Source organism: Isoptericola haloaureus (assembly GCF_036689775.1).
In the GTDB taxonomy this organism is placed as follows: Bacteria; Actinomycetota; Actinomycetes; order Actinomycetales; family Cellulomonadaceae; genus Isoptericola; species Isoptericola haloaureus.
Genome location: NZ_JBAGLP010000110.1, coordinates 57,168 through 114,147, shown reverse-complemented (window position 1 = coordinate 114,147; position 56,980 = coordinate 57,168). Strand labels below are relative to the sequence as shown.

Annotated in this window: 51 protein-coding genes, 1 tRNA gene and 2 riboswitches (2 of these 54 only partly in view); of the genes, 20 read left to right on the top strand and 32 right to left on the bottom strand. The window is 72.9% G+C overall.

Annotation, left to right across the window (positions count from 1 at the left end):
- The 3 genes from V5O49_RS04425 to V5O49_RS04415 form a co-directional block, all read right to left on the bottom strand.
- Nucleotides 1–1,105 carry the 5' portion of an RNA-guided endonuclease InsQ/TnpB family protein gene (locus V5O49_RS04425; protein WP_332901169.1) on the bottom strand. It extends 335 nt beyond the left edge of the window, so 1,105 of the gene's 1,440 nt are visible here — the first part of the coding sequence; its start codon is at nt 1,103–1,105; the stop codon falls past the left edge of the window.
- A 46-nt stretch (nt 1,106–1,151) separates the two neighbouring features.
- A tRNA-Arg gene (locus V5O49_RS04420) sits at nt 1,152–1,224 on the bottom strand.
- An 85-nt stretch (nt 1,225–1,309) separates the two neighbouring features.
- Nucleotides 1,310–2,566, bottom strand: a complete 1,257-nt coding sequence (locus V5O49_RS04415) for an ROK family protein (protein WP_332901168.1) — start codon at nt 2,564–2,566, stop codon at nt 1,310–1,312.
- Between the two features lie 92 nt (nt 2,567–2,658).
- On the opposite strand from V5O49_RS04415, the gene xylA reads away from it, so the two are divergent.
- Nucleotides 2,659–3,822 (top strand): xylose isomerase, encoded by a 1,164-nt coding sequence (xylA, locus tag V5O49_RS04410; RefSeq protein WP_332901167.1) that lies wholly within the window; start codon nt 2,659–2,661, stop codon nt 3,820–3,822.
- A gap of 99 nt (nt 3,823–3,921) precedes the next feature.
- A complete protein-coding gene (locus V5O49_RS04405) occupies nt 3,922–5,418 on the top strand; it encodes a xylulokinase (RefSeq protein WP_332901166.1) in 1,497 nt (498 codons plus the stop codon).
- Between the two features lie 14 nt (nt 5,419–5,432).
- On the opposite strand, the gene V5O49_RS04400 is transcribed toward V5O49_RS04405, so the two are convergent.
- Complete coding sequence (locus V5O49_RS04400; protein ID WP_332901165.1) at nt 5,433–7,838, bottom strand: family 43 glycosylhydrolase; 2,406 nt, start codon at nt 7,836–7,838, stop codon at nt 5,433–5,435.
- Between the two features lie 140 nt (nt 7,839–7,978).
- Between V5O49_RS04400 and V5O49_RS04395 the strand changes: the two genes are divergently transcribed.
- Nucleotides 7,979–9,331 carry a serine hydrolase domain-containing protein gene (locus V5O49_RS04395; RefSeq protein WP_332901164.1) on the top strand — a complete coding sequence of 451 codons (1,353 nt, stop codon included), beginning with the start codon at nt 7,979–7,981 and terminating at the stop codon, nt 9,329–9,331.
- Here the strand turns inward: V5O49_RS04395 and V5O49_RS04390 are convergent.
- Together V5O49_RS04390 and V5O49_RS04385 are read right to left on the bottom strand one after the other, a co-directional pair.
- Nucleotides 9,313–9,864: a dihydrofolate reductase gene (locus V5O49_RS04390; protein ID WP_332901163.1), complete on the bottom strand. Its 552-nt coding sequence runs from the start codon at nt 9,862–9,864 to the stop codon at nt 9,313–9,315. The two genes, V5O49_RS04395 and V5O49_RS04390, sit on opposite strands and share 19 nt — an antisense overlap.
- Nucleotides 9,865–9,875: 11 nt before the next feature.
- Nucleotides 9,876–10,691, bottom strand: coding sequence for a thymidylate synthase (locus tag V5O49_RS04385; RefSeq protein WP_332901162.1), 816 nt, complete (start codon nt 10,689–10,691; stop codon nt 9,876–9,878).
- A 45-nt stretch (nt 10,692–10,736) separates the two neighbouring features.
- Between V5O49_RS04385 and V5O49_RS04380 the strand changes: the two genes are divergently transcribed.
- The 6 genes from V5O49_RS04380 to V5O49_RS04355 all read left to right on the top strand — a co-directional run bounded on the left by V5O49_RS04380 (nt 10,737) and on the right by V5O49_RS04355 (nt 15,805).
- Nucleotides 10,737–11,339 (top strand): hypothetical protein, encoded by a 603-nt coding sequence (locus V5O49_RS04380; RefSeq protein WP_332901161.1) that lies wholly within the window; start codon nt 10,737–10,739, stop codon nt 11,337–11,339.
- Between the two features lie 155 nt (nt 11,340–11,494).
- Nucleotides 11,495–11,977, top strand: coding sequence for an OsmC family protein (locus V5O49_RS04375; protein WP_332901160.1), 483 nt, complete (start codon nt 11,495–11,497; stop codon nt 11,975–11,977).
- Complete coding sequence (locus V5O49_RS04370; protein WP_332901159.1) at nt 11,974–12,459, top strand: SRPBCC family protein; 486 nt, start codon at nt 11,974–11,976, stop codon at nt 12,457–12,459. The genes V5O49_RS04375 and V5O49_RS04370 overlap by 4 nt, the downstream gene beginning before the upstream one ends.
- Nucleotides 12,460–12,469: 10 nt before the next feature.
- On the top strand, nt 12,470–13,297 hold the full coding sequence (locus tag V5O49_RS04365) for a hypothetical protein (protein WP_332901158.1): 828 nt from the start codon (nt 12,470–12,472) through the stop codon (nt 13,295–13,297).
- 10 nt (nt 13,298–13,307) lie between these two features.
- A complete protein-coding gene (locus V5O49_RS04360; protein ID WP_332901157.1) occupies nt 13,308–14,594 on the top strand; it encodes an aspartate aminotransferase type Ic in 1,287 nt (428 codons plus the stop codon).
- 251 nt (nt 14,595–14,845) lie between these two features.
- Nucleotides 14,846–15,805 (top strand): hypothetical protein, encoded by a 960-nt coding sequence (locus tag V5O49_RS04355; protein ID WP_332901156.1) that lies wholly within the window; start codon nt 14,846–14,848, stop codon nt 15,803–15,805.
- 124 nt (nt 15,806–15,929) lie between these two features.
- Here the strand turns inward: V5O49_RS04355 and V5O49_RS04350 are convergent, their stop codons facing one another.
- Genes V5O49_RS04350 through ehuB form a run of 4 tightly spaced genes read right to left on the bottom strand, consistent with a single transcriptional unit; the run spans nt 15,930 to nt 19,128 of the window.
- Entirely contained in the window at nt 15,930–16,718 is a 789-nt protein-coding gene (locus tag V5O49_RS04350; RefSeq protein ID WP_332901155.1) for an amino acid ABC transporter ATP-binding protein, read from the bottom strand.
- A 28-nt stretch (nt 16,719–16,746) separates the two neighbouring features.
- The gene (ehuD, locus tag V5O49_RS04345; protein ID WP_278235319.1) at nt 16,747–17,394 is read right to left on the bottom strand and encodes an ectoine/hydroxyectoine ABC transporter permease subunit EhuD; all 648 of its coding nucleotides are present in this window, start codon (nt 17,392–17,394) and stop codon (nt 16,747–16,749) included.
- Nucleotides 17,391–18,152 (bottom strand): ectoine/hydroxyectoine ABC transporter permease subunit EhuC, encoded by a 762-nt coding sequence (ehuC, locus tag V5O49_RS04340; protein WP_332901154.1) that lies wholly within the window; start codon nt 18,150–18,152, stop codon nt 17,391–17,393. The genes ehuD and ehuC overlap by 4 nt, the downstream gene beginning before the upstream one ends.
- 4 nt (nt 18,153–18,156) lie before the next feature.
- Nucleotides 18,157–19,128, bottom strand: coding sequence for an ectoine/hydroxyectoine ABC transporter substrate-binding protein EhuB (gene ehuB / locus V5O49_RS04335; protein WP_332901153.1), 972 nt, complete (start codon nt 19,126–19,128; stop codon nt 18,157–18,159).
- Between the two features lie 238 nt (nt 19,129–19,366).
- Between ehuB and V5O49_RS04330 the strand changes: the two genes are divergently transcribed.
- Nucleotides 19,367–20,122 (top strand): GntR family transcriptional regulator, encoded by a 756-nt coding sequence (locus tag V5O49_RS04330; RefSeq protein WP_332901152.1) that lies wholly within the window; start codon nt 19,367–19,369, stop codon nt 20,120–20,122.
- Nucleotides 20,123–20,237: 115 nt separating this feature from the next.
- Here V5O49_RS04330 and V5O49_RS04325 read toward each other — a convergent pair whose 3' ends face one another.
- Nucleotides 20,238–21,818, bottom strand: a complete 1,581-nt coding sequence (locus V5O49_RS04325) for a serine hydrolase domain-containing protein (RefSeq protein WP_332901151.1) — start codon at nt 21,816–21,818, stop codon at nt 20,238–20,240.
- A gap of 109 nt (nt 21,819–21,927) precedes the next feature.
- On the opposite strand from V5O49_RS04325, the gene V5O49_RS04320 reads away from it, so the two are divergent.
- Both V5O49_RS04320 and V5O49_RS04315 read left to right on the top strand, forming a co-directional pair.
- A complete protein-coding gene (locus tag V5O49_RS04320; RefSeq protein ID WP_332901150.1) occupies nt 21,928–22,947 on the top strand; it encodes an ATP-binding cassette domain-containing protein in 1,020 nt (339 codons plus the stop codon).
- Nucleotides 22,944–23,768 (top strand): ABC transporter permease, encoded by an 825-nt coding sequence (locus V5O49_RS04315; RefSeq protein WP_332901149.1) that lies wholly within the window; start codon nt 22,944–22,946, stop codon nt 23,766–23,768. The genes V5O49_RS04320 and V5O49_RS04315 overlap by 4 nt, the downstream gene beginning before the upstream one ends.
- Before the next feature lie 163 nt (nt 23,769–23,931).
- On the opposite strand, the gene V5O49_RS04310 is transcribed toward V5O49_RS04315, so the two are convergent.
- The 5 genes from V5O49_RS04310 to V5O49_RS04290 form a co-directional block, all read right to left on the bottom strand.
- Nucleotides 23,932–24,921 (bottom strand): DUF559 domain-containing protein, encoded by a 990-nt coding sequence (locus V5O49_RS04310; protein ID WP_332901148.1) that lies wholly within the window; start codon nt 24,919–24,921, stop codon nt 23,932–23,934.
- Between the two features lie 199 nt (nt 24,922–25,120).
- Nucleotides 25,121–26,071: a universal stress protein gene (locus V5O49_RS04305; RefSeq protein ID WP_332901147.1), complete on the bottom strand. Its 951-nt coding sequence runs from the start codon at nt 26,069–26,071 to the stop codon at nt 25,121–25,123.
- Between the two features lie 206 nt (nt 26,072–26,277).
- Nucleotides 26,278–27,102, bottom strand: a complete 825-nt coding sequence (locus tag V5O49_RS04300; RefSeq protein ID WP_332901146.1) for a C40 family peptidase — start codon at nt 27,100–27,102, stop codon at nt 26,278–26,280.
- Between the two features lie 2 nt (nt 27,103–27,104).
- A riboswitch (cyclic di-AMP (ydaO/yuaA leader) is annotated at nt 27,105–27,266 on the bottom strand.
- Nucleotides 27,267–27,529: 263 nt separating this feature from the next.
- Nucleotides 27,530–28,342, bottom strand: coding sequence for a C40 family peptidase (locus V5O49_RS04295; RefSeq protein WP_332901145.1), 813 nt, complete (start codon nt 28,340–28,342; stop codon nt 27,530–27,532).
- Nucleotides 28,343–28,344: 2 nt separating this feature from the next.
- A riboswitch (cyclic di-AMP (ydaO/yuaA leader) is annotated at nt 28,345–28,501 on the bottom strand.
- A 117-nt stretch (nt 28,502–28,618) separates the two neighbouring features.
- The gene (locus V5O49_RS04290; protein WP_332901144.1) at nt 28,619–29,320 is read right to left on the bottom strand and encodes an iron-dependent transcriptional repressor DtxR; all 702 of its coding nucleotides are present in this window, start codon (nt 29,318–29,320) and stop codon (nt 28,619–28,621) included.
- Between the two features lie 39 nt (nt 29,321–29,359).
- Between V5O49_RS04290 and serC the strand changes: the two genes are divergently transcribed.
- The gene (gene serC / locus V5O49_RS04285; RefSeq protein WP_332901143.1) at nt 29,360–30,484 is read left to right on the top strand and encodes a phosphoserine transaminase; all 1,125 of its coding nucleotides are present in this window, start codon (nt 29,360–29,362) and stop codon (nt 30,482–30,484) included.
- A 22-nt stretch (nt 30,485–30,506) separates the two neighbouring features.
- On the opposite strand, the gene V5O49_RS04280 is transcribed toward serC, so the two are convergent.
- From V5O49_RS04280 to V5O49_RS04255, 6 genes are all read right to left on the bottom strand, one after another.
- Complete coding sequence (locus V5O49_RS04280; RefSeq protein ID WP_332901142.1) at nt 30,507–31,844, bottom strand: MFS transporter; 1,338 nt, start codon at nt 31,842–31,844, stop codon at nt 30,507–30,509.
- Nucleotides 31,845–31,925: 81 nt separating this feature from the next.
- A complete protein-coding gene (locus tag V5O49_RS04275) occupies nt 31,926–32,666 on the bottom strand; it encodes a class I SAM-dependent methyltransferase (RefSeq protein ID WP_332901141.1) in 741 nt (246 codons plus the stop codon).
- Between the two features lies 1 nt (nt 32,667).
- Nucleotides 32,668–34,461: a class I SAM-dependent methyltransferase gene (locus V5O49_RS04270; protein ID WP_332901140.1), complete on the bottom strand. Its 1,794-nt coding sequence runs from the start codon at nt 34,459–34,461 to the stop codon at nt 32,668–32,670.
- Complete coding sequence (locus V5O49_RS04265) at nt 34,458–35,645, bottom strand: glycosyltransferase (protein WP_332901139.1); 1,188 nt, start codon at nt 35,643–35,645, stop codon at nt 34,458–34,460. Before V5O49_RS04265 ends, V5O49_RS04270 begins: the two co-directional genes overlap by 4 nt.
- On the bottom strand, nt 35,642–36,589 hold the full coding sequence (locus V5O49_RS04260; RefSeq protein WP_332901138.1) for a glycosyltransferase family 2 protein: 948 nt from the start codon (nt 36,587–36,589) through the stop codon (nt 35,642–35,644). Before V5O49_RS04260 ends, V5O49_RS04265 begins: the two co-directional genes overlap by 4 nt.
- Nucleotides 36,590–36,649: 60 nt before the next feature.
- Nucleotides 36,650–38,248 (bottom strand): DUF2142 domain-containing protein, encoded by a 1,599-nt coding sequence (locus V5O49_RS04255; RefSeq protein WP_332901137.1) that lies wholly within the window; start codon nt 38,246–38,248, stop codon nt 36,650–36,652.
- An 81-nt stretch (nt 38,249–38,329) separates the two neighbouring features.
- Between V5O49_RS04255 and V5O49_RS04250 the strand changes: the two genes are divergently transcribed.
- The 3 genes from V5O49_RS04250 (at nt 38,330) to V5O49_RS04240 (ending at nt 41,546) form a co-directional block, all read left to right on the top strand.
- Nucleotides 38,330–39,649 carry a glycoside hydrolase family 27 protein gene (locus V5O49_RS04250; protein WP_332901136.1) on the top strand — a complete coding sequence of 440 codons (1,320 nt, stop codon included), beginning with the start codon at nt 38,330–38,332 and terminating at the stop codon, nt 39,647–39,649.
- Between the two features lie 86 nt (nt 39,650–39,735).
- The gene (locus tag V5O49_RS04245; protein WP_332901135.1) at nt 39,736–40,146 is read left to right on the top strand and encodes a DUF3800 domain-containing protein; all 411 of its coding nucleotides are present in this window, start codon (nt 39,736–39,738) and stop codon (nt 40,144–40,146) included.
- A 224-nt stretch (nt 40,147–40,370) separates the two neighbouring features.
- Complete coding sequence (locus V5O49_RS04240) at nt 40,371–41,546, top strand: hypothetical protein (protein ID WP_332901134.1); 1,176 nt, start codon at nt 40,371–40,373, stop codon at nt 41,544–41,546.
- A 29-nt stretch (nt 41,547–41,575) separates the two neighbouring features.
- On the opposite strand, the gene V5O49_RS04235 is transcribed toward V5O49_RS04240, so the two are convergent.
- A complete protein-coding gene (locus V5O49_RS04235; RefSeq protein ID WP_332901133.1) occupies nt 41,576–42,559 on the bottom strand; it encodes a GIY-YIG nuclease family protein in 984 nt (327 codons plus the stop codon).
- A gap of 128 nt (nt 42,560–42,687) precedes the next feature.
- On the opposite strand from V5O49_RS04235, the gene rfbA reads away from it, so the two are divergent.
- Nucleotides 42,688–43,551, top strand: coding sequence for a glucose-1-phosphate thymidylyltransferase RfbA (gene rfbA / locus V5O49_RS04230; protein ID WP_332901132.1), 864 nt, complete (start codon nt 42,688–42,690; stop codon nt 43,549–43,551).
- 4 nt (nt 43,552–43,555) lie between these two features.
- Here rfbA and rfbD read toward each other — a convergent pair whose 3' ends face one another.
- Entirely contained in the window at nt 43,556–44,419 is an 864-nt protein-coding gene (rfbD, locus tag V5O49_RS04225; protein WP_332901131.1) for a dTDP-4-dehydrorhamnose reductase, read from the bottom strand.
- Nucleotides 44,420–44,463: 44 nt separating this feature from the next.
- On the opposite strand from rfbD, the gene V5O49_RS04220 reads away from it, so the two are divergent.
- Nucleotides 44,464–45,081, top strand: coding sequence for a dTDP-4-dehydrorhamnose 3,5-epimerase family protein (locus V5O49_RS04220; protein WP_332901130.1), 618 nt, complete (start codon nt 44,464–44,466; stop codon nt 45,079–45,081).
- Nucleotides 45,082–45,085: 4 nt separating this feature from the next.
- Here V5O49_RS04220 and rfbB read toward each other — a convergent pair whose 3' ends face one another.
- Complete coding sequence (rfbB, locus tag V5O49_RS04215; protein ID WP_332901129.1) at nt 45,086–46,081, bottom strand: dTDP-glucose 4,6-dehydratase; 996 nt, start codon at nt 46,079–46,081, stop codon at nt 45,086–45,088.
- A 444-nt stretch (nt 46,082–46,525) separates the two neighbouring features.
- A complete protein-coding gene (locus tag V5O49_RS04210) occupies nt 46,526–47,980 on the bottom strand; it encodes an NCS2 family permease (protein WP_278235355.1) in 1,455 nt (484 codons plus the stop codon).
- Nucleotides 47,981–48,114: 134 nt separating this feature from the next.
- Between V5O49_RS04210 and V5O49_RS04205 the strand changes: the two genes are divergently transcribed.
- On the top strand, nt 48,115–48,357 hold the full coding sequence (locus tag V5O49_RS04205; protein WP_332901128.1) for a DUF2530 domain-containing protein: 243 nt from the start codon (nt 48,115–48,117) through the stop codon (nt 48,355–48,357).
- Here the strand turns inward: V5O49_RS04205 and V5O49_RS04200 are convergent, their stop codons facing one another.
- The 6 genes from V5O49_RS04200 to V5O49_RS04175 form a co-directional block, all read right to left on the bottom strand.
- Nucleotides 48,358–49,566 carry a Fic family protein gene (locus V5O49_RS04200; RefSeq protein WP_332901127.1) on the bottom strand — a complete coding sequence of 403 codons (1,209 nt, stop codon included), beginning with the start codon at nt 49,564–49,566 and terminating at the stop codon, nt 48,358–48,360. It abuts the gene before it with no gap.
- A gap of 90 nt (nt 49,567–49,656) precedes the next feature.
- Entirely contained in the window at nt 49,657–52,785 is a 3,129-nt protein-coding gene (locus tag V5O49_RS04195) for a sacsin N-terminal ATP-binding-like domain-containing protein (RefSeq protein ID WP_332901126.1), read from the bottom strand.
- Nucleotides 52,782–53,633, bottom strand: a complete 852-nt coding sequence (locus tag V5O49_RS04190; protein WP_332901125.1) for a DUF3027 domain-containing protein — start codon at nt 53,631–53,633, stop codon at nt 52,782–52,784. Before V5O49_RS04190 ends, V5O49_RS04195 begins: the two co-directional genes overlap by 4 nt.
- A gap of 14 nt (nt 53,634–53,647) precedes the next feature.
- Nucleotides 53,648–54,031 carry a cold-shock protein gene (locus tag V5O49_RS04185; protein ID WP_278235360.1) on the bottom strand — a complete coding sequence of 128 codons (384 nt, stop codon included), beginning with the start codon at nt 54,029–54,031 and terminating at the stop codon, nt 53,648–53,650.
- A 206-nt stretch (nt 54,032–54,237) separates the two neighbouring features.
- Nucleotides 54,238–54,918 carry a TetR/AcrR family transcriptional regulator gene (locus tag V5O49_RS04180; RefSeq protein ID WP_332901124.1) on the bottom strand — a complete coding sequence of 227 codons (681 nt, stop codon included), beginning with the start codon at nt 54,916–54,918 and terminating at the stop codon, nt 54,238–54,240.
- 114 nt (nt 54,919–55,032) lie between these two features.
- Complete coding sequence (locus V5O49_RS04175) at nt 55,033–56,595, bottom strand: exopolysaccharide biosynthesis polyprenyl glycosylphosphotransferase (protein ID WP_332901123.1); 1,563 nt, start codon at nt 56,593–56,595, stop codon at nt 55,033–55,035.
- Nucleotides 56,596–56,876: 281 nt separating this feature from the next.
- Here V5O49_RS04175 and V5O49_RS04170 point away from each other — a divergent pair, with 281 nt between their 5' ends.
- Nucleotides 56,877–56,980 carry the 5' portion of an NAD-dependent epimerase/dehydratase family protein gene (locus tag V5O49_RS04170; protein ID WP_332901122.1) on the top strand. It continues 814 nt past the right edge of the window, so only the first 104 of its 918 coding nucleotides appear in the window; its start codon is at nt 56,877–56,879; its stop codon lies beyond the right edge, outside the window.

The following is a 56,980-nucleotide window of genomic DNA, read 5'->3' as shown; positions in this document are numbered from 1 at the left end:
GCTTGTAGGCGATCTGCCGGGTGAGCTGGTACCAGCCGACGTCGTGGATCGACTCGGCCAGGGTGGGGTTGCGCGCGATCATGCCCCGCACGTCGAGATGCTCGAGGACGAGCCGGTCGTGGGCCTTGACCAGCCGGTTCGAGATCAGGTGCGCGTGGTGACGTCGGCGACGCGCCGTCCAGGCGTAGTAGCGGGCGAGCCGAGCGACGGCTTGCCGACGACGCCGGGACCCTTTCTGCTTGCGAGTCACGGCGCGATGCAGTGCCCGACGGCGGCGTGCGGTAGAGCGCAGCAGCCGCGGCCAGGCGTCGATACGGTCCACCTCGGTGCCGTCGCTGCGGGCCGCGACCGCCAGGGAGGTCAGACCGAGGTCGACGCCGACCCACCGCGAGTCCGCCTCCGCCGAGTCGGTTCCCCGGTCCGGATGCTGCTGGGCCGGGTGCAGGTCCGCAGCCTCGACGTTGAGGGACACCCACCAGCGACCCTGACCGCGCGAGACGGTGGCGAAGAGGATCCGCGCCCGGTCCTTCGCGAGCATGCGCCGCAGGCGGCGCGTGTCCTCGCGGACCCGCAGCGTCCCGACGCCGGGCAGGCGGACCGACCGCGGCGTGGCCTCCCCGGCCCGGATCGCGGGCTTGCCGCGCCGCGGGAACTGGTTGCGGATGCGGAAGGACTGCCGAGCCGTGGCCTTCTTCCGGAAGCCCGGGTGCCCGACCTGCCGGCCCGCACGCTCGCCCCGCCGGGACGCGGACCACGCGGCCAGCCCGCGTCCCAGGTCCACGGCGGCCTCCTCGAAGACCTGCTGGTAGACCTCCCGTCGCCACACGAGGCCCGTGTCGGTGACCTGCGCGGTCCCGTCCGGGGCGACGGTGAAGACACGACCCGCCGCTTCGGACTTCTTCCACACGTTGAACGTGGTGATGAGGTCGTTGCCGGTGCGGGGGACCCTGATGTCCTCGCCGCGTTCCCGGGCCCGGCGGGCGTCGAACACGAACCGCAGGCACTGGTTGAAGGCGAACCGCGACGCCCCGGCGTGCCGTTCGAGCACGCTCCGCTGCTCGACCGTCGGGTCGAGACTGAAGCGGAAGGTGGTGTGCCGGGTCATCGCTGGTCAGCCTGCCAGGAGGCACCGACACGGAGTCGAACAGGTGTGCGCCTGAGAGGACTCGAACCTCCAACCTTGGTCTTAGGAGGACCCTGCTCTATCCATTGAGCTACAGGCGCCCGCCGTCTCGAGGACGACGCGTCGCCGCAACCGAAGCCCCGACGACGCTCCACAGCCTAGCGTCCGAGCCCACCGGAGCAGGAATCAGCCCCAGGCCGCCGGGTCGGCCACTACCTCTCGCAGCACCTCGCGCGCTCCCCCGGTCAGCGCCGCGTGCACGCCGGCCCGCGCGGACCGGACCGCCACCGGCGCGAACGGCGCCGCGAGCACGCGCTCGGCCAGTCCCGCCTCGACCGGCTCCCGCAGCCAGGGCTCCAGGTCCGTGTACACCCCGCCGAGCACCACGGTCGAGACCCCCGTGAGGTTCACGAAGTCCGCGAGCGCTGAGCCGAGCGCCTGCCCGGCCCGCACGACGGCGGAACGTGCCTGCTCGGCCGGGGCACCGTCGTCGGACCGCAGCAGCGCGGTCAGCGACTCCAGCGGCGCGTCGCCCGCCAGCCCGGCGGCCCGCAGGATCGCCTCCTTGCCGGCGTACTGCTCGAGGCAGCCGTGCGCGCCGCAGGTGCAGCGCGGTCCGGCAGGGTCGACGACGACGTGCCCGACCTCGCCGTTCCACCCGCGCTCGGCGAGGAACAGGGCCCGGTCGACGACGATGCCGGCACCGATGCCGACGTCCCCGGAGACGTAGAGGAAGGAGTCGGGGGTGTCGCCGGCGAGCTCGGCCAGCGCCGCGAGCTTGGCCTCGTTGGCGACCTGGACCGCGACGTCGGTCAGCCCGAGCAGCGCGACGGGGTCGAGGGACGACCAGCCCAGGTTGGGCGCGACCTCCAGCTCACCGGTGCGGGCGTCGACGAGTCCGGGCAGGGCGAGCCGGGCGCCGGCGACCCGCATGCCGTCGGCGTCGAGGCGGGCGACGGCGTCGGACGCGAGCGAGCCGAGCCGGCCGAGCACGGCGACGGGGTCGGAGTCGTGGAAGCTGCCGGCCTCGACGTGCTCGACGACGACGTCGCCCGCGAGATCGAGGCCGCGCACGCCGAGGTAGTCGACGTTCACCTCGAGCCCGAGGCCGACGACGGTCCGCGGGGCGGGGACCAGCGGCACGGCCGGGCGGCCGGCGCGCTGGGCGGGGACGGGGGGAAGCTCGGCGACGAGGCGTGCGGCGATGAGCCGGTCGACGAGCGTGGACACCGTCGCCCGGGTCAGCCCGGTGGCGGCGGCGACGTCCGCGCGGGACGGTGGGACGGCGTCGGGACGCTCCCCGGAGGCGGCCGCGGCGTCGTAGACCGCCCGCGCGACGAGGCGCAGGTTGCGTTCGCGCAGGGTGTGCTGGCGCGACGCTCGTCCCCCGGCGCCCGCGGACACGCCGCTGGTGCGCTGCGTCGTCGTCGGTTCGGCGGTCACGCCTTGACTGTAGCCCACCGACGCGCAATAGTTCAGCCGTACAACAAACGCCGTGGCCGTCGCCCGGCGACCGACTCGACGAGGAGAATCCCGTGAGCGACATCAAGTACTCCTTCGGCCTGTGGACCGTCGGCTGGCCCGCGAACGACCCGTTCGGCAGCGCGACCCGCCCGGACCTGGACCCGGCCGAGTCGGTCCGCAAGCTCGCCGACCTCGGCGCCTGGGGCTTCACCTACCACGACAACGACGTGTTCCCCTTCGGCGCCTCGGAGTCCGAGCGCCAGGCCGGCATCGACGCCGTGAAGAAGGCCGCCCAGGAGTCGGGCCTCGTCTGCGAGATGGTCACCACCAACACGTTCAGCCACCCGATCTTCAAGGACGGCGCGTTCACGTCGAACAACCGCGACGTGCGCCGCTTCGGCCTGAAGAAGGTGCTGCGCAGCGTCGACAACGCCGCCGAGATGGGCGCGTCCACGTTCGTCATGTGGGGCGGCCGCGAGGGTACCGAGTACGACAACTCCAAGGACCTGCACGCCGCGCACGCCCGGTACGCCGAGGGCATCGACACCGTCGCCGCGTACATCAAGGCGAAGGGCTACGACCTGCGCATCGGCCTCGAGCCGAAGCCGAACGAGCCCCGCGGCGACATCTTCCTGCCGACCATCGGCCACGCCATCGCGCTGATCGACACGCTCGACAACGGCGACATCGTGGGCCTCAACCCGGAGACCGGGCACGAGCAGATGGCGGGCCTCAACTACACGCACGGCCTGGCGCTGGCGCTGTACTGCGGCAAGCTGTTCCACATCGACCTCAACGGTCAGCACGGCCCCAAGTACGACCAGGACCTCGTGTTCGGCCACGGCGACCTGCTCAACGCGTTCTTCACCGTCGACCTGCTGGAGAACGGGTTCCCGAACGGCGGTCCGCGCTACGAGGGCCCGCGCCACTTCGACTACAAGCCGTCGCGCACCGAGTACCTCGACGGCGTGTGGGAGTCGGCCAAGGCCAACATGGAGACCTACGACATGCTCGCCGCCAAGGCGAAGGCCTACCGTGAGGACCCGGAGGTCCAGGCGGCGTTCGAGCACGCCGGGATCTTCGACCTCGGCGCGTCCACGCTGGCCGAGGGCGAGTCGTTCGACGCGTTCATGGCCGACGCCTCGGTCGAGGGGATCGACGTCGACGCCACCGCCGAGAAGGACTACGGGCTGGTCAAGCTGCACCAGCTCGCGCTGAAGCACCTCATCGGCTGACACCCCTCCCGTTGTGGGCATGATTTCTGCAGCCCGCCCCCGGCGTGTCGCTGCAGAAATCATGCCCACAACCCCTGCCAACCCTGACCTGGAGCGAAGATGCCCCTCGTGGCCGGCGTGGACACCTCCACGCAGTCCTGCAAGATCGTCGTGCGCGACGCCGACACCGGCGCCTTGGTGCGCAGCGGGTCCGCCAAGCACCCCGACGGCACCGCGATCCACCCCGACCACTGGTGGGACGCCTTCCTCGCTGCCGCTCGCGAGGCCGGCGGGCTCGACGACGTCGCCGCGCTCGCCGTCGGCGGCCAGCAGCACGGTCTGGTCGCCCTCGACGCCGAGGGGCGCGTGATCCGGGACGCGATCCTGTGGAACGACACCCGCTCCGCCCAGGCCGCCGAGGACCTGATCCACGAGCTCGGCGACGGCGACCGCGAGACAGGTGCCCAGCGCTGGGCCGACTCCACCGGTTCCGTCCTCGTCGCCTCCCTGACGATCACCAAGCTGCGCTGGCTGCGCGACGCCGAGCCCGACCACGCCGCCCGCGTCGCCGCCGTCGCGCTCCCCCACGACTGGCTGAGCTGGCGCATCGCCGGCTACGGCCCCGCCGACGAGTCCCCGCTCGGGCCGGACCTCGACGCCCTGTTCACCGACCGCTCCGACGCGTCGGGCACCGGGTACTACGACGCCGAGGCGCCCGGGGACGACGAAGGCACAACCGGCGCCTACCGCCGCGACCTGCTGCGGCTCGGGTTCGGTCGCGACGACGTCGCGCTCCCCCGTGTCCTCGCCCCGGCCGAGTCGGGCGGCGTCGCCCACCCGTCGGTCGCCGGGGGCGCCGTGGACGGCGGCGCCCTGCTCGGCCCCGGCACGGGCGACAACGCGGGTGCCGCCCTGGGCCTGGGGATGCAGCCGGGCGACATCGCGATCTCGCTCGGCACCTCCGGCGTCGTCTCCGCCGTCGCGCCCCGGCGCACCGCGGACGGCTCCGGCGCGATCAACGGCTTCGCCGACGCCACCGGCAACGCGCTCATGCTGGCCGTGACGCTCAACGCGGCGCGCGTGCTCGACGCCGCCCGCAGCGTGCTGGGAGCGAGCTTCGACGAGCTCGCGGACCTGGCGCTCGCCGCGCCGCCCGGGTCGGACGGCCTGGTGCTGGTGCCCTACCTCGAGGGTGAGCGCACCCCCAACCGCCCCGACGCCACCGGGACGCTGCACGGCATCCGCCTGGCGACCTCCACGCGCGAACACCTCGCCCGCGCCTACACCGAGGGCATGCTGTGCGGGCTCGCCGACGGCCTGGACGCGCTCCGCGCACAGGAGGTGCCGGTCGAGCGGGTGCTGCTGATCGGCGGGGCCGCCCAGTCCCCCGCCGTCCAGCAGGTCGCGACGCAGGTCTTCGGCCTGCCGATCTCGATCCCGGAACCCGGCGAGTACGTGGCCGACGGCGCGGCACGCCAGGCCGCCTGGGTGCTGGCGGCCGCGGAGGCGCCCGGCGCCGGGGCCCCGGCGTGGTCCGCCGCCGTGTCCCGGACGCTGGACGCCGACCCGCGCCCGGTCGTCCGCGAGCAGTACGCCGCGGTCCGCGACCTGGCCTGACCGGCGGCCCGGCGTCAGTCGCCGGTCGCCTCGACCAGGGCGAGCACGCGCTCGCGGTCGGCCGGGCCGTCCAGCACGAGCACGTCGACGGCGACCTCCAGGGGCCGCTCCGGGGTGATCTCGAGGCGGCGGTCCACCGCGAGCGCCGGGCCGAACCCGGTGTACTTGCCGGTGCGCACGAACCACGGCAGCACCGGACCGCGCTGGACGGCCACCAGGCTCGCCACGTCGTCGCACAGCGCGAGCCAGGGCGAGGTGCCCCCGTGCGCGGCGTCCATGCCCTCGCCGTCCGCGACGAGCACGCGGGGGTCGCCGAACGGGGTGCGCCAGAACCAGCCCCCGTAGAAGGCCCCGGGGCGCCCGTTGGTGGCCGGGCTCCCGATGCTGACTCGCTCGGTGGGTGTCAGGGTCGAGCGCCAGCGCAGCCGCCAGGCGTCGTCGCGGCCGGGGAGCGGTTCGGCGACGACCAAGCGCTGCTCGCGGGCCATCTCCCGGCCCGCGGGATCCGTCCAGGCGATCGTGCCGGACCACCGGTCGTCGTCCGCGACCTGGTCGAGCACCGTCTGGCGGCCCTGGTTGGCCAGCATCGTCGACCCCTGGTCGCGCACGTAGGTGCGACCGCCCCAGAAGGTGACCCCGTCGACGTCGGCGGGCGCCATCGAGACGCCGTGGTGGTGGAGGTGGTCGGTGGGCGCCACCTCGGTGACCGGCACGCCCGTCGTCGTGCGCACCGGGTGCAGGAACGGCCGCGGGGCGTCCACGGTGCGCATCGAGCGCCCGTCGTCGAGCGTCGCGACGGGCTCGGCTCCCGCACGCAGCCGCAACGGTGTCCCCGGGGTCCGGCCGGTCGCGAGCATCGGCACGCCCTGGTCGAGGCGGGCCTCGAGCGCGCCGAAGCGACCGGTCGCGGGCACGGCGCCGAGCGGGGCGCCGGCGAAGACCACCAGCTCGGCCCCGACCCCGCGGCCGCGGGTCGCGGTCGTCTCCGGTCCGACCTGCTCCCACCCGGCGTCGCGGCGGATCCGGAACCGCACCCGGGCGGCCGTGTCCACGTCGAGGCCGACCGCGACCTCGCTCTGCGACGGCAGCCGGTCGAGCACGACCCGACGCTCGTCGCGATCGCCCTCGCCGCGGGTGGCCACGACGAGGTCGCACCCGCCCTCGGTGCGCACCAGCCCGATCCAGCCGTAGTCCAGGCCGAGCACCCCGAGCCCGGCGCGGGACGCCGTCGGCCCGTCGAGGCGCACCGTCGTGGACAGGTGCACGCCCAGCGCGGGCAGCGGCTGGCCGAGGACGCTGGGCAGGGTCCGCAGGTTGCCGGCGTCGGCCGGCGGACCCAGCATCCGCAGCCGGCCCCCGGAGGCCTCGGCCCACTGCCCGGCGTCGGCCTGCCAGCGCCAGCGGGGGTCGAGCGGTCCGCGGAAGTCGTCCGCGGCCAGCAGCGACCGGGCACCCGCCGCGGTGCCGTGCGGGGTGGGGTGCTCGGCCACCGGCTGCCCCCAGGTCTGGCCCGGTACGGGGTCGCCCAGGACGGGCCAGCCGTCGCGCCAGGTCATCGGCTGCACGTGCAGGACCTGGCCGAAGGCGTCGGCGTCGCCGGCGTGCACGAAGAAGTCGTCACCGTCCGGGGTGTCGACCCAGGAGCCCCGGTGCGGACCGTGGTCGGGGGTGTCGCGGTGGGCGAGCACGACCCGGTACTCGTAGGGACCGAGCGGGTCGCGGGCGCGCAGCACGGTCTGGACCCCGCCGTCGGCGCCCCCGGCCAGGGCGAAGATCCAGTACCAGCCGTCGCGCTCGTCGAGCGTGGGGCCCGCGAGGTCCCCCCGGCCGTCGATCTCCTCGGCGTCGACGACGACGCTCCCCGGGCCGAGCGGCCGCGTCAGCGCGGCGTCGACCTCGATCATCGTCAGTCTGTTCGTCACGCCGGCGCGGCTGCGCGCCCAGCCGTGCACGAGCCAGGTGCGGCCGTCGGCCGCCCACAGCGGGCACGGGTCGATGAGCCCCAGCCCGCCCAGCAGCAGGCGGGGCGGCGACCAGGGACCGGCCGGGTCGGTCGCACTGGTGACGAAGATGCCCCGGTCCGGGTCCGCGTAGACGATGTGGAACTGCCCGTCGTGGTGACGGATCGACGGTGCCCACACGCCGGCCCCGTGTCGCGGCAGCTCGCCGTACGAGTCCGGTGCGACGCGAGGAAGCGCGTGGGTCAGCAGGTGCCAGCTGAGCAGGTCGCGCGAGTGCAGCACCGGCAGCCCGGGGCTGCGGTGGCGGCTCGAGGCGACCAGGTAGTAGTCCTCGCCGACCCGGACCACGTCGGGGTCGGGCCAGTCCTCCGCCAGCACGGGGTTGCGATACGTCGCTCCCGAGGACGGGGAAGCGCTGTCCTGCCCGCCGGGCGTGATGTTCTCGACGTTGAGAGCCATGACTGGACCATACAGGAAACCGGTTACTAGCCTCGTCACATGGCCCGCACCCAGCCCGTCGGCAACGACGCCGACCTCCCGCCCACGACCTCCCCGGCGCGCGACGACATGCCGGGCACGCCCACCACCGAGGACGCACGATGAGCGGCGCGGACCTGCTGCGGGAGACCGCCGCCCAGGACATCGCCCTGCACACCGTCCAGGTGCTGCGGGGCGACGAGCTCGCCGTCGACGTCGCCTGCACGCCGGTGACCGTCGACACCCCGCGACGGATGTACTCGGTGGCCAAGACGGTCACGGGCCTGGCCGTCGGCCTGCTCGCCGCCGAGGACCGCGTCGACCTCGACGACCCGGTGCTGCGGCACTTCCCGGAGATGGCACCCGTGCACCCCTGGGTGGAGGCGACGACGCTGCGCGACGTGCTGGCGATGCGCGGACCCCACCGCGCCACCACGTACCAGCGGTCCGCGGGACCCTGGGTCGAGTCGTACTTCCGGGTGCCACCGACCCACCGGCCCGGCACGGTGTTCACCTACGACACCAGCGGGTCGCACGTCCTGGCCGCCCTCGTCGAGCGGACCGCGGGGACGTCGCTCGTCGAGTACCTCCGGCCTCGGCTGCTCGACCCCCTCGGCGTGAGCGGTGCGTTCCGGTTCCTCACCGACCCGCAGGGCGTCGCCCAGGGCGGGTCCGGGCTCGTGTGCACCGCGGCGGACCTGCTGCGCCTGGCGCGGCTGCTGCGCGACGGCGGCACGCACGCCGGGACGGAGCTCCTGCCCCCGGAGCTCGTGCGGCAGGCGACCGCCTGGCACACCGACACGACCGTCCAGCCCTGGGGCGACCGGCTGCGCGGCGGCTACGGGCTGCAGCTGTGGTTGCCCCGGGGCGGAGGCGCGCTGATGTTCGGCATGGGCGGCCAGCTCGCCCTGGCCGACCCGGCGCGCGACCTGGCGATGGTGGTCACCGCCGACTCCCAGGCGTGCCCCGGTGGGGACCGCTGGCTGATCGACCGGCTGCTGGGCTCCCTCGACGACCTCGAGCCGCCCAAGACCGGCCCGCTGTCGTGGCCCGCCCCGCGGCACGAGGACGGGCACGCCCGGCCGGTCACCGGCAGCTGGGAGCTCGAGCCGCCGGAGGCGCCTCCCGTGCGGCTCGAGCTGGACGTCGACGCCGCCGGCGGCCGGCTGCGCTGGGTGACCGCCACCGCGGACACCGAGCTGTCCCTCCGCTGCGACGGCCTGGTCACCTCGGGACCGCAGCACCCGGCGCGCACCGGGCTGTCCACGGTGACCGCGGGCTGGTCGGCACCCGGGACGCTCGGCGTCCGCCTCGCCGTCGTCGGCGACGAGGTGGCGACAGTGGCGCTCCGGGTCGTCGTGGCCGACGACGGGACGCCGACCGTGCAGTCCCAGGGCTTCGGCGAGGCGGTCGACCCGTCGTGGACCGTGGTCGCGACCGGCCGCCCGGTACCGGATCAGCCCCGATGGCGGTAGGTGCGGATGCGGAAGCGCAGGCCGTCCGGGCCCGACGACGGCACCCAGCCGCCGTCGTCGGCTCCGGCCGGTTGCCACTCAGCGGGGTCGACGGCGGGCGCGAACGCGTCCCCGGCGACCTCCAGGTCGATCTCGGTGACGACGAGCCGGTCGGCCCGCGGCAGCGCGTCGGCGTAGACGCGCGACCCGCCCATCACCCACACCTCGTCCCCGCCGGGAGCCTCGGCCGCCGCAGCGAGCGCCGTCGCGACCGAGCCGGCCACGCGGAGGCTCTCGCGCCGCTCGGGGACGGCGAGCGCCGAGACGTCGTCGGCCGGCCCGCGGGTGACGACGACGTTCGTCCGGCGCGGCAGCGGCCGCACGCGCTCCGGCAGCGACTCCCAGGTGCGCCGTCCCATGACGACGGGATGTCCCGCCGTCGTGCGCTGGAAGTGCGCGAAGTCCTCGGGCACGTGCCACGGGATACCGCCGTCGGCCCCGATGACGGCACGGCCGGCGGCGTCACGGGCCTGGGCCCAGATGAGTCCGATCATCGCCCGGCTCGTCAGACCGCGACGGGCGCCTTGATGCCCGGGTGGTGCTCGTACCCGAGGACCTCGATGTCCTCGAAGGTGTAGTCGAAGATCGAGTCGCGCGGCGCGAGCCGCAGCGTCGGGTACGGGTACGGGTCCCGGGCGAGCTGGCGCTCGACCTGCTCGACGTGGTTGTCGTAGATGTGGCAGTCGCCGCCGGTCCACACGAAGTCGCCGACCTCGAGACCGGTCTGCGCGGCGACCATGTGGGTCAGCAGCGCGTACGAGGCGATGTTGAACGGGACCCCGAGGAACAGGTCCGCCGAGCGCTGGTAGAGCTGGCAGCTCAGCCGTCCGTCGGCGACGTAGAACTGGAACATCACGTGACAGGGCGGCAGCGCCATCTGGTCGACCTCGGCCGGGTTCCAGGCGGTGACGACGTGCCGGCGGGAGTCGGGGTTGCTCCGGATCTGCTCGACGACGGCCGCGATCTGGTCGAGGTGGCGCCCGTCCGGCGTCGGCCAGGAGCGCCACTGCACGCCGTAGACGGGACCGAGCTCGCCGTCGGCGTCGGCCCACTCGTCCCAGATGGTCACGCCGCGCTCCTGCAGCCAGCGCACGTTGGAGTCGCCCCGCAGGAACCACAGCAGCTCGTAGGCGATCGAGCGCAGGTGCACCCGCTTGGTGGTGATCAGCGGGAACCCGGCGGACAGGTCGTAGCGGATCTGACGCCCGAACACGCTCCGCGTCCCGGTGCCGGTGCGGTCGCCCTTGGGGGTGCCGGTCGCGAGGACGTCGCACAGGAGGTCCTCGTAGGGGGTGGGGATCGACTCCGGGGCTCCGCTCATGTGCGAGAGTCTACGGACGTCCTGTCGAGCCCGAGGGAGCCAGAGATGCCGCGTCGCACGCTGCCCGGCCGGGGCCTGGCCACGGGCGGGCTGGCCGGGCTGGTCTCGGTGCTGATCGTGCTGCTGGTCCTGGCGCGGATCGGGCGCCGGCTGGACGAGCCGCGCGTGTGGCTGTGGCTCGCCGTGTTCGCCGTCGTCGCGGTGCTGGGCGTGCTGGCCTGGTTCGGCTTCGTCGCGGCCCGCGTACGGGGTCAGGTGCGGCACGTCGCCCGGCACCGCCCCGGTGCACCGCTGGTCGTGGGGCGTCCGACGACGGCGCTGACGGCCGAGGCGCGGTCGTTGCGGGCGGGCACGCGCGGCCTGCCGCCCGACTGCCCGGACCGCGAGCACGTCGTCTACGCGTTCCTGCCGGACCGCGTCGAGCTGTGGGTGCGCGGGGACGACTCACCGCGCTGGTGGGTGACGGTGCCGGCGCCGGTCGCCACCGGCACCGTCCGGCCCGGGCGGCGCGAGCTGGCCACCCTGACCGTGCGCGACGCCGCGGCCCGGCTGCAGCTGGTGCCGACGTCGCACGAGGCGCGGGCGTGGGCGACCGCGTCGCACCGGGAGGCCGCCGTCGTCCGTACGCAGGAGCTGCTCGCGCGCTGACGCCGGGCGTGTCGCGAGATCGACGTACCCGTACCGAGATCCCGCCCCCTCGCCGCCGAGATCGACGTGCCCGTACCGAGATCGACCCACGGTGGGTCGATCTCGGTACGGATGGGTCGATCTCGGCGTCCGGGAGAAGGTGCGAGGATCGACCCATGACCGATCAGACTGTCGAGGACGCCCCGGCCGCCGTCACCCCGTCGCCGACCGACCCCCTGTGGGTCAAGCGCACCGGCACCCGCACCTACCGCGGGGTCAGCGCGCGCGGCGCGACCGTGGAGGTCGGCCCGGCGTCCGAGGGTGCCGTGTTCACCCCGGGCGAGCTGCTCAAGATCGCGCTGGCCGCCTGCGCCGGGATGTCGAGCGACACCAAGTTCGCCCGCGTCCTCGGCGACGACTACGAGACCACCATCCGGGTCGAGGACCCCAAGGACATGGACGAGGACCGCTACCCGGTGCTGTCCGAGATCTTCGAGATCGACCTGTCCGGGCTGGACGAGAAGACCCGCGCCAAGACGCTGCTGCTCGCCCAGCGCTCCATCGACCGCGCCTGCACCGTGGGCCGCACGCTCAAGGTCGGCGCCGAGGTGCCGGACGCCGAGTTCGTCCCGCCCCGGGACCGGTCCGAGGACCGATGAGCGCGCACCGCGTCGAGGTCGCCCGCATCGTCCCGGTGCCGGCCAGCGTCGCGTTCGCCTGGGTCGCCGACCCGCGCACGCACCCGCGGTTCATCCCCCTGACGCACCTGCGCCCCGAACCGACGGCTCCCCTCGGCGTCGGCGACGAGTTCACCATGGTCAGCGGCCCCGGCGTCGGGCGGGGCCGGCCGGGCTTCCCGGACCGCATGGTCGTCACCGCCGAGGAGCCGCCGTCGTCGCGCGCCGGCACCGTCGGCCGGAGTGCTGTACAGAAGAAGGGTCCATACCTGTACGGCGACGCGGGCTTCGACGTCGTGCCGGTGGACGCCGACCGCACCCGGATCGTCTGGTGGGAGGAGGCCCGGCTCGCCGGGCCCTGGCCGCGGCGTGCCAACGAGGTGCTGGTGGGACTCTTCCTGCGCGGGATGATGCACGTCTCCCTGTACCGGCTCGCCCGAGAGCTCTCGCGGCACGGCCGGTAGAGTCCGAACGGTGACCACGCCGCACGACCCGCAGCCCGCCCAGGAGCTGGAGTCCTGGACCCGGTACCGGCCGACGCCGGTGCTGGACGCGCTGCTGACCAAGGCGGTCACGCTCCCCTCGGCCGCGATCCACCGGCACGTCGCCTCGGTGCGACGGCGCAACCCGGAGGCCGACCCCGCCGGCGTGATCCGGATCCTCGAGAAGGAGTACATCGCGCTGGTGTCGACGGCCGGCGGCGCGGTCGGCGCGGCCGCCGCGGCCCCGGCGGTGGGCACCACGGCCGCCGCAGCGCTGACCACCAGCGACATCGCGACGTTCTTCGCCTCCTCGGCCGCGTTCTCCCTGGGCGTGGCGAGCGTGCACGGCATCGCGATCGAGGACGTCGCCCGGCGTCGGGCCCTGCTGCTGGCCAGCGTGCTCGGCGAGGCCGGTGCCCGCGACGTCGAGAAGGCGGCGGCCGGGTCGCAGATGGCCTGGGGCAAGGTGCTGCTGACCTCGATGCCGCAGTCCACGCTCAAGCGCGTCAACCGGGTCCTGACGCACCGGTTCCTGCGCCGGCAGGTCGCCAAGCAGGGCTCGCTGGCCCTGGGACGCATGATTCCGTTCGGCGTCGGCGCGGTGGTCGGGTTCGCCGGCGGCCGTGCGCTCGGCCACGGGGTCGTGGCACAGTCGCGCGGCGCCTTCGGCGTCCCGCCCGGGCACTTCCCGCACCTGATCGAGCAGCCCCCGGCCCCGCTGCTCGAGGAGCCGGAGCCGGCGTCAGGTGGGCGTCGCCGCAGATTTCGGCGTCGGAATCTGGGCGTTCCCGACGACGACGGCGGCAGCCCGGCCGCGTAGGCTCGGACCCGTGAGTACCTCACCAGCCGACCATGCCGCCGTCGACCCTGCGCTCGCCGCCCGACTGCCGGAGCTGCGCGAGCAGTACGCCGCCCTGCAGGCCCGGGACCTCTCCCTGGACCTGACGCGGGGCAAGCCCTCCGCCGAACAGCTCGATCTGTCCGAGCCGCTGCTGTCGCTGCCCGGAGAGGGCCACCACACCGCGGCCAACGGCACGGACGTGCGCAACTACGGCGGGCTGGACGGCCTGCCCGAGCTGCGCGCGATCTTCGCGGAGCTGCTCGGCGTCCCCACGGACCAGCTGCTCGCCCAGGACAACGCCTCGCTGCGCCTCATGTACGACTGCGTCGTGCAGGCGATGCTGTTCGGCGCCCCGGGGGGCGAGGGCCCGTGGTCGCAGCAGGGCGAGATCACCTTCATCTGCCCCGTGCCCGGCTACGACCGCCACTTCGCGATCTGCGAGGAGCTCGGTATCCGGATGGTGACCGTGCCGATGACGCCGGACGGCCCGGACGCCGAGGCCGTCGCCGAGCTCGTCGCCCACGACCCGTCCGTCAAGGGCCTGTGGTGCGTGCCGACCTACGCCAACCCGGACGGCTCGGTGATCTCCGAGGCCGTGGCCCGCCGCCTGGTCTCCATGCCGACCGCCGCGCCGGACTTCCGCATCTTCTGGGACAACGCCTACGCGGTGCACCACCTCACCGATCACGAGACGAAGTCGGCGAACGCGATCGACCTGGCCGCCGAGGCCGGGAACCCGGACCGCGTGCTGATGTTCGCCTCGACCTCGAAGGTCACGTTCGCCGGCGCCGGGGTGTCGTTCCTGGCGTCCTCGCCGGCCAACATCTCCTGGTTCACGAAGCACCTGTCGTTCCGCGCCATCGGCCCGGACAAGGTCAACCAGCTCCGGCACGCGATGTTCTTCGGCGACGCGGCGGGGGTGCGGGCGCACATGGCCAAGCACCGCGAGATCCTGGCACCGAAGTTCCGTGCGGTCGTCGAGATCCTCGGCGACCGGCTCGCCGACACCGGCGTGGCGACCTGGACGGACCCGGACGGCGGCTACTTCGTGTCGGTCGACGTCGTGCCGGGGACCGCCTCGCGCGTCGTCCAGCTCGCCGGCGAGGCGGGCATCAAGCTGACCCCGGCCGGGGCGACGTTCCCGTACGGCAAGGACCCGCAGAACGCCAACATCCGGCTGGCGCCGTCCATGCCGCCGCTGGACGAGGTCCGCGTGGCGATGGACGGCGTGGCGACCTGCATCCTGCTCGCCGCCGCGGAGTCCGCCTCCGCCTGACCCGCTGCCCGTTGTGGGCGTGAAATATGCAGCTGCGCCCGGGGTGCAGCTGCATATTTCATGCCCACAACGCCGAGGGGCGTGGCGTCGGGCACAGCACAGAAACTCCCCGGATCCCCACCGGGGACCGCACAGTCGCTTCCTAGAATCTCAGGACAGCCCGCGGCCGACGTCGGACCCGCAGCAACGCACGGCAGGTCGGCCGACGGGTGACGCGGGCTCCCCTGTCCCTGCGCACCCAGGAGGCGCCCGTGACCGCGATCGCCCCTCCCCCGAGCGACGAGCGCCCGGCCCGCACCGAGGCCGACGAGAAGCTGCCGGAGCCCACCAAGCTCTCGGTCACTCAGATCGTCGCCAGCGCGCTCGCCGCCGTCAGCACCACCGTCATGCTGTCGTTCTTCGGCATCGCCGGCACCATCATCGGCGCCGGTGTCGCCAGCGTCCTGACGGTCGTGGCGAACTTCCTCTACACGCGCTCCATCGAGAAGACGCACGCCCAGCTCAAGCCCGTCGTCGGCCAGATGGTCCGGCCGCGGCCCGAGGCACGTGCGCTGCCCGACGGCGGCACCCCGGCGTCGCAGGCCGCCCCGGGTACGGCGACCGTCACGGCGGTCGGCGCGGGCGCCGTCGAGGACGAGACCGACGGGCCCTCCGACCACGTCGATGCCCCGGCCCGGCCGCGCAACGCCTGGCTGCGGACGATCGACCGTCACGGCACCTTCCGCGTCCTCGCCGCCTCGACGGCCGTGGTGTTCGTCGTCGTCATGGGGGTCGTGCTCGTGGCCGAGCTGTTCATGGGCAAGCCGTTGGCCGCTGCCGTCCAGGGCGTCGACGGGTCCGGGACGAGCCTGAGCCGCACGGTGGAGCGCGACTCCGCCGACGTCGTGGGTTCCGGGAACCGGATCGTGGAGGGCGACGGCTCCGGCGCGACGACCGGCACCGACGGCTCGTCGACGGGGACCGACGACGAGGAGTCCGTCGAGCCGACCGACGAGTCCAGCACCGGGACGGACGGGGGCACCGGCACGACGCCGGAGCCTAGCCCCGAGCCGACGACCCCGGTCGAACCGACGGACCCGGCCGAGCCGACCGACCCCGCCGAGCCCACGGAGCCGGCCGAGCCGACCGATCCGGCGACGCCCGAGGATGGCACGTCCTCCTCCGGGAGGAGCAGCGGTACCGGCTCCGACGACACCGGTTCCTCGGATTAGCGCGCACGACGAACGGCCCGCCCCTCCCGGAGCTCCGGGTGAGGCGGGCCGTTCGTGCACCTGCAGGTCAGCCGAGATTCTTCTGGCGTCCGACCCTGCGACTCCGCTCCGGGCGAGTGCCTCGTCAGCCGCCGAGCACGGCCTTGAGGAACTCCTTGGTGCGGTTGTGCGTCGGGTTCGTGAACATCGTCTCGGGGTCCGCCTCCTCGACGATCTGACCCTTGTCGAACATCAGCACGCGGTCCGACACCTCGCGGGCGAACTGCATCTCGTGGGTCACGAGCAGCATCGTGATGTCCGTCGTCTCCGCGATCTCACGCAGGACGTCGAGGACGTCGGCGACGATCTCGGGGTCGAGCGCCGAGGTGACCTCGTCGAGCAGCAGGATCTCCGGGTCCATCGCGAGCGCGCGAGCGATCGCCACGCGCTGCTGCTGACCACCGGACAGCTCGTTGGTCTTGAAGTCCCGCTTCTCGGTCATGCCGACCTTCTCGAGCAGCCGCTCGGCGTCCGCGATCGCCTCGTCCTTCGGCTTGCGCAGGACGTGGATCGGGGACTCGATGATGTTCTCGATCACGGTCATGTTCGGGAAGAGGTTGAACTGCTGGAAGACCATCCCGACACGGTTGCGCACGACGCGCCGCCGCTTCTCGGGGACGGCGACCCACTTGTCGCCCTTGTACTCGTGCGTGTACGGGTCACCGTCGATGAGGATGAGGCCGCCGCTGAGCTCCTCGAGCGTCATGAGCAGCCGCAGGATCGTCGTCTTGCCGGACCCGGACGGGCCGATCAGCGTGACGCGCTGGCCTTGCGGGACCGAGAAGTTGAGTCCGTCCAGGACGACGTTGTCGCCGAAGCGCTTGTCGACGTCCCGGAACTCGATGGCGGGCACGTCACCCGTGGCAGTGGTCATGGTCGGGCTCTCCCCGGGGTGGTTCGGATCAGGCAAGACGGATCTCCATCCTGCGCACCAGCAGCGAGGTCGGGTAGCTCACCGCGAGGAAGAGCAGACCCACCATCGTCAGCGCCTCGATGTACGAGAAGGTGTTGGCACCGTAGTCCTGCCCCGCCTTGTACATCTCCGTCACGGAGATGGCGAAGAGGAACGGCGTCTCCTTGAACATGGAGATCGCGTAGTTGCCCAGTCCGGGCAGGGTGTTGCGGATCGCCTGCGGCAGGATGACGGCACGCCAGGTGCGCCCCTTGGCCATGTTCAGGGCCGTGGCTGCTTCCCACTGTCCCTTCGGCACGGCCTCGATCCCCGCGCGGTAGACCTCGGACATGTACGTCGCGTAGTGCACGCCGAGCACGACGAAGCCGACGACGTAGCCGGGCACCCAGGTCAGCAGCAGGTAGACGAACACGAGCTGCACCAGCAGAGGCGTCATGCGGATGAAGTCCACGACGAACTTCAGCGGAGTGGTCAGCCAGCGCGAGGGGGTCCGCATCGCGAGCGCGATGAAGAGGCCCAGGACCGAGGCGATGATCATGCCGAGCACGGTCATCTGGATGGTGACCGAGAGGCCCTGGAGCAGGTCGGGAAGCACCTCCCAGGCGCGTTCCCAATCCCAGATACTGTCGTTGTTCATGCGCCGCCACCCCCAGCCGGGGCTCCCGCGATGTTGGCCAGCCTCGGGTTGGAGGCGGGCTTCAGGCCGAACGTCTCACGCAGGGTGGGCCGCGTGCCGCGGCCGAGCCGCCGCTTGGCGCGCTCCTCCAGGATGTTCATCCCCCAGGTCAGCAGGTAGGCGATGATGAAGTACACGATCAGACCGGCCGTGTAGCTGAAGAACGTGTCGGCCGTGGCCCGCCGCAGCTCGACGGTCCAGAAGTTCACGTCCTGCAGCGTGATGTAGTACGCCAGCGCCGACCCCTTGAGGAGCTGGATCAGCAGGTTGGCCAGCATGGGGATCATCAGCGCCCATGCCTGCGGGAAGATGACCCGCCGCACCTTGTGGAACCACGTCATGTTCAGCGCGGTCGCCGCCTCCCACTGCCCCTGCGGGACCGACGCGATCGACCCGCGGACCACCTCGGAGGCGTAAGCGCCGTAGTTGAGCCCGAGCGCCACGATCGCCACGGCGAGCGCTTCCATCTTGAAGCCGAACACGGGCAGCACGTAGAAGAGCCAGAAGAGCTGGACCACGAGCGACGTGCCGCGGAAGAACTCGACGACGACGCGGGACGGCCCGCGCACCCAGAGAGTCTGGGTGCGCGAGCCGAACCCGAGCAGCACAGCGATGACGACGGCGAGGAGAGCCCCGCCCACTGTCATCTGCAACGTGACAAGAACCGCGTCCCCGAGGAGCGGGAGCCTCTCGACGAGGTCCTGGATGTCATCGCTCATGCGTTCAGTAGTCCATGCCCAGCTCGTCCGCGAGGTCGGAGAGGTCCTGGTCCGGGTCGCAGAGCTGCTCTGCGGTCAGACCGGAGGGCGGGAACTCGGTGCCGGAGAAGCCGAAGGGCTCCATGACCTCGAGCCAGGCGTCCTCGTCCTCCAGGTAGGTGGCGAGGCCGTCGTTGTAGGCGGCGAGGAGCTCGGTGTCGTCCTGGCGGAAGACCTCCGCGCCGGCACCGATCTGGGGCTCGCCGTTGATCGTGGCGACGAACGCCTCGGTCGCCTCGACGGGCTGGTCGGTCTCCTCGGCCAGAGCACGCAGCGAGATGCCGGTCAGGGCGTAGGCGTCGGCGCGACCGGAGACGACCGCGTCCAGGCCCGCCTGACGGTCCGGGACCTCCATGGCCTCGACGTCGGTCTCGTCCGCGTAGCCCGCCTCGATCGCGCCGGAGGTGACCGCGAGCGTCAGCCCGCTGCCCTCGACCGACTGCCAGTCTTCCAGACCCTCGGGGTTGCCCTCGGGGACGAGGAAGGCCGTGGTGTACATGATCGTGGGCTCGGCGAAGGCGACCTGCTCGCACCGCTCGGGCAGGATCGACATGCCCGCGCTGACGGCGTCGAAACGGTCGGCGTTGACGCCCGGGATGAGCGCACCCCACTCGACCTGCGTGCCGGTGACCTCGTCGATGCCGAGCTCGCCGTAGATCTGGCGGCCGAGCTCGATGGTGGCGCCGGTGAGCTCGCCGTCCTCCTCGTAGGAGTACGGCACCTCGCCGAAGAAGCCGACGTTGATCGAGCCGGCCTCCTGCAGGTCGGCGAGAGTCGACATGGACTCGCCGTCGCCGCTGTCGCCGGTGTCGCCGCCGTCGCCGGTGTCCGAGCCACCGTCGTCGACGCTCGAGCACGCGGCCAGGGCGGTCAGAGCAAGAGCGGAGCCGGCCGCGGCGAGAGCCCGGCGGCGGTTCGTGGTCCTCGTGGACTGCACGGGAGTCTCCTTCCGTCGCCCCGACGTGGACACAGCGGGGCTGGATGTGTGGACGATTCGTTACGGTATCCCCGTTCCGAACGATCCGACAATGGGCGTGTCGTCGCGTCTGATTGTCCTACAATCGCAAGATCGGCGTGATCACGCCCTTCGGCGCGGCAGACTTCACCCGGCGACATCTGCCTGCAACATCCGCCGACCGGGATCGTTGTCGTGTCGTGACCTCGGAAGGAGCTCCATGCACCCGCCCCACCGGCCTGCGCCCGGTGCCGCACCGGCCCTCTCCCCCGTCACCCGACCCTCCACGGTGGACCTCATCACCGTCGAGCTGCGCAACGCGATCTACACCGGAGCCCTGCGCGTCGGGGCACCGATCCGCGAGATCGAGGTGGCCCGGCAGCTCGGCGTCAGCCGTGGCCCGTTCCGCGAGGCGGCGCAGCGGCTCGTCGCCGAAGGGCTCGTGGTCGCGACCCCGGGACGCGGCCTGTCCGTGCGGACCATCGGCAAGGACCGGATCCGCCCGCTGTACGCCGCGCGGACGATGGTGGAGACGACGGCGGCGCGCGCCGCCGTCGACACGGCGACGGCGGACCAGGTGGCTGCCGTGCGCTCGGCCCACGACGAGCTGGTGCGCGCCGACGCGACCCACGACGCCCTGCGAGTCGGCGCGGCGGACCTCAACGTGCACTGGCAGCTCGTGGCCGCGAGCGGCAACCCGTGGCTCCTGCACTGGATGAGCACGCTGATCGTCGAGGTGCGCATCGCCAGCTTCACGGTCAGCGAGGAGTACGTCGTGCGCAAGGACGCCGCCGAGGCGCACGCCGACATCGTCGAACGGCTCGAGGCGCGGGACGCCGACGGTCTGGAGGCAGCGATCCGCGCGAACCTGGACGACGCGGTGATGCGTCTGCTCGCCCCGGAGCGGTTCGGGTCGGAGTCCCTCGAGGAGCCGCGGCCGCTGCCGCCGCCGCGGCTCGACCCCCTCCACCTCTGACACCGCGCAGCGGCCATGAAGCTGTGGGCGTGAAATCTGCAGTTCTGCGTGGGGCAGAGCTGCAGATTTCACGCCCACAGCGCACGGGCGCCGCGCACAGGGAGCCGGCGGTCGTCTAGCGGGAGGCGTGCGCCCGGCGCTGACGTTCGAAGTCGTCCGCACGCCACGAGGTCATCCCGCCGACGACGGCGGCGCTCGGCCGGCCGTCGGCCTCCCGCAGGACCTGGATCGGCTCACCGACCGGACCGAACCCGGCGTGCGGCTCCGGCCGCAGCACGTCGCCGTCGACCTCGAGGCGCTCGGCACCGTCCAGCGGGTCCGCCCGGCGCGGGTCGACGGCCCACAGCCGGTCGCCCAGCCGCGCCACGTCCGTCATGCCCCACAGGTTGGCGAACCGGCCCGTCCAGCGGTCCAGCGGGTGCGGAGCGGTGCCGCCGTCGTCCGGCGACCGCTCGGCCGCAGTCTCGCCGTCGTCCGGCGACTCGCCGTCCGGGGTGGCCGGCGCGGCCGGATCGCCGCCGTCGGCCCCGGTCCCGGCTTCAACCTCAGCCTCGGCCCCGGCCTCGGCCGCAGACCCGGCCTCGAGACCCTCCAGAGCCGCGGTGACCAGCCCGAACATCCCGAGCGCGAGCGCGTCCGCCGGGCCGTCGATCGCGTTCGTCAGGACGGCGACGGCGATGCGCTCGGACGGGTCGAACCACGTCCGCGTGATCTGCCCCGGGAAGCCACCCGAGTGGCCGACCAGCCGGCGGCCGCCCACCTCGCGGGTCTCGAACCCGAGCCCGTAGCCCCGCCGCGGGCTGTGCGGCCGGTCGATCACCGACTCGTCGCGCTGCAGCAGCCGACGCGTCTCGGGGCGCACCAGGGTCGAGCCGTCCGCGTGCGCGTCCGCCCAGCGCACCAGGTCGCGCGCCGTCGAGCAGAACCCGGTCGCGGCCGACAACGCACCCGTGGTCACCGCCGCCACCGGCAGCCGGCCGTCCGCGAACATCGTCGCCAGCCCCGGGGCGGCGAGCGCTCGCGCGCTGTGCCCGACGACGGCGCGGCGAGCGACGTCGTCGTCCAGCTCCGGCGAGGTGTCGGCCAGGCCCAGCGGCTCGATCAGCTCGGTGCGCACGTGCTCGCTGTACCGGGTGCCGGTGATCTCCTCGATGACCATGCCGAGCAGGCCGTAGGCGAGGTTGGAGTACTTGAAGTGCTCCCCGCGACCGAAGACCTCCCCGTGGCTGAGGACCTCGTCGAGCAGCGTGGCACGGTCCGGGAACGGCGTCGCGAGCTGCCAGTAGTCGGCGTCGTGGCCGTCGCGCAGCACCCCGCCGGTGTGCCCGAGCGCCTCGCGCACCGTCACCCGCCCGACGTCGGAGCCGTCCAGCTCGGCGACGTGCCGGGACAGCGGGTCGTCCAGACGCAGCCGGCCGGCGTCGACCAGCCGGGCGACCGCCGTCGCGGTGAACGTCTTGGAGTGCGAGGCGACCCGGAAGACGTGGTCCGGGCGCAGCGGGGTGCCGGAGGTCAGGTCCGTGACGCCCCACGCGCCGTCGAGGACGAGCTCGCCGTCGATGCTCACCGCGTACTGCACGCCGGGCAGTCGGGCCAGACCGGCCTGCGTGGCCACCCAGTCGGCCAGGTAGGCGGTGTTGAGGCGCTCGGCGGTGGCGCCCGGGTGGTGCACGGGCTGCGCGGTGCGGGGGGTCATGGGCGAAACCCTAACGACCTCGCGGGCGCCCGTCCGCCGAACGATGAATTCTCTGTCGGTGCCGCGTCCTACGTTCTACATTGGCAGCACACCCACCGAGGAGACCCTCATGCGCGACGGGCCCCAGCACGCGGTCGAGGCCACCGGCCTCGTCAAGCACTTCACCTCCGGCAAGAAGACGACGAAGGCCGTCGACGGCGTCGACCTGGCCATCCCCACCGGCAGCGTGTACGGCCTCCTGGGGCCCAACGGCGCCGGCAAGACGACGGTCGTGCGGATGCTCGCCACGCTGCTGCGCCCGGACGCCGGGACCGCGAAGGTCCTCGGCCACGACGTCGTGTCCGAGGCCGACGCCGTCCGTGCCGCCGTCGGACTCACCGGCCAGTACGCCTCGGTGGACGAGGACCTCACGGGGACCGAGAACCTGCTGATGCTTGCCCGGCTGTACGGGTTCCGCGGGCCCGCGGCGCGGCAGCGGGTCGCCGACCTGCTCGCGGCGTTCAGCCTCACCGACGCCGGTGGACGACAGGTCAAGACCTACTCCGGCGGCATGCGGCGGCGCATCGACCTCGCCGCCTCGCTCGTGCTGTCCCCGCGCGTGCTGTTCCTCGACGAGCCCACGACCGGGCTGGACCCGCGATCGCGCAACCAGGTGTGGGACATCGTGCGCGTGCTGGTCCAGGACGGCGCCACGGTGCTGCTGACCACCCAATACCTGGAGGAGGCCGACCAGCTCGCCGACCGCATCGGCGTGATCAACCACGGCCGGCTCATCGCCGAGGGCTCGCCCAGCGAGCTCAAGCACTCCGTCGGCCAGGGCGCGGTGACGCTGCGGCTCGCCGACGCCGCGCGGCGGGCCGAGGCGGCCGCCGTCGTGCAGCGGGTGCTCGGGACCGAGCCGACGCTGCCCACCGACCCGTACGGCCTGACCGCCCGGGTGCCCGACGACGGCACGCACCGGGTGGCACAGGTCCTCCCCGCGCTCGAGGAGGCCGGGATCGCCGTTCCGGAGTTCTCCCTCGGCCAGCCGAGCCTGGACGAGGTGTTCCTGACGCTGACCGGCGAGCCGCTGCCGGAGGACGAGCAGGGCTCGGGCGAGCCCGCCCTCGAGCAGGAGGTGTCCCGATGACCGCCGTCGACATCAGCACGACCACCCTGCGCGAAGCCGTCGCGCTGGAGGAACGGCCGTCGCGCCCGTCGGCCGTCTCGACGTCGCTGACGTTCGGGTGGCGGGCGCTGCTCAAGATCAAGCACGTGCCGGAACAGCTCTTCGACGTGCTCGTCTCCCCCGTCGTCTTCACGCTGATGTTCACGTACCTGTTCGGCGGGGCCCTGGCCGGGTCGACGACGGCGTACATCCAGTTCCTGCTGCCCGGGATCCTGGTGCAGACGATCATCATCGTCACCGTCTACACCGGCTACACGCTGAACTCCGACATCACCAAGGGCGTCTTCGACCGCTTCCGCTCCCTGCCGGTCTGGCGGCCGGCACCGATCGTGGGCGCGCTGCTCGGGGACCAGGTGCGGTACACGATCGCGTCGGTCATGTGCATCGGGCTCGGGCTCGTCATCGGCTTCCGGCCGGACGGCGGTGTCCTCGGGGTGGTCGCGGGCGTCGCGCTGCTGCTGGTCTTCGCCTTCGCGCTGAGCTGGATCTTCACGATCCTCGGCCTGCTGCTGCGCACCCCGAACGCCGTGATGGGCGTGTCGATGATGGTGCTCATGCCGTTGACGTTCGCGTCGAACATCTTCGTCGACCCCGCGACGATGCCGTCCGGGCTGCAGGCGTTCGTGGACGTCAACCCGGTTACGCACCTGGTCACGGCGGTCCGCGGCCTGATGGGCGGGGTCGTCGACGCCGGCGACATCGTCACCGTGCTCGTCTCGGCGGTGGTGATGACGGCGGTGTTCGCGCCGATCACGATGTACCTCTACCGCAACCGCCACTGACCCGCCGCGTCCCTCCGCGCGCCACCCCACCCGCCCCGGCCGCCCCGGCCGACCCGGCCGCCCCATCGTTGTGGGCATGAAATCTGCAGTCGACACGCCGAGGTCGGCTGCAGATTTCATGCCCACAACGGCGGGCGCCCCGGGAAGACGCTGAGGTCGCCGCTCAGATCGTGGCGCGGTACGGCACGACGACGGTCTCCGGCGTACCGGCCGGCACCGGTGTCGGAGCACGATCGAGCAGCGGACGGACCCGTCCCACGACGCCGCCAGGACGCACACCACCGTTCCGCGTCAGGTCGTCGCCGACCGCGACGACCACCTGGTACCCGAGCTCCTGGACCCATCGGCGCCGACGCACGTCCTCCCGCCACTGCCCGCGGTCGGTGCGATGCTGGTCGCCGTCGTACTCGATGACGACCCGATGCTCCGGGTAGAGCAGGTCGCACCGCTTGACGTAGGTGCCGTCGGCGAGCCGGATGGTCGCGTTGACCAGCGGGCACGGCAGGTTGGCATCCGTCAGCTGCAGTCGTGTCCGGGTCTCCGTCACCGAGTCGGTGCCGGGACGCAGGCGCGGGATCTGGGCACGGACCTGAGCGATCCCCTTGACCTTCCGGGTGCGTGCGGCGAGCCGTGCCAGCTCCGTGGGGCTCGTGAGCTCGCGGGCGTGCCGCATCATCGCGTCACCCAGCACCACGATGTCGTCCGGCGACCGCAGATGCGCGGCGACGTGGACGAACGTCTGGGCAGGCGTCGTCACGGGCAACCCGCGAATCGTCGTCGTGTCGAGGACCTCCTGCCGGGTCCGGTGCGCGATCACGTCCTGACGCTGGGGACGGTCGGCCGCAGCGGCGGTGACCACGTGCGGTGCGGCGCCGTCGGCCGCCAGGTCCTCCATCGTCCACGGGACGTCGACGCCGAACAGCCGCAAGGCCGTGACGTGACTGAAGACCACGCCGTCGCCCAGGACCGGAAGCAGAGCGCGACATCGTGCCTCGAGCCCGGCCGCCGCCCCGGACGCGACGCGCACGCCGTGGAAGGGGCTGTCGAACCGGACCCGACGCAGCGTCGTCGGCTCCACGCCCTGCGCGAGGGCATCGGCGACGCGGAAGGGCCGCTCCGGAAGGTCGTCGTCCTCAGGCAGTGATCGCGGCACGACACGACCGTGCCAGAGCCGTCGGCACTCGCGCCGGCGTTATCCACAGCCCCGGGGAGCAACCGCCCGCCCCAGTGCTGTGGGCATGAAATCTGCAGGTCGGACCTCGGTCCGACCTGCAGATTTCATGCCCACAACGAAAGGTGGGGCGGCGGAGGGTGGGGCGCGCAGGTGGGCGGCAGACCGAGCTAGGGCGCCTTCAGGCGGCGGAGTCGGCCTGCAGCTCCTCGTCACACTTGCGCGTCACCACGAGGACCGGGCACTTGGAGTGGTGCAGCACCGCCTGGCTCGTCGACCCGAGCAGCAGGCCGCGGAATCCTCCACGGCCGCGCGACCCCACGACGACGAGGTCCGCGGCGCCGGAGAACTCCGTGAGCAGCTCGGCCCCGGACCCGTCCAGCACGTGCCGCTTGATGGTCAGCCCGGGATGCTCCGCCGCGACCCGGTCGACGATGACGTCCAGCCCCGCGCGGACGTCGTCGAGGATCTGCTCGTGGTCGATCTGCGACGGCAACCAGGCGAGGACCCCCGCGCCGCTGCCCAGCGGGACGCCGGCCACGGCCACGAGCTCGGCGCCCCAGGTCTCGGCCTGCTCGACGGCGTGCCGCAGCGCGACCTCGGCGGTCGGCGATCCGTCGACACCGACGACGATGCGTCGCACGGCATGCACGGCGGCACCGTCCCGGCGGTCCGGGCCGTCGCCCTCCTCCGGGTCCGAGCGGTACGGCACCACGACGGTCGGGCAGTGGGCGTGCGCGGGCAGCGCCGACGAGACCGTGCCGAGCAGACGCTCGGTGAAGCCGCCCCGGCCGCGCGTCCCGACGACCGCGAGGCACGCGTCGGACGACATCTCGACCAGCACCCCGGCGGCGTCACCGGTGGCGACGGTCCCCTGGACCGGGACGCCGATGCCCTCGACACGGGCCGTGGCTTCGGCGAGCACCGCCTTCGCGCCCTCGGCGATCGCCGTGTCGTCCAGCGCCGCGTACCCGCCGTCCAGCGACGCGGCCGTGAACGACGGCAGCGAGTAGGTGCACACCACGTGCAGGCGCCAGCCGACCCGTTCGGCATATGCCGCTGCCCAGTCCAGGGCGTGCAGGCTCGGCTCGGAGCCGTCGACCCCCACCAGGACGACCTCAGGACGTGTCATCTCGCGCCTCCCTCGTACGTCCGGACCTCGGCGTCCGGCGAACCGTGGTTCAAGCCTAGCGAAAGCAGGCCGCAAGACGCAGCAAAGCCGGGCCGTCGAGCGGGGGCAGCGCCGAGAACAGCACCCGCGCCGCCACGTCCAGCGCAGAGCACGACGCCCCGGCACTCACGCGGAGTGCCGGGGCGTCGGGAGTCGTCGCGGGACGATCAGCCGGTGACCCGCAGGAAGGTCGGGCTGGACTGCCAGAGGCTGGACTGGCGGACGGTCCAGCCACCGGGGCGGGTCGCCTCGATCTGCTGGCCGTTGCCGATGTAGATCGAGATGTGCCCCGGGGACCAGATGAGGTCGCCCGGCTGCGCCTCGGAGGAGGAGATCTGCGTCGTGTTCGAGGCGCTGAGGATCGCGCTCGAGGAGTGCGGCAGCGAGACGCCGACCTGGGCGTAGACGTAGGTCACCAGGCCGGAGCAGTCGAAGCCGGAGGGCGAGGCGCCGCCGACGACGTACTGGGTGCCCAGGTAGCGGGCCGCGATGGACACGACCTGGGAACCACGCGAGCTGCTGGCCGCGGGCGCCGAGGAGGTCGAGGACTCGGTCGTGCTCGACGACGAGGAGGAGGACGAGGAGGACGAGGTGGAGACCGGCTCGCGCTCGGCGGAGCGGGACGGCGTGGTCTCGCGCACGGGCTCCGGCTCGGGCTCCGGCGCGGCCTTGATGTCGGCCTTCTTGGCGATCTTGGGGGTCACGCGCTCGACGGTGACCTTGGCCCCGGCGTCGACGGTGACCACAGGCGCGGTCTCGAGGGCCTGCTTGGCCTGGTCGGTCAGCGCACCCAGGTCCACGGTGCTCAGCTTCTTGGCCGCGTCCGAGTCCACCGGTGCCGCGTGCGCGGCGGTCGCCCCGCCGATCGTCGACACGAGCAGACCACCGGCCGTGGCCATCACGGCGGCGCGACGGCCGGCTGCGGCCGAGGGTGCGGTGATGGGGCGGCGTGCGGCCCGGTGCCGGCCGCGCGTGGTGTTGCGTGCGTTCACGTCTTCCCTCTCCTGTCCGCCTACGAAGTCAGCTGTCGGGTTCGGGTGGGAGAAATCACCCGGCCCCACGGTCCGAGAACCGTGGGGCTTCACCCCGAGGACACCGTCTCCGGTGCCCAGAAGTGGGTCCCCCGCCCCTGCCTGGGTCTCGGTTCACGACCGGCGGCAGGGCTCGGCGTCCGGTCGAGGTCCGGCAGAATGCTCCACCGAACGCCTGAACCGTATCTGATACGCGGCGCCATGTCACGTTTCGATCACGATCCCGGGCCGAGCGTGTTCCGCGGGCCCCGATTCGGCGTCTGGACGGCCCGCTGAGCGCTTCAGGGAGCGCCCGCGCCCCTGTCTCCGCGAGACCCCTGGACGGACGACAGAGGGCCCTGTCGCGCTCTCGGCGCGACAGGGCCCTCTGTCGTGGAGTCCGGCAGGCTCAGCCGACCCGGATGAAGGTCGGGTTGGACTGCCAGATGTTGCGGAACTGGACGGTCTTGCCCGGACGCGGCGAGTCGATCTGGGTGTTGCCGCCCGCGTAGATCGCGATGTGGCCCGGGGACCAGATGAGGTCGCCCGGCTGCGCGGCGGCTCGGGAGACGACGGTGCCGGCGTAGCGCTGGTCCGAGGACGAGCGCGGCAGCGAGATGCCGACCTGCGCGAAGACGTACTGGGTGAACCCGGAGCAGTCGAAGCCGGACGGCGTCGTGCCGCCGGAGACGTACGGGACGCCCACGTAGCGCGAGGCGACCGAGATGACCGAGGAGCCGACGGCGGAGGCCGGGACCGAGGAGGCGGAGCTCGAGGACTCGGTCGTGCTCGACGAGGAGGTCGAGGACGACGAGGAGGACGTCGAGACCGACTCCCGCTCGCCGGAGCGGGACGGCGTGGTCTCGCGCACGGGCTCCGGCTCGGGCTCCGGCGCGGCCTTGATGTCGGCCTTCTCGGCGATCTTCGGGGTCACGCGCTCGACGGTGACCTTGGCCTCGGCGTCGACCGTGACCACGGGCGCCGCCTCCAGCGCCTGCTTGGCCTGGTCGGTCAGCGCACCCAGGTCCACGGTGCTCAGCTTCTTGGCCGCGTCCGAGTCCACCGGTGCCGCGTGCGCGGCGGTCGCCCCGCCGATCGTCGACACGAGCAGGCCACCGGCGGTCGCCACCACAGCAGCCCGACGGCCGGCGGCCGCGGAGGGGGCCGCCATCATCGGGCGGCGGGCGGCGCGGTGCTTACCGCGCATGCTGCGAGCAGTCACGTTCAACCTCTCCGTTCGCCTACGAGGTCAGCTGTCGGGTTCGGGTGGGAGAAATCACCCGGCCCCACGATCCGAGGACCGTGGGACTTCACCCCGAGGACACCGTCTCCGGTGCCCGGAAGTGGGTCCCCCGCCCCTGCCGTGCGGTCATCCGTGGGAACCGGGACGGTGACAGGGTTCGGCGTCCGTCCCGGCACTCGCGCAAGACACTTGCGTGAGCGTGTCCGACCGTACCGGAACCCCCTAGGGATGTCACGTTCCGATCACGGATCGCGGTCAGCGCGCCGCGACGAACAGGTGCTTGGCCAGGTCCTCGGGCAGCTCGAGCGCACCGTCGCCGTCGGCGGTGCGCACGACGTAGTCGTCCCCCGCCCGCTCGACCTCGATGCTCACCCCGGGCAGCAGGCCCGCGTCGGAGAGTCGCTCGAGGAACTCGTCGTCGACCTGCACCGGCTCGGCGATGCGCTGCAGCACGACCGCGGCGCCGTCGTCGGAGGCCCCCTGCAGGAAGAGCGGCAGGGACTGCACGCCCTCGAGGAACGGCATCTCCTCGTACTGCTCCCCGAGCTCGGACAGGCCGGGGATCGGGTTCCCGTACGGGTCGTGGTGCGGGTGGTCGAGCAGGGTCACGAGACGACGCTCGACCAGGTCGCTCATGACGTGCTCCCAACGGCAGGCCTCGTTGTGCACCTGCGGCCAGTCGAGCTTGATCACGTCGGTCAGCAGGCGCTCGGCGAGCCGGTGCTTGCGCATGACCCGCACCGCCTTCTCCTGACCGTCCGCGGTGAGCTCGAGGTGGCGGTCGCCCGTGACGACGACGAGACCGTCCCGCTCCATCCGCGCGACCGTCTGGGAGACGGTCGGTCCCGAGTGGCCCAGACGCTCCGCGATCCGGGCGCGCAGCGGCGTGATGCCTTCCTCACCCAGCTCGTAGATCGTCTTGAGATACATCTCGGTGGTGTCGATCAGGTCCGTCACGTCCACTCCCGTCTTGAGGCCCGGGCCTAGTCTATTCGCATGACCCTCCAGATCCCTGCGTCGATGCTGCCTGCGGACGGCCGCTTCGGCGCCGGCCCGTCCAAGGTCCGCACCGGCCAGGTCGACGCCCTCGTCGCGGCCGGCGACCCCGCGCGGCCGGTGCTGGGCACCTCGCACCGCCAGGCCCCGGTCAAGGACCTCGTGCGCCGGGTGCGCACGGGCCTGACCGAGCTCTTCGCCCTGCCCGACGGCTACGAGGTCGCCCTCGGCAACGGCGGGTCGACCGCCTTCTGGGAGGTCGCGACGGCCTCGCTGGTGCGGCACCGGGCCCAGCACGCGGTGTTCGGCGAGTTCGGCGGCAAGTTCGCCGCGGCCACGGCGCGGGCACCGTTCCTCGCCGCCCCCGAGGTCGTCGAGGCCGCGCCGGGCGGCGTCGCGTACCTCACGCCGTCGGACGCCGTGGACGTCTACGCCACCCCGCACAACGAGACGTCGACGGGCGCGATGGCGCCGGTGCGGCGCCCGGCGGGCGACGCGCTCGTCCTCACCGACGCCACCTCGGGCGCCGGCGCCCTGCCGGTCGACCTGCACGAGACCGACGTCTACTACTTCGGGCCGCAGAAGGCGTTCGCGGCCGACGGCGGCCTGTGGCTCGCGCTGCTCTCCCCGGCGGCGGTCGCGCGCGCCGCCGAGGTCGAGGCCGCCGGCGACGGCCGGTGGGTGCCGGAGTTCCTGTCGCTGACGACGGCGCTGGACAACTCGCGCAAGGACCAGACGCTGAACACGCCGGCGGTCGGCACGCTCGTGATGCTCGCCGACCAGGTCGAGTGGCTGCTGGAGCACGGCGGCCTGGACTGGTCGGTGCGCCGCTGCGAGCGCTCGGCCGAGCACCTCTACGGCTGGGCCGCCGACCGCGACTGGGCGACGCCCTTCGTGGCCGACCCGGCGGAGCGCTCCACGGTGGTGGGCACGATCGACCTGGACGAGACGATCGACGCCTCGGCCGTCGTCGGCCACCTGCGCGCGAACGGGGTCTACGACGTCTTCCCCTACCGCAAGCTGGGGCGCAACCAGCTGCGCGTCGGCATGTTCCCCGCGGTCGACCCCGACGACGTCGCGGCACTGACGGCGTGTGTCGACCACGTCGTCGCCCGGCTCGCCTGACGAGCGGCCGAAGCTCCGGCCGTCAGGCGGCCCGGGCGCGCTCCGGCGTCGGTGTCGGCGGGGCGTCCGTCGGCGAGGGCTCCGGCGTCGTGCCCGACGGCGCGTCGAGGTAGACGACCTCCAGGTGCGGACGACGGCGCAGCCGGTACCGCACGCTGACCCGCCACGACCGGCGGGCCCAGGCGGTCGCCGCCAGCGCCACGGCGAACGTCGTGATCGACCCGACGAGGATCGACCAGCGGGGCCCGAAGGCCTCGCCGATCCAGCCCACGATCGGCGAGCCGATCGGCGTCGAGCCGAGGAACACCATCATGTAGAGCGCCATGACGCGTCCGCGCATCACGGGGTCGATGGAGGTCTGGATGGTGGAGTTCGCGGCGGTCATCATCGTCAGCGCGGACAGGCCGACCGGGATGGTCGTCACGGCGAACAGCCAGTAGGTCGGCATGAGCGCGTTGACGGCCGTGGCGATCGCGAAGGCGAAGGCCGCACCGATCACGAGGCGGACCCGCGGTCGCTCGCGGCGGGCCGCCAGCAGCGCTCCGGCCAGGGACCCGATCGCCAGGACGGAGCCGAGCAGCCCGAACTCGCCGGCGCCCCGGTCGAACTCGACCCGCGCCATCATCGCGCTCGTCAGCTGGAAGTTGAGGCCGAACGTGGACACGACGGCCATGACGACCATGATCACCATGATGTCCGAGCGTCCGCGCACGTAGCGCAGGCCCTCGACGATCTGGCCCTTGCCGCGCGGGGCCCGGTCCCGGACCCACATCGCGGCGGGGCGCATCAGCGCGACGGCCGCGATCGTGGCGGCGAAGGTGAGCCCGTTGACGACGAACACCCACCCGGGACCGACGGCGGCGATGAGCAGCCCGGCGGCTCCCGGCCCGATCAGCCGGGCGGCGTTGAAGGAGGCGCTGTTGAGACCCACCGCGTTGGACAACCGCTCGGGGGGCACGAGCTCGGCGACGAACGTCTGGCGCGCGGGGTTGTCGAAGGCGGTGGCGACACCGAGGCCGAGGGCGAAGGCGTAGACGTGCCACAGCTCGGCGGAGCCGGACAGGACCAGCGCGCCGAGGCCGACGGCCAGCACCCCCATCGAGCCCTGCGTGGCCATGAGGAGCCCGCGGCGGGGCAGCCGGTCCGCGAGGAGCCCCGTCCAGGGCCCGATGAGCAGGAACGGCAGGAACTGCAGGGCCGTGGTGATGCCGACGGCGACGCCGGACTCGTCCGTCAGCACGGTCAGCACGAGCCAGTCCTGGGCGATGCGCTGCATCCACGTGCCGACGTTGGCGACGAGCGCAGCGCCGAACCACAGGCGGTAGTTCGGATAGCGGAGGGAGGTGAAGGTGGCACTCATCAGCGCCCCGGTCAACCATCCGGGCGCGTCAGGTATTCCCGGGTCGTTCGGTCCGGTTCGTCCGAGTCGACGCTGCAGAGGTCAGCGCCGGTGACCCCAGGCGACCAGCGCCGGGCCGGTCCGCGGGAACGCCCGCTGGGCGAGGCGGAACGGCCAGGTGGCGGCCGTGATCGCGGCGCCCGTGGCACCCGAGGACGGCTGGAACAGCCGCCCGGAGCGCGCCGTCCGCTCCGCCGTCGTGGTGCCGTCACCGGTCAGCCGGCGCTGCGCGACCCGGTTGCGGACGGTCTCCAGGGCGTAGGCGAGCGGCATCCCGTAGAGCTGTCCGCCGACGTCGGCCAGCCCCGCGCCGCGCAGGAGCTCGCGCATGTGCGGCGGGTCGTAGCGCCGGTGGTGGCCGACGGCGGTGTCCATCGGCCCGAACCGGTCCTGCCACGCGGGGGTCGAGACGAGCACGAGCCCGCCCGGGCGCAGCAGCCGCACCCAGCCGGCCAGGGTCCCGGCGTCGTCCTCGAGGTGCTCGAGCACCTCGAAGGCGCACAGCACGTCGAACCCGCCGTCGAGGTCGGCGGACTCCACCGCCCCGTGCACGACCCGGCCGGGCAGCCCGGCCGCGGCGAGGCGGGCGTCGGCGACCTCGGCGCTGGCACGGTCCAGCTCCACGCCGGTGTAGTCGTAGCCCGCGGCGGAGAGACGGACGGCGACGGCGCCCTGCCCGCACCCGATCTCGAGGACGCGGGCACCGGGCCCGGGCAGGTGGCGCCGCACGACGTCCCAGCGCAGGGCGCCGAACAGGGTCAGGGGCGGGGGGCTCGTGATCACGTCAGTCCTCCGGGGGACGGGTGTCCGGGTGCGCGGCGGGGCGTCCGGCGGGCGGGGCGTCGGGCGGGGCGTCGGTCTGCGGGCGCGTCCCGACGGCGACGAGCCCGGTCCCGGCGTGCGGCAGGGCCCGCTGCAGCAGCCGGAACGGCCAGGTGCCGACCGCCGTCAGCACGCCGGTGAGGCGGCGGTGCGGCTGGAGGCGTCGGCCGGAGTCTGCGGTGCGGGCGGCCAGGTCCGGGTCCGACGACGGCGCACCGGCCGGGGCCGCAGCGGCCACGGCCTGCCGCCGGGCGACCCGGTCGCGGATCGGTTCCAGGACGAAGCCGAGCGGGGCGTCGTAGTGCCGCACCACGACGTCGGTCAGCACGGCGTCCGCGAGCAGCCGTGCGAGGTGGGACGGCTCGTAGCGGCGGTAGTGCCCGGCCATGGCGTCCCAGGGCCCGTACCGGTCGGGGTCGGCCGGGGTGGACAGCAGCAGCGTCCCCCCGGGGCGGACGCGGGCGGCCCACTCGACCAGCGCCGCGGCGTCGTCCTCGATGTGCTCGACGACCTCGAAGGCGCACACGACGTCGAACCGCTCCTGCGCCGGAAGAACCGTCAGATCGCCGTGCAGCACGCGGGCCGCGGGGTCGACGGCCCCGACGCGCGCCGCCGCGACCCGCCACGAGCCGGCGTCGAGCTCGACGGCGGTGTAGTCGTGCCGGGCGGCGATGCGCATCCCGAACCCGCCCTGGCCGCAGCCGATCTCCAGCACCGCCGAGCGCCGGGTCGGCAGCATCCGGTGCACGACGTCCCAGCGCAGCCAGGCCCGCGGGGCCAGCGGGGCGAACCGCACCCCGGCGGGCCGGCGGCACAGCGCGCCGATCCCCGCGAACAGCAGGTCGGCGAGGGTGATGAGGACCCTGCTGACCAGCACGACGAGCAGCACCTCGGCGTGCGGCAGCGCCCCGGTCAGCACGGCGAGCAGCACGAGCTCGCGCGCGCCGGCGCCGGCCGGCACGACGACGACGAGGAACCCGACCGTCCAGGCCAGCGCGTACCCGCCGACGGCGAGCGCCAGCGTGCGCACGTCGCTCGCCATGCCGAGACCGGTGGCGAGCAGCCACACCTGCAGGCCGGCCAGCAGCCAGCCGGCGACGGCCCACCCGGCGGCAGCACCGAGGCCGCGCCAGGACAGCGGGTGCTCGAGGGCGGGTCGTCGCGCCCACCGCAGCGCGGCGGCGAGCAGCCGGTTGAGCACGGGCGGCAGCAGCAGGACGACGACGGCGGGCAGCAGCCAGAGCACCCAGCTCCAGCTCTGCAGCGACTCCAGCGCGACGAAGGGCAGCGCGACGAGCCCGACGACGGCCCCGGAGACGACGCCGACCCCGGTGGCGACGGCGGTGGCGGTCATGGTGCGGCGGCGCGGGACGCCGTGGTCGGCCCCGACCTCAGCGGCGGCCACCACGTTCCACACGCCGCCGGGCACGTACTTGCCGAGCTGGCTGATGCCGAACACGGCGACGGCGGCCCGCGGCCCGAGCCGGGAGCCGAGGTCGGTCAGCACGGCCCGCCACGACAGCCAGGTGCAGCCGACGAACAGCACGGCGAGGACGGCGGCGAGGGCGAGACGGCCGGCGGACAGCGCCTCGGCCGCCTCGGCGAGGTCCTCGCGCACGGCGACGACGGCGTAGACCGCCAGCGCGAGAGCCAGGACGAGGAACCCCCAGCGCACCCAGGGCGAGCGCAGCACGGCGAGCAGGCGGGCCGTGGCACCGGGACGGGTGGTGGCGGGATCGCTCCGGGTGCCGGTCACGGCCGCACCCCGCGGGCGGCGAGGGCGTCCACGAGCGGGCCGACGACGGCGGCGGGCCGGACGGCGTCGCGTCCGGCGTCCGCACGCCTCCGGGCGGCGGCCAGCTCAGCCGGGTCGGTGAGCGCGACGAGCCGGTCGGCGAGCGCCGCGGCGTCCCCGGGAGGGACGAGCTCGAGGTGGTCGCCGAGCAGGCGGCGCTGCGGCGGCGTGTCGGAGGTGACGACGACGCAACCGGCCGCCAGCCCCTGGAACACCTTGGTGGGGACCACGCGCAGCGCCTTGGGGGTGGTGCCGTGGATGCCGAGGCAGACGTCGTGGTCGGCGACGAGCGCGGGCAGCTCGGCGGGTTCGACCCAGTCGAGCCAGGTGACGCCGGGTGTCCCGGCGAGCGCGGCCAGGGCGGCGGCGTGGTCCTGACCATGACCGGCCAGGGTCGCCTCGATCGGCCGACCCGTCGCGGCGGCCCGGGGCAGCGCGTCGGCCAGCGCCTCGGCGATCGTGACGGCCCCCTGCAGCGGGGTGAACAGGCCGAAGAACACGACCCGCAGCGGGTCCGTACCTGCCGGGGTGCCGCCGTCGGACGCCTCGAACCAGCCGTCCGGTGCGCCGACGGGCACGACCACGGCCCCCTGGCCGGTCGAGCGTCTCTGTTCCTCAGGATTCCGGGGCCGATTCCTGAGGAACAGAGACGCTCGACGACGGGGGGAGGCCGGCAGCAACGCCCGGTGCTCGTCCGTGTCGAGGACGACGACGTCGGCGCACGCCAGCGCGAGCCGGTCCAGCCCGTGCAGCAGCCGGACGCGCAGCCCGCGGGCGCCGCGGTCGGTGGCGGTGTCGGCGGCGAAGACGAGGTGGTCGAGCACCACGGGCGTGCGCGGGTGCAGCAGCCGGGCCAGGACGACGTCGAAGTGGCCGAGGTAGCCGACCAGCACCGCGTCCGGGGCGCCGTCCGCCCGGCGGTGTCCGACGTCGTCGCGCACCAGGGCGAGCCAGCAGGTCAGCAGGCGCAGCACCAGCAGCGGCAGCCGCCACGGCTGGCGCAGCATCCGCACCCGCTCGGCGGTGGAGAACCCGAGGGGACGGTTCAGCTCGTCGACGCGGTAGCCGTGGGCGCGCAGCCCGGCGACCAGGACGCCGACGCGCGGGTGCCGGGCAGCGTCGTAGGTGCCGAACGCGACGATCACGTGTCGCGCCCGTACTGCAGGTGCTTGACCCGTTCCAGGGTGTCCTCGATCAACGTCCGGTTGGTGCGCTGCAGGTCGGCGATGACCAGCAGCGCCAGGCACAGCAGCGACCCCACGAGCATCGCGGCGGCGAAGATGAGGGACTGCACGTGCCCGCCGCCCTCGCCCTGGACGAAGAACACGAGGAACCGCACGGCCGGCACCGCCGAGGCGAGGAAGAACAGCACCGCCAGGGACAGGAACACCAGGTGCGGGCGGAACATGATCCACGAGCGCGCGATCGCCCGGCCCGAGCGACCCATGTGCTGCCAGATGTTGCGGAACAGCCGCGACTCTCGGGTCTTGGGGTTGGTCACCACGGGCACGGAGACGATCCGCAGGTGCTTGTTGCCCGCCTGGATGATCGTCTCCATGGTGTAGCTGAACTGCGTGATGACGTTGAGGCGCAGCAGCGCGGCGCGGGAGTAGGCGCGGAACCCGCTGGCGGCGTCGGGCAGGGGCGTGTTCGCGGCGGCGCTGACCACGCGGGATCCGAGGCGCTGCATCCGCTTCTTGAACGGGCTGAAGTGCTCGATGGTGGCGGTCTGCCGGTCGGCGACGACGATGTCGGCCTCGCCGGCGAGCACGGGTGCACACAGGTCCCCGACCCGCTCGGAGGGGTACTGGTTGTCGCCGTCGGTGTTGACCACCACGTCCGCTCCCAGCGCGAGGGCGAGGTCGACGCCGTCGCGGAAGGACCGCGCCAGCCCCATGGTGGCGGTGTGCCGCAGCACGTGGTCGACGCCGAGGTTGCGGGCGACGTCGGCGGTGCCGTCGGTGGAGCCGTCGTCGACGACGAGCCACTCGACCTCGTCGAACCCGTCGACCTCGCGCGGCAGGGTGGCCAGCACGAGCGGAAGGGTCTCGGCCTCGTTGAGGCACGGGATCTGCACGACGAGCTTCATCGAGCCCTCTCCGGTCCGACGACGGTGCTGCGCAGCGGCGTGTGGCCGCCCGGCGCGAGTCTAGCCACGCGCCGCGATCCGGGACCGGTGGGGCCACCGCCAGGCGGCGACCAGCCCGGAGACGAACCCGAGCGCCACGACCACCAGCACCGCGGTGATGACGGTGCCGCTCAGCGGGCTCCACGCGGCCCAGCGTTCCCACGCCAGCGCCGCCGACTCCCCCGGCCCGCGGTACATCGCGCCGAACGCCCACACGAGTCCGGCGACGCCGGCCGCCACGGCGAGGGTGGTGAACACCGGCACGACGACGGCGGCCCACCGTTCGCGCCGGAGGCACGCGTGCCACAGCGCGATCGCCAGCAGGGCCGCGAGCGCCGTCAGCCCGCCGAAGACGTAGCGGCCCTGCAGGGCGACGAGGACACCGGTGTCGGTCCAGCTCCGGGCCGCGTTGACGACCACGGCGGCGGCGAGACCGACGGGCAGCAGGGCGAGGGCGAGCGACCCGCGTCGGGCGCCGGGGAGTACGACGGCGGTCAGGACGGCGGTCAGGAGGATCGTCGAGCCGACCACGACGAAGGTGCCGGGCAGGCGGATCTCCAGCCAGGACAGGTTGCCGAAGAACGCCTGCGCGGTGCGCCCGACCGCCTCGGAGAGCACCTGGTCGGCCGGCACCTGCGTCATGCCGGAGTAGTCGCGCGGCAGCCCGACGGGCTGCACGGCGCCGTCGACGATCCAGTTGCGGGCCCACCACCAGCCCCCGACGACGAACGCGATCGCCAGGGCGACGAACCCGCGCCAGATCCGGGAGACCGCCGTCGGACCGGCGCGGGGTCTCGAGCGCGGCCCAGGAGCGAGCAGGTAGGCGGCGATCACGGTCGGGATCGCGAACGCGAGCATGACCTTGGTCAGCAGGCCCACCCCGAGCACGAGGCCGACGGCGGCCACCATCCGCCAGCGCAGGTCGCCGGTGACCACCCGGGCGGCCAGGTAGGTGACGCCGGCGCCGGTCAGCACCACGAGGGCGTCGTTGTTGGCGGCGCCCATGATGTGCCCGACCTGCGGGATCAGCAGCGGGAACGGGGCGGCGACCAGGGCGGCGGCGCGCGAGCCGGTCAGCCGGCGGGTGGTCGCGGCGGCGAGCGGCACCGTGGCGGCGAACAGGGCGACGTCGAGCAGCCGCAGGGTCAGCAGGGCGACGTCCCATCGCGCGTCGGCGGTGCCGGTGGCGTGCAGGACGGCGGCGCCGAGCGCGTAGTAGGCGGGCGGGTGCTGGGTCATCTGGTCGACGGTGGCGCTGGTGCCCGGCGCGGGCAGCGCGTTGTCGGGGCCGATGGCGACGCGCTCGGTGGCGGGGACGGGCGTGAGGTCGACGAACTGCGTCTCGTCAGGGCGGTGGCGCCAGCGGCCGGGCAGGTCGGCCGGGTAGGCGGCCTCGGCGACGGCCTGGTCGGTGACCGGGGCGAAGTGGGCGTCACCGGCGGCCGGCCAACCACCGCCGTAGGCGATCCGGACGACGCTGTTGAGGTGGTTCTGCTCGTCGGGCGACCGGAAGCCGGGGGTGAGCACCGCCCACGCCACGGACCACAGCGCGACGACGAGGGTCAGCAGGGCGAGGGTGCGGCGGTAGGCACGCTCGGCCGAGGGCGTGTCTCGCGTCACACGGTCATTGTGGCAGGTGACGGCGGCCCGGGGGTCGGTACGGTCGCCGGGACGACGCACGACGACGAGCGAGGGAACGCGATGCGAGGACAGCGGGCGCTCCGCCCCCCGATGGGCTGGAACTCCTGGGACTGCTACGGCACCACCGTCACCGAGGCGGAGGTGCTGGCCAACGCGCGGTTCCTGGCCGAGCACCTGCTGCCGCTGGGGTGGGACACGGTGGTCATCGACATCGACTGGTCCGACCCGACGGCCCGCTCCCACGGGTACAACGCGGACGCGCCGCTCGCGATGGACGACCACGGCCGCCTGCTGCCCGACCCGGGACGGTTCCCCAGTGCCACGGGCGGCCGCGGGTTCGCGCCGCTGGCCGAGCAGATCCACGCGCTGGGCCTGCGGTTCGGCATCCACACGATGCGCGGCATCCCGCGCCGGGCGGTGGACCGCGCGACGCCGGTCCTGGGCAGCGACGCCACCGCGGCCGACGTCGCGGATCCGGGCAACGCCTGCGAGTGGAACCCGGACATGGTCGGCCTGGACCACACCCACCCGGACGCGCAGGCCTACTACGACTCCACGCTCGCGCTGTACGCGGCGTGGGGCGTCGACTTCCTCAAGACCGACGACATGCTCTGGCCCTACCAGTCCGCGGACATCGAGGCCTACGCCCGCGCGATCGCACTCACCGGCCGGCCGATCGAGCTCAGCCTCTCCCCCGGCCGCGACCTGTCGACGACGCACGCCGACCACCTGCGCGAGCACGCCACGATGTGGCGCATCAGCGACGACCTGTGGGACCGGTGGGAGGACGTCGAGGCGAACTTCGCACGGCTGGCGCGGTGGGCACCGTTCTCGGGCGACGGCGGGTGGGCCGACGCCGACATGCTGCCGCTGGGGCGCATCGGCCTGCGCGCCGAACGCGGCGAGCCGCGCGACGACGCGCTGACGCCGGACGAGCGGGTCAGCCTGCTGACGCTGTGGGTGATCGCCCGCTCGCCGCTGATGATCGGCGGCGACCTGCCGTCGTCGGACCCGGCCACCGTGGAACTGTTCCGCCACCCCGACGTGCTGGCCGTGCACCGGGACGGACGGAACCAGCGCGAGGTGTTCCGCGAGGGTCCGCTGGTGATGTGGGCCGCCGACGGCCCGGACCGCACGGCGTACGCCGCGCTGTTCAACCTGGGCGACGAGCCGCTGACCCTCGCTCAGGACGTGGCGCGGATCGGGTTCGCCGCCCGGGGCGGCCACGAGGTCCGCGAGCTGTGGACCGGGACTACCGTGCCGCGCCGGGAGGTCACGGTGCAGAGCGACGCCGCCCGTGGCGTGGCGCCGGGCAGCGCGGCGCTGGACCTGGAGCTGGCCCCGCACGGGGCGGTGCTGCTCGCCGGGCTGGCGGCGTGACGAGGGGCACGTCGCCTACGTGTCGTGATGTCTCTCCCGCAGCTCGGCATCGACGATCGCCTCGAGCCCAGTTGGTCTTTCGCGGAATGGACGTCGAGGCGCAGCTCGAACGCTACGTCGACCCGCACCCTCCGCACGATGTCGTTCTCGGGCATCTCCTGGAGAGCATCAACGATGTCGCGCATGCCAACGATCAGAAGGCCGTCGTCGTTGCCGACGAGGTGCACGCTGCCGAACGCCACCGGACGAACTTCCGGCACTACCGCCGGTCAGGGACCCCCGGGTATCAGAGCAGCCGACTGCCGCAGGTGATCGATACGATCCACTTCGGCCCGTCGGAGCACAGCAGACTCCTCCAAGCAGTCGATCTCGCCACCTTCATCTACCGTCGCCGCTGCACGGTCCGCGAGACCAACGACAGAGCTCGCAAGACCCTCGACACGACGTGGCGTCACGTCGGCGGTGCCGTGAGCAGGAGTTGGATCTGGCGTCCTTGAGCCAGGATGCACGAAGACCCCGCACGATGGCGGGGTCTAAGGCGGTGCGGGAGGCTTTCAGCGTCCTGCACAAACCACGATACACAGGAACGGGCTCGCCGCACTACCTCGATGGCGGAAAGCCCTCGGCGGCACGTGGCGGACCCTGCTGCGGGCAGTTCTCGGCTCACGGAGCCGTGCACGACACCCCACTAGGGTTGAGGCCATCGACGAGGAGGTGGCCGATGCCCGCGAACACCGGCGATCCGCTGGTGCTCATCAGCGACGATCCTGCACGACTTCGTCGGACCGCGGTGTCGGAGGACGAGATCCAAGGACTCGTGTTCGCTCATCCTGAGGTCCTGCCTGTCGCAGAGCTCGACGACGACTTCGCACCGCTGCTGCCGATCGGACGTGAGATCGGCACGTCCGCCGGGCCGATCGACGCGCTGTTCGTGTCCCCGCACGGTGGCCTGACTCTGGTCGAGGCCAAGCTGTGGCGTAATCCCGAAGCCCGCCGCGAGGTCGTGGGACAGATCGTCGACTACGCGCGCACGGTAGCGACGTGGTCCTACGGCGACCTCGACGCCGCGTGCCGCCGGTCCTGCGGTCGCTCGCTGTGGGATCTCGCGCACGACGCCGGAGCGGACGACGAGCGCCGGTTCGTCGACGCGGTCTCCGCGAACCTCCGTGCCGGGCGGCTGCTGCTGCTCGTGGTCGGCGACGGCATCCGTGAGGACGTCGAGGCCATGGCCGCCTACCTGCAGGACACTCCCCAGCTGCACTACCGCCTCGGCCTGGTCGAGCTGGCGATCTACGAGGACCCCGAGCGTGGGGTTCGCGTCGCTGTGCCGTCCGTCGTGGCACGGACGCGAGAGGTCGTGCGTGCCGTGGTGCGTGTCGACGTCGCGCCGGAGGCCAAGGTGGACGTCTCGGTGGCGGTCCCGCAGGACGACTCCCCCGCGGCCCGCGGCCGCCTGAGTCGCGACGACGTGTTGACCGAGATGGCACGCTCCGTGCCGACAGCGACCCTCGACGCCGTGCGCAACATCCTGCAGCGGTACGACGACGATCCGCGCTTCGTGGTGCAGGACAGACTCAGCTCGAGCGTGGTCATCAAGGTCAGGAACCCGCGCGGTGGTAGCCCGTTCACCGCTCTCGTCATGGACACCGCCGGCACGGCGTATCCCGGCTGGCTGAACCAGCAGGCTGAGCGGGCGGGCATCCCGCCCGAGCAGCTCCTGGTCTTTCCTCGACGGCTCGCAGAGATCTTCGACGTGCCGATCAAGGACGGCTACGTCGACACCCTGGCGGAGCGCCTCCCGCTGGCGACCGTGGTCGAGCGATGGCCGGAGGTCGCCGCGGCGATCTCCGAGCTTGCGGAGGAGATCCGGCGCGACCCGACGGGTGTCCATCCGTGAGTTGAGCAACCCATCACGGACGCTAGCGCTCAGTCTTCGAGGACCTGGCGTACCAGTTCCGGCGAGTGCCCCTTGATCTGAACGGCACCCCGGCGCATCCGAGCAAGTGTCATGACACGTGCCGCGCGCAGCAGTTGGGTCTCGTCGAAGAACTCGGTCATCGATCGGTGGGTCTTGAAGTTGACGTCCTGGTAGTAGCCCAGTCCCTTGCCCGCGCCGGCATAGGCCGAGAGCTTGAAGCCGGTGACGAGCCAGTTCCATCGTTCACCCCAGCCGTTCAGCTCCGGTTCGGCCACAATGGCGTTCGCAAGAACACGTTCGCCTACTCGGGATCGGACCTCGAAGACGGACATGACGTCGAGCCCGTAGACATACACCCGAGCCAGTTCGCGCCCGAGGGTGTTGTTGCGCCTGGGTCTCGGTAGCGCCTCGACGCTCCAGAACCGACCGGCCGTTACCTGTGGGGCGATCACCGCCGACTGAACGAAGGTCGTCAGCAGTGCCTTGATCTCCGGCCAGTCATCCCGATCCAGCAGCCGTCGCAACTTCGCGGAGGTCCCATGAACCAGATCAGTGTCGGTGTCGCGCGCTTCGGCTGAGAGCACTTGACCTCCTCGCACCCAGGCATCCTGGTCCTCCGGAGGAACGACGTCATTCAGTGCGCACTCCTCAGCATTGGAGAGCGTCACCAACAACTTGTTGCGGAGTTTGCCCGCACCCTCGAAGTACCAAACCGTCTCCAGCTCTCGCTGGCTCAGGTCCTCACGCTTCTCTACCCGGAAGTCGAGGCCCACGATCTCCAGCGGATGCCAGTCCCTGACATGCCGCTTGTACCGCTGGACAACGTCGGTCGCCTGACCGACGTACGCGGTTCCGTCGGCGAAATGCAGGCGGTAGATCCCACACCTGCTCTTCGAGCCCAGCGCTTCCTCCAGGCTACGACCCGATGAGGCCTCCCACCTCACGCCAAAATGCCCTGGCGACCGCCGGACCATCGAACGCTCCCTCTTCATCGGGCCACAGAACGTCACGCAACCGAGATGACGCTACCAAGCCATTTCGGGCGGAATCTCGCGAGGAGCGGGCGAAATTTGGCGACGAACCTGATCATCGCGCGATCCCGCGTGACACGATCGGCATCATGCGCGGCATCATCCTGGCCGGCGGATCCGGCACCCGGCTGCACCCGATAACCCTCGGGGTGAGCAAGCAGCTCGTGCCCGTCTACGACAAGCCGATGATCTACTACCCGCTGTCGACGCTGCTGCTGGCGGGCATCCGAGACGTCCTGGTCATCACCACGCCCCACGACGCCGAGCAGTTCCGTCGTCTGCTGGGTGACGGGTCGCAGTTCGGCATCTCGATCGAGTACGCGGTCCAGGAGGTGCCCAACGGGCTCGCCCAGGCGTTCGTGCTCGGCGAGGAGTTCTTGCAGGGTGGTCCGGCGGCCCTCGTCCTGGGCGACAACATCTTCTACGGGCAGGGTCTCGGCGACCAGCTCCAGCAGTTCACCGACGTCGACGGCGGGTCGATCTTCGCCTACCGCGTGGCCGACCCGACGGCGTACGGCGTCATCGAGTTCGACGACGACGGTCTGGCACGGTCGATCGAGGAGAAGCCGGAACGGCCCCGCTCGAACTACGCCGTCCCGGGTCTGTACTTCTACGACCGCGACGTCACCGAGATCGCCAAGGGTCTCGACCCGTCGGCGCGCGGAGAGTACGAGATTACCGACATCAACCGGCACTACCTCGACCAGCGACGTCTGCACGTGGAGGTACTCCCCCGCGGCACGGCCTGGCTCGACACCGGGACGTTCGACTCCCTCATCGACGCCAGCGACTTCGTGCGCACGGTCGAGCAACGCCAGGGCCTGAAGATCGGTTCGCCGGAGGAGGTGGCCTGGCGTCGCGGCTTCCTCTCGGACGACGAGTTGCGGGTCCGTGCGGAAAAGCTGACCAAGTCCGGCTACGGCAGCTACCTGCTCGGCCTGCTGGACGACTGAGGAGTCACGCCAGGACCGACGGCGCGGCGACGTCCCAGCGCTCGGCCCAGTCCCCGATCGGCTCGACGCCGGCACGACGGAGAGCGTCGTGACCCAGCACGGAGTACCGAGGGCGCGGTGCCGGACGCGGGAAGGCCTCGGTGGGCACCGGGTCGACCGGCACGGAAGATCCCGCCGAGGCCAGCACGCGCCGGGCGAACCCGTGCCACGACGTCGTCCCCGACGCAGTCCCGTGGTAGGTGCCAACCGGCGCACGGGCGTCGACGAGCCGCAGGATCAGGTCGGCCAGGTCACGGGTCCACGTCGGCTGGCCCACTTGGTCGTCGACGACGGCGAGCCGGTCACGCTCGGCCGCCAAGCGCACCATCGTGCGCGGGAAGCACCGGCCGTGCGCTCCGTAGAGCCAGGCGGTCCGCACGATGAGGTGGTCGAACGCCTCGTCGCGCACGGCGCGCTCACCGGCGGCCTTGGACCGCCCGTAGACGGACTCGGGAGCGGTCGCCGCGGACTCCGGGTACGGCGTGGTGGCCTGGCCGTCGAACACGTAGTCGGTGGAGAGATGGATCAGGCGGGCACCCGCCAGTCGCGCACCCCGGGCGACGTTCGCGGCGCCGAGCGCGTTGACCGCCATCGCTTCGGGCTCGTGAGTCTCGGCACCGTCGACGTCGGTCCAGGCGGCGGCGTTGACCACGACGTCGGCGCCGGCCAGCGCGCGTCGGGTCGCATCCGCGGCAGTCACGTCCACGTCGTCGTGCGTGAGCGCCGCCACCGGCGTGCCGGCGGCGGTGAGCAGGTCGACGAGGTCGTGGCCGAGCATTCCGCCCGCCCCCACGACGGTCCACCGTTGGGCCGGGTCGACGGAAGCCATGAGTAGCATCCTAGAGGCGGGCAGTCGACATCGGGAGGTCGTTCGTGCAGTTCCGAGAGCTGGTCGTGGCCGGCGCCTACGAGATCACGCCGCAGCAGCACGGCGACGCGCGTGGCGTGTTCCTGGAGTGGTTCAAGGCCTCGGTGTTCGCCGACCACCTGGGGCACGACCTGGACCTCCAGCAGGCCAACTGCTCGGTCTCCGCGGCCGGCGTGCTGCGAGGCATCCACTTCACCGACGTGCCGCCCGGGCAGGCCAAGTACGTGACCTGCCCGCGAGGGGCGGTGCTCGACGTCGTCGTCGACATCCGCATGGGTTCGCCGACGTTCGGACGCTGGGACACGGTGCTGCTCGACGACGCCGAGAGGCGCGCCGTCTACGTCGGCGAGGGCCTGGGCCACGCCTTCCTGTCGTTGGAGGACGGCTCCACGGTGATGTACCTGTGCTCCACGGGATACAACCCGACGGCGGAGCACGGCGTGCACCCGCTCGACCCGGCGATCGGGATCGAGTGGCCGACGACCGCGCGCGACGGGGCGCCGCTGGCACCGCAGCTCTCCGAGAAGGACGCGGCGGCTCCCACGCTCGCCGAGGCGCAGGAGCAGGGGCTGCTGCCGAGCGTCAATGATGTCGAGGGCTACCTGGCGTCACTGCGCCGCTGAACCCCTACTGACCCGTGGCGGCGTATTTCGCCTCGACGGCAGCCTTCCGCGGGCGCCACCATGCCTCGTGCTCGCGGTACCAGTCGACGGTGGCCTGCAGACCGCTGCGGAAGTCGGTGAAGCGAGGCTGCCACCCGAGCTCCTGGCGGAGCCTCGTGGCGTCGATGGCGTAGCGCAGATCGTGGCCCGGCCGGTCGGTGACGTGGTCGAAGTCGTCGGCGTCGCGGCCGAAGACCTCCAGGAGGGTCCGCACCACCTCGAGGTTGTTCTTCTCGCCGTCGGCGCCGATGAGGTAGGTCTCGCCGATGCGGCCGTGGTCGATAATCGTCCAGACCGCGCTGTTGTGATCCTCGACGTGGATCCAGTCACGGACGTTCAGCCCGGCGCCATAGAGCTTGGGGCGCACCCCGTCGATGAGGTTGGTGATCTGCCGGGGGATGAACTTCTCGACGTGCTGATAGGGCCCGTAGTTGTTCGAGCAGTTCGAGATCGTGGCCCGGACACCGAACGACCGGACCCAGGCCCGGACCAGCAGGTCGGAACCTGCCTTGGTCGCTGAGTAGGGGCTCGACGGGTTGTAGGGCGTCTCCGGCGTGAACTTCGCCGGGTCGTCGAGCTCCAGGTCGCCGTAGACCTCATCGGTCGAGACGTGGTGGAACCTGACCCCGTGCCGACGGACCGCTTCGAGCAGGGTGAAGGTGCCCACCAGGTTCGTTGCGACGAACGGCGACGGGTCGTCCAGGGAGTTGTCGTTGTGCGACTCGGCCGCGAAGTGGACGACGACGTCCGACTCGGCGACCAGGCGGTCGACGAGGTCGCTGTCGGTGATCGAGCCGCGCACAAGGGTGATCTGGTGGTCAACGGGGGCCAAGCTCTTGAGGTCGCCGGCGTAGGTGAGGGCATCCAGCACGGTGACCTGAGCCTCGGGGCGCTCTCGGATGGTCTGGTGGGTGAAGTTGGCGCCGATGAAGCCGGCGCCACCGGTGATGAGAACCCGCATAGAACTGGCTCCTGCCTGCCGTCGTGCGGTCAGGGTAGCGCTCCACCAACCGGACAGCCGGCACCTCTTCGGTGCCGGCCGTGCGACATCCGCGAAGATTCCCGGGAACCATGCACTCCAGGATCCACACGCTGAGTGCCCCGGTCCCCTCGCCGCAATCCGCCGTCGTCCGCGCCGTCGGCCGACGGCGCGGATCTCTACATGGAGATCTTCACGGGGCAGCAGACGGCACGTGAGTTGGTCTCGAGACTGCCGCAGCGCGCACGCATCGGCACCCACCGCCAGGAGCTTCGGCACTTCCACTGGGCAGAGGCCCGAGCCGGCGTCACCAGCGAGAACCGAGAGACGCTGCTCGGCCAGGCGTGGCTCGTGATCAACCCCGTCGTCAAGACCGGAGGGAACCGTCCGGGAAACCACCTCGACCGGATCTTGGTCAGGGGTGGGTCAGCCGATGGCGGCCTGCAACGGTTCGAGCAGGAAGTACACGACGAACAGCAACGAGGACACCCACATCAGCGGGTGGATCTGGCGGATCTTGCCCAGCGCCAGCTTGATCACCACGAACGCGATGAAGCCCGCGCCGATGCCGTCCGCGATCGAGTACGTGAACGGCATGATGATCATCGTCAGGAACGCCGGGATGGCGATCTCCATGTTGCGCCAGTTGATGCCCGCCACCTGCGCCATCATGAGGAACCCGACCAGCACCAGCGCCGGCGCGGCCGCCTCGTAGGGCACCAGCGCCACCAGCGGGGACAGGAACGTCGCGAGCAGGAAGGCCACGCCGGTGACCACCGAGGCGAACCCGGTCTTGGCACCCTCACCGACACCCGTCGTCGACTCGACGTAGGCCGTGTTCGAGGACACCGAGCCTGCGCCGCCGGCGATCGCGCCGAACGAGTCGACGACCAGGATCGCGCGGGTGCGCGGCGGGTTGCCCTTCTCGTCGAGCAGCTTCGCCTCGGCGCCGACGGCGACCATCGTGCCCATCGTGTCGAAGAAGTCCGCGAGCAGCAGCGAGAAGATCAGCAGCAGCACCGAGACCACGGCGATGTTCTCGAACGAGCCCAGCAGCGAGAACTGGCCGAGCAGGCCGAAGTCCGGCACCTCGACGACGCCGGAGAACGTCGGGGCGTTCAGGTTGAAGCCCGTGGGGTTCGAGCCGTCCGGCGCCTTCGCGCCGATGTTCAGCGTGTTCTCCAGGACGACGGCCAGCGCGGTCGCCGTGAGGATCGCGATGAGCAGCGCACCGCGGATGCGGCGGACCCACAGCACGATGGTCAGGATCAGCCCGACCACGAACACGAGCATCGGCCAGGTGGCCAGGTTGCCCAGCGCCACGATCGTGCCGTCGCCCGGCACGACGAACCCGGCGTTGACCAGGCCGATCAACGCGATGAACAGGCCGATGCCGACGCTGATCGCCGTCTTCAGCTCGACGGGGACCGCGTTGAACACGGCCTCCCGGAACCCGGTCAGCACCAGCACGAGGATGATCAGGCCCTCGATGACCACCAGACCCATGGCGTCCGCCCAGGTCATGTCAGGCAGGCCCGCGATCGAGTAGGCGACCACCGCGTTGAGCCCCAGCCCCGCGGCCAGACCGATCGGGAAGTTGGCGAACACGCCCATCGCGATCGTGACGATGCCGGCGATCAGCGCCGTCGCCGCCGCCACCATGCCGAGGTTCGGGGCGTCACCGCCGCCGAGGAACTCCCCGGTGCCGTCCGGGACCGTGCCGATGATCAGCGGGTTCAGCACGATGATGTAGCTCATCGCGAAGAACGTGACCAGGCCACCGCGGATCTCGGCGCCGACGGTCGACCCCCGCTGGGTGATCTGGAAGAAGCGGTCGATCGCGCTGAGCCCCTCCGAGGGCGCGCTGGTCTGGTTCGCCATGGGCAACCATGGTGCCAGAGGTGTGACCGCTCACGGCAGACCTTCAGGACAGATCGGACGTGACACGGACCTCTTCCGGCCCGGTACCGCCGCGTCCCGGGGCCGGCGCGTGGCCCGCGACGTACGATCGGCCCGTGCCCTCCGTGATGACGCTGCTGCTCCACCCCGAGCGCCGCCGTCCCACGCCCGCGCCGCCGGCGACCGACCTGGTACGCGTGGTGCTCGTCGGCGTCGCCGTCTGGACCGTCGCGCTGGTCGTCGTGGGCGTCCTCGCGGCCACCGGCGTCGTGCCCGTCGGGGCCGTCGCCATCTGCGGCGCCGGCATCCTGCTCGGGCTGCTCGGCCTGCCCTGGGCGCGCCGCCACCGCGGCGACTGATCAGCTGCGCCGTCCAGCCCTTCGCGTGAACTCGTCCATCGCAGCGAGAACCTCCGGTGCCTGCCAGTACTGCCATCGCTTGGCCGCGGTCGCGGGGGTCAGGACACCGTCACGCACGAGGACGTCGATGGTGTTGCGTGCGCCACGATCGGACAGGCTGAGCAGGCCCGCGACATGCTCGGCAGTGACCACGGGTTGGCTGAACAACGCATCCGAGAGCGGCCAGGCGGAGGAGTTCGATCGTGCCGTGATCTGCTCCCGCCAGCGGGTGCGGATGTCGCCGATGGAGGTGGCGAGGGCACGCCCGTCGGCGGTGGCGCTCATCGATGCCTCGGCGACGTCGGCCACGATCCGGTCGACGTCACCCTCCCGATAGGCGGTGAGCGCGCGGAAATAGCGCTCCGGATCACACAGGAGCCCCGACGACACCGGAACCGTGGTGCCGCGCAGGACGTCCCGCTGTCGCAGCACGGACAGGAGCAGGACGCGCCCCGTACGACCGTTGCCGTCGGTGAACGGGTGGATCGTCTCGAACTGGGCGTGCGCGATGGCCGCGTGCGCGAGCGCCGGGACGTCCGTCCGCCGAGTGAACTCCACGAGGTCGTCGATGGCCGCCGGGACCCGCTCATGGTGCGGCGGGATGAAGTCTGCACCGTGTGGATACGCGGCGTGCGACCCGATCCAGACCTGTTCGTCACGCCACGCCCCGGCGACGTCGGGTTCGGACTCGACCATCAGCGCGCGATGCACGGCAAGGATCGACTCCGCGCTCACCGGGTCGGCCGCTGCACTCGCAGCCACTGCCATCGCACGCACGTTGGCCGCGACCAGCTCCGCGTTCTGCTTCGCGTCGATCCCGATGCTGGCCATGGCGAGGTTGCGCGCGTTCGTCGTCAGATGCTCGATCTGTGAGGACGACGCCGACTCGCTGCGCATCAGGACTGCCGGCATCGGCACCGGGAGCGACGACATCTGCTCGTCGAATCGGGTGACGTCCTGCGTCGCCTCCTCGACGACCGCCATCGTCTCGGGAGCCAGCCTGACCTGCGCGTCGGCGATCTCCGGAACGACCGCCGCCCGGTAGGGACGGTCGATCCGCAAGCGCTCGAAGACCGACAGGTGCCCCGGATCGATGGTCGACACCCAGTCGCGATGCTCGTACCCGAGCGCGGGCCAGTCTCCGGGACGCTCCGCATCGGAGATGCCCACCGTTGCCTCACTTCATCGACGCGGCATATTACTGAACTTCAGTCGAGTTTACTTCAACAAGGTGCTCGCGCGCTGAAGTGATGCGGCGGATCAACCCCAGGCGGTCGTCGCCCAGAGCGCCACCGCACGCTCCGGCTCGCGCAGCACCGCGGTGAGCAGCGCCACCCGGTCCGGCCGGCCCAGCACGTCCGCCAGCCCCGCGGCCAGCCCGGCCTCCGACGTCGCGTGCACGCGCGCCTGGGCGTCCACCCACCACGGCACCGGCCCGCCGGCCACGGACAGCCGCTCGTGGTGGAACCACACCGACGGCATCCGGTGGTCCAGCGCGGTCACCCGCGGGTCCAGCTCGCGCTCGGTGCCCAGCGAGTCCGGCGACGGCAGGCCGTCCTGCCCGGCCAGCGGCAGGTCGAGCAGCTCGGCCAGCCCCTCGGCCTCCGCCTCCGGAGAGGGGACCACGGCACCGAGCGCCGCCCAGCGGGCCGTCCCGGCCACCACGACGTCCTCGGCGCGGTGCACGACGACGTCGCTCGCGTCCAGCACCGGCAACCGGTCCGGCAGGGGGTCCAGGGCCGTCGACCGGTCGTCGGCGTCCAGGCGCGCGGCCAGGCTCGCCAGTCCCCGCCACACCACCAGCGCGTCGCGCAGCGGCAGGGTCGAGCCGGCGGCCGGCAGCCGCTCGAGCGCGGCAGGCCAGTCCGTCGCGTCCAGGTCGCCGAGCGCGTCGGCACCGCCCAGCGCGCGCCGCACCGCGACGTCGAGCCCCGCCACCGCCCGCGGCTCGGCGGGCAGCAGCGGGACGCCCTCGTGCAGGGCGAAGGGCGCGCCGAAGCGTTCGCGCAGCCACCAGGCCGAGTACGACGGCGCCGAGACCCGGCCGCGCCGTACCGGCGTCAGCAGAGCGCGGCGCGTGTCCGGCTCGCCGGCCAGACGGGCCAGCACCCGCGGCCAGGCGTCGTCCGCGACGGCGTCCAGGTCCGCCACGGCCACCAGGTCACCGACCGCGACGCCGGGTCCGAACCGCGCCCCGAGCAGGCGCAGGTAGTCCGACCACCCGCCGAGCCAGCCCGCGGCGTCGTCCGGGCCGCCGTCGTCGTCCTCCTCGTCCGCCTCCGGGGTGACGACGTCCGGCACGATGTACACGTCCGGGTCGGTGCGCGCCCCCGCCGCCGTCAGCACCGGCGCGCCGTAGCGGGCCACGTACTCGGCACTGACCGGGGCCAGGCCGTCCAGCACCTCCGCCGCCCACGTGCCGGGCAGCGTCGCCTCGCGCAGCGACACCAGGTCGCCGTCCGCCGTCGGCACGGGCAGCTCACCCGCCCAGAACGGGGCGTCCGCTCCCCCGGTGAGCCGCACCAGGGCCAGCGCCGAGGCGACGATCTCCCGGGCGCCGTCGTCCTCGTCGCCGTCCAGGACCGTCTCGGCGGCGTCCAGGGCGGCGCGGCGGACCTCCGGGTCCTGCAGCATCCGGTAGGCGTCCGTGGCCACGGCCCCGGCACGGACGAGCAGCGGGTGCGCGACGTCCGGGTGCACCACCCGCAGCCCCAGCACGCGGGCCGTGGCCGCCAGGGACGCCTCGTCGCCGTCGTCCACCGACCCCTCGGGCAGCACGACGGCGCTGCGCACCCCGGCCACCCGGCCGTCGGCCAGCGGGACGCGAGCACCGGCCAGCGACTCCAGCACCCCCGGCTCGTTCGCGTACGGCGCCAGGGCGTCCAGCAGGGCGTGCCAGCGCTCGGCCGGCAACCCGCCGGGCAGGTCGTCGACCAGGTCCGCCAGCGACGCGACCGTCGCCCCCAGGCTGCGCACGGTGGCCTGGTGGCGGGCCGGGACGAGCACCAGACCCGGCAGCACCGGGGCGAGCGCCGCGACGAGGTCGGCGTCGCCGCCCGGGTCGCCCGCGACGACGAGCGCGTCCTGCGGCGTCTCGAGCGCGGGGCGGCCACCGTGGCCCGGGTGGTCGCCGTCCTCGCCGCCGGGCGCCGCCAGCAGCGGCGTGCGGGTCAGCGCCGAGGTGGCGGCCTCGCGGACCGCGGCGTCCAGGTCGGAGCCGGGCAGGCCCGTCGGCACCAGGTCCAGGGGGTCCGGCACGGCGGTCGGGTCGGCGGCCCGCGCGCGGTCCGCGGCCAGGGTGCCGAGGAGCTCGGCGTAGGCGACGCCCGCCTCGGCCGCCAGGTGGTCGGTGGCCGCCCCGGGCAGCACCCGGCGGCGGCCGGCGTCCACCGGGAACGTCGCGAGCAGCACGGCGGGCAGGTCGACGACGACGTCGGTGGGCGTCGGGGCGTGCAGCACCCGGCGCCGAGCGGCGGGCCCACCCGGGGTGCCGCCGTCGTCCGAGGTGCCGCTGCCCGGGATGCCGCCGTCCGGCACCGTCCAGACCAGCGACCAGTCCGTCCGGCGGTGCTCGCGCGGCAGCTCGGCGACGTCCGCCTCGGTGAACCGCCCGCTGCGGTGCACCTGCGGGGCGGCCTTCTGGGCCGAGCCGTCCCAGGTGGCCTGGCGCGGCACGCCGGCGTCCGTGGTCACCACGACGTGCAGGGTGGCGATCCCGGGGAACGCGAGCAGCAGCACGTCGTCGATCGCGTCGAGCTGGTCGCGCACCGCCTCCGCAGCAGCGGCGTCGCGCAGCCGCACCTCCACGACGGTGTCGAACGCGGCGTCGGCGTCCAGTCCCGGCGCCGGGAAGGGCAGGCGGAGCACCGGCAGGTCGTCACCGCGGCCCGCGACGTCGGCCGCCAGCCGCTGCGCCGCCGCGCCGGCAGCGCCCTCGCTGGTCAGCGACGCGAGCGCCGCGCGGGTCTCGTCCAGGGCGAAGCGCACGCCGCCGTCGCGCGAGGCGACCGAGACGTCGTCGGACACCGCCCGCACCGCCGCGAAACCGACGCCGAAACGACCCACCTGCCCGGCCGCGTCGTCCTTCGCGGAGGCGCGCAGCGACGCCAGCGAGGCGACCCCGTCGGCGTCGAGGGCGTGACCGGTGTTCGCCACGCGCAGCACGCGGCGCTCGGGGTCGAGGACGACCTCGACCCGGCCGGCGGCACCCGCGCGGGCCGCGGCGTCGGCGGCGTTCTGCAGGAGCTCGACCACGACGCGGTCGCGGTAGTGCCCGCGCGCGTGGTCCTCCTCCGAGTTCGCGTCCTCACGGAAGCGTGTGGCGGACCCGAGCCACGCCTCCGTGACCGCGTGCCGCAGCGCGGCGGTCCCGAAGACGTCGGTCGTCACGCGCTCTCGTCACCTTCCGGCTCGTCGGACGGGGCTGCCGGCTGCTCCGGCTCCCGGGGGCCCAGGTCCACCTGCTCGACCGTGGACTCGTCGATGATCGGGTCCGGGTCCGGCCACTCGCTGCGGCGGCGGCTCACGTCCGTCTCGGAGTGCGCCCCGCAGCCGTGGTCGAGGGAGACCACCTTGCCGTCGTCGGGCGACCACGCGTTCGCGCACACGCCGAACAGCTGGCCCAGCGGGCCCTGCAGCGGCACGAGGAAGCCGCAGGTCGTGCACTCGGCGTCCGAGGCGACCGCGCCCCGCGACGTCGGTCCCTGCGACCCGCGGTACCAGCGCTCGGCGGCCTCGTCGCGACCCTGCGGGGACAGCACCCGCTGGCGGGCCAGCGCCAGCTCGTCGATGGCGATCTCGTCCTGCTCCTCGTCGCCCGTCGGCGTCCAGCCGGGCTCGAGGCGCGGGTCGTCCGCGCGGAAGGGCAGCGTGTCGCCCGGGCGGACGTCCCCCGGACGCAGCCGCTCCGACCACGGCACCCAGGCCGGGGCCAGGATCGCCTCGTCGCCCGGCAACAGCTCGACCTCGCAGACCGTGGCCGTGCGGCCGCGCGGCACGCGTGCCACCGTCACGGTCCAGTGCCAGCCGTGGTAGCCGCGCATCTCGGCCGCGAACCGGTGCGACATCAGGCGCTCGCCCTCGGCGACGGTCCCGAGGTGCTCGCCGACGTCGTCCGGGCCGGACGCGACCTCCAGCGCCGCCGCGCGCGCCAGCTCGGCGGCGCCGAGCAGGACGGCGTCGTTGCGGGCGCGCGAGCTCACGCGGCGTGCCTTCGCGGGCGCCTCGGCGGATGCCATGATTCGTCTCGCTCTCAGGAATCGAGGTTGTCGGCGACGGCGCGCAGCATGGTGGCGACGCGCTTGCCCGCCTCGCCCTCGGGGTACTTGCCACGCTTGAGCTGGTCGCCCGTGCGGTCGAGCACGCGGATGAGGTCCTCGACGATGCCGGCCATCTCCGACGGCGGCTTGCGCTTCGCCTTCGCCACCGACGGCTGGGGGTCGACGACCCGCACGGCGAGCGCCGACGGGCCACGGCGCCCGTCCGCGACGCCGAACTCCACGCGGGTGCCCGGCTTCGGGTTCGGCACGTCGGCCGGCAGCGCGGAGGCGTGCAGGAACACTTCGCCGCCGTCGGCGTGGGCGATGAAACCGAAACCGCGATCCGCGTCGTACCACTTGACCTTGCCGGTGGGCACCTGAACCTCTTCGTGCTCGTCGTTGCTCTGGTCCCGGCGGGTGCCGGGCAGTGTCCCAGGGTACCGGGGCGGGGGCGGACGCGTCGCATCCGGCCACGGCTGTCCGCCCGGCGTCGAGATCGACGCACCCGGTGCGAGATCGACGTACGGTGCGTCGATCTCGGACGGGTGGGTCGATCTCGCGCAGCGGGGACGACGACGGAACGTCAGGCGGGCACGATGCCGGCGTCGGCGCCGAGCCGGGCGGCGACGGCGTCGAACCAGTCCGCCGGGTCGGACACCGCGTTGTGCAGGTGGCCGAACAGCTCGAAGGAGATGGAGCCGAACAACCCCGACCAGGCCATGAGCGTGCGGGCCACGACCTCCGGGGCCGGTGCGGGGAAGCCGCGCTGCACGACGGCGGCACGCGCCGGCGCGACGACGGCGGCGACGTCGGACGCCGGCGGCCCCGGGTCCCCGCCCGCCTCCGCGGCGATGCCGGCCAGCACGAGGACCACCCGGATCGCGGGCTCCACGGTGTCCTGCGGGGCCGCGTACCCGGGCACGGGGGTGCCGTAGAGCAGGGCGAACTCCCCCGGGTGCTCGACGCACCAGGTGCGCGCCGCACGGCAGGCGGCCAGCCAGCGGGCCGCGTGGTCGGTGCGGGGCGCGTCGTTCTCCGCCTGCTCGACGGCGGCACCGAGCTCGTCGTAGCACTCCACCAGCAGCGCGGTGAGCAGGGCGTCGCGGGACTCGACGTACCGGTACACCGCCGAGGACACCATCCCCACGTCGCGGGCGACGGCGCGCAGGGACAGCGCGGCGGGTCCCTCGGCGCCGAGGCGGTCCCGGGCCGCGGCGTGGATCCGCCGGGTGATCTCGGTGCGGGCGATCTCGCGGGCGGACATGTCGGACACCCTGCCACGGCGGAGCAGCGTTCGCGAAGCAGAGCACCGCTCCGGAACGTGCGGCAGGGCTCGCGGCAGGGTTCACGACGGTGCCCGCGACGCAGCGCGCGACGATCAGTACGCGCCCCGGCCCGAGAGCACCGCCCGCACCGTGCGCGCGAGGACCAGCAGGTCGTCCAGCGGGGTCCAGTTCTCCGCGTAGAAGATGTCCAGCCGCACCGCCTCGTCCCACGGCAGGTCGCACCGCCCGCTGACCTGCCAGAGCCCGGTCATGCCCGGCTTGACCAGGAGCCGGCGACGGACGTGCGCCTCGTACTTCGCCGCCTCGTGCGGCAGCGGTGGCCGGGGGCCGACCAGGGACATCTGGCCCCGCAGCACGTTGAACAGCTGGGGCAGCTCGTCGAGCGAGTACCGGCGCAGCACGCGACCCGTCCGGGTGACCCGCGGGTCGTCGCGCCGCTTGAAGAGCAGACCGTCGGCGTCGTTGCGACCCTGCAGGTAGTCCTCGGCATCGGCCCCCACCCGCATGGTGCGGAACTTCAGCATCCGGAACATCGTGCCGTCGCGCCCCACCCGCTCCTGCGGGTACAGGATCGGACCCTTGCTCGTGGCCGCGACGACGACCGCGACCACCACGAGCACCGGGAGGGCCAGCAGGATCAGCAGGATCGCGCCGACCCGGTCGATGAGCGACTTCGCGACGTACTTCGGGCCGGCGAACTGCGGAGCGGTCACGTGCAACAAGGACACGGACTGCTCGGGGACCACCGTGATCCGGGGCCGGGTGACGCCCTCCAGCGCGGCGGTGAGCATCAGGCCCACGCCCAGCGGCTCCAGCTCCCACCCCAGACGGTGCACGTCGTCGGCGTCGACAGCCTCGGAGCCGCACACCACGACCGCCCGCGCAGCGGTGCCGGTGGCCACCGCCGCCACGTCGGACAGCCCGCCGAGCACGGGGACGCCGGCCACCTCGGGTGGCGAGGAGGCCCCCTCTCCCGGCCCGTCGGCCGCGGGACGGGGCCCGTCGACATCGCCGTACGACCCCGCGGCCGCGCCGTCCGGCACGCAGGCGGCCACGACCCGGTACCCGGACGGCCGGTCGTGCAGATCGTCGACGAGCCGCTCGACCTGTCGGCGGGATCCCACGGCCACGACCTCCGTCGTGCACGCGCCGCGAGCGCGGGCACGCACGAGGCGCGCCCGCCACGCCGACCGTCCGGCGATCAGCAGCGCCAGCCCGAGGGGGAACGCGGTGAGGGCGAAGGCCTGGACACCGGGAGCGGGGACCAGGAGTGCCAGCACCGCGGCCGCGACGAACGTCCGCAGGGCGGCATCGGCGATGCGGTGGAGCTCCTGTCCCCCCTCGCCGAGCACGCGAGGGTCGTAGCCGCCGCTCAACGCGATCGCGACGGGCCACCCGACGACGGCCACGGCCACCAGCGCGAGCAGCACGGCCGTCGCGGCACCGGAGGGCGGCGCGGCGACCACGGCGTCCCGCACCACCAGCGCCACGACACAGGCGGCGGACACCAGCAGCACGTCCGTGGCCATCAGTCGGTGCCGGTAGCCGGTCTGCCAGACCTCGACCCGAGCGCGGGCGCGCCACGACGGCCCCCTGCTGCGCCACACCCACGCCCAGGTGCGGGGCAGTCTCTTCTGCGACTCCGCGATCGTCATCGTCTCGCTCCCGACATCCGCTGGTCCTTCCTGATGCTAGGAGGCGCACCCCACGGGTTTCTGCGGTTCGTCACGCCTTTCACCCGCTCTTTCACCCAGGTGAAAGCGCCGGGTTTCATCCGAGGAAAGGGCTCCCAGCGGTTGCTACCGGAAGCGGTCTGTGATCGGTCGACGGCGCCGCAGGTCACACGTTCGAGAGCAGTGCTCTTGCGCTCTGCCCGCCGTCGTGCCAGGCTGACGACACAGAGTGAGAGCACCGCTCTCGGATTGGAGCTCCGGTCATGTCTCGTCATCTCGTCGTGGGCGCCGGCCCCGTCGGCCGACAGGTCGCCGCCCTCCTCGCCGCCACCGGCGAAGACGTCACCGTCGCCACCCGGTCCGGCCG

Coding starts and splice junctions, on each gene's coding strand:
- V5O49_RS04405 (WP_332901166.1), top strand. CDS start 3,922: ATGCCCCTCGTGGCCGGCGTGGACACCTCCACGCAGTCCTGCAAGATC.
- V5O49_RS04400 (WP_332901165.1), bottom strand. CDS start 7,838: ATGGCTCTCAACGTCGAGAACATCACGCCCGGCGGGCAGGACAGCGCT.
- V5O49_RS04395 (WP_332901164.1), top strand. CDS start 7,979: ATGAGCGGCGCGGACCTGCTGCGGGAGACCGCCGCCCAGGACATCGCC.
- V5O49_RS04390 (WP_332901163.1), bottom strand. CDS start 9,864: ATGATCGGACTCATCTGGGCCCAGGCCCGTGACGCCGCCGGCCGTGCC.
- V5O49_RS04385 (WP_332901162.1), bottom strand. CDS start 10,691: ATGAGCGGAGCCCCGGAGTCGATCCCCACCCCCTACGAGGACCTCCTG.
- V5O49_RS04380 (WP_332901161.1), top strand. CDS start 10,737: ATGCCGCGTCGCACGCTGCCCGGCCGGGGCCTGGCCACGGGCGGGCTG.
- V5O49_RS04375 (WP_332901160.1), top strand. CDS start 11,495: ATGACCGATCAGACTGTCGAGGACGCCCCGGCCGCCGTCACCCCGTCG.
- V5O49_RS04370 (WP_332901159.1), top strand. CDS start 11,974: ATGAGCGCGCACCGCGTCGAGGTCGCCCGCATCGTCCCGGTGCCGGCC.
- V5O49_RS04350 (WP_332901155.1), bottom strand. CDS start 16,718: ATGACCACTGCCACGGGTGACGTGCCCGCCATCGAGTTCCGGGACGTC.
- ehuD (WP_278235319.1), bottom strand. CDS start 17,394: ATGAACAACGACAGTATCTGGGATTGGGAACGCGCCTGGGAGGTGCTT.
- ehuC (WP_332901154.1), bottom strand. CDS start 18,152: ATGAGCGATGACATCCAGGACCTCGTCGAGAGGCTCCCGCTCCTCGGG.
- V5O49_RS04330 (WP_332901152.1), top strand. CDS start 19,367: ATGCACCCGCCCCACCGGCCTGCGCCCGGTGCCGCACCGGCCCTCTCC.
- V5O49_RS04325 (WP_332901151.1), bottom strand. CDS start 21,818: ATGACCCCCCGCACCGCGCAGCCCGTGCACCACCCGGGCGCCACCGCC.
- V5O49_RS04320 (WP_332901150.1), top strand. CDS start 21,928: ATGCGCGACGGGCCCCAGCACGCGGTCGAGGCCACCGGCCTCGTCAAG.
- V5O49_RS04315 (WP_332901149.1), top strand. CDS start 22,944: ATGACCGCCGTCGACATCAGCACGACCACCCTGCGCGAAGCCGTCGCG.
- V5O49_RS04305 (WP_332901147.1), bottom strand. CDS start 26,071: ATGACACGTCCTGAGGTCGTCCTGGTGGGGGTCGACGGCTCCGAGCCG.
- serC (WP_332901143.1), top strand. CDS start 29,360: ATGACCCTCCAGATCCCTGCGTCGATGCTGCCTGCGGACGGCCGCTTC.
- V5O49_RS04280 (WP_332901142.1), bottom strand. CDS start 31,844: ATGAGTGCCACCTTCACCTCCCTCCGCTATCCGAACTACCGCCTGTGG.
- V5O49_RS04260 (WP_332901138.1), bottom strand. CDS start 36,589: ATGAAGCTCGTCGTGCAGATCCCGTGCCTCAACGAGGCCGAGACCCTT.
- V5O49_RS04250 (WP_332901136.1), top strand. CDS start 38,330: ATGCGAGGACAGCGGGCGCTCCGCCCCCCGATGGGCTGGAACTCCTGG.
- V5O49_RS04245 (WP_332901135.1), top strand. CDS start 39,736: ATGGACGTCGAGGCGCAGCTCGAACGCTACGTCGACCCGCACCCTCCG.
- V5O49_RS04240 (WP_332901134.1), top strand. CDS start 40,371: ATGCCCGCGAACACCGGCGATCCGCTGGTGCTCATCAGCGACGATCCT.
- V5O49_RS04235 (WP_332901133.1), bottom strand. CDS start 42,559: ATGAAGAGGGAGCGTTCGATGGTCCGGCGGTCGCCAGGGCATTTTGGC.
- rfbA (WP_332901132.1), top strand. CDS start 42,688: ATGCGCGGCATCATCCTGGCCGGCGGATCCGGCACCCGGCTGCACCCG.
- rfbD (WP_332901131.1), bottom strand. CDS start 44,419: ATGGCTTCCGTCGACCCGGCCCAACGGTGGACCGTCGTGGGGGCGGGC.
- rfbB (WP_332901129.1), bottom strand. CDS start 46,081: ATGCGGGTTCTCATCACCGGTGGCGCCGGCTTCATCGGCGCCAACTTC.
- V5O49_RS04210 (WP_278235355.1), bottom strand. CDS start 47,980: ATGGCGAACCAGACCAGCGCGCCCTCGGAGGGGCTCAGCGCGATCGAC.
- V5O49_RS04190 (WP_332901125.1), bottom strand. CDS start 53,633: ATGGCATCCGCCGAGGCGCCCGCGAAGGCACGCCGCGTGAGCTCGCGC.
- V5O49_RS04180 (WP_332901124.1), bottom strand. CDS start 54,918: ATGTCCGCCCGCGAGATCGCCCGCACCGAGATCACCCGGCGGATCCAC.
- V5O49_RS04175 (WP_332901123.1), bottom strand. CDS start 56,595: ATGACGATCGCGGAGTCGCAGAAGAGACTGCCCCGCACCTGGGCGTGG.